This is a genomic window from uncultured Devosia sp. (assembly GCF_964244875.1).
Lineage (GTDB): Bacteria > Pseudomonadota > Alphaproteobacteria > Rhizobiales > Devosiaceae > Devosia.
The window spans coordinates 449,953-507,069 of the sequence record NZ_CAXTKA010000001.1 but is presented as its reverse complement, the minus strand read 5'-3'; the positions used below and the strand labels follow the sequence as shown (position 1 = coordinate 507,069).

Below are 57,117 nucleotides of genomic sequence, written 5' to 3'. Positions count from 1 at the left end.
TAGCCACAGGCTGGAATGCGTCCATAACATCTGGGCCCGCCTCATCGGCGGCCCCCGTCCCGCAGGCGCGGGTCGACGAGCCCCGAAAGCAGGTCCACCACCAGCATCACCACCGTCACCGCCACGATCAAAACGATCACCGCCCCGCGCACCAGGATCAGGTCGCGCTCCGAAATCGCCGTGGAGATCAGCCGCCCCAGCCCCGGCAGGTAGAACACATTCTCCACGATGATCGTGCCGGCCACCAAGAACGCGAACTGCAACCCCAAAATCGTCAATACCGGCAGCAGCGCATTGCGCACGCCATGCCGCCAGACGGCCTCGCCCATGGTCAGGCCCTTGGCGCGCGCCGTGCGAATGAAGTCCTGCCCCTGCACGTCCACCAGGGCCGTGCGCATCACCCGCGCCAGGATCGAGGCCTGTGGCAAGGCCAGTGCCAGGCTGGGCAGGATCAATCCTCGCAACGCCTGGGCCGCATCTTCGTCCCAGGGCGTGAACCCGCCCGGCGGCAGCCAGCGCAGACCAACCGCAAACGCCAGCGTCAGCAGCATTCCAAACCAGAAATTGGGTATCGCCACGCCCAGCTGCGCCAGAACCATGATACCGGTGTCGGGCACTCGCCCGCGCATCCGTGCGGCGAAAATGCCCAGCGGCAGGCCGACCAGCATTGAAATGATCATGGCAAACACCGCCAGCGGCAACGTCACCGCCAGCCGCTCCGCAATCAGTTGCGCCACTGGCGCGCCCTGCGTGTAGGATATCCCGAGATCGCCTCGCAGCATGCCGCCGATCCAGCCCAGCAAGCGCGCATGCGCCGGCGCGTCGAGCCCCAATTGCACCCGCAACTGCGCCACCGCCTCGGGGCTCGCATTGATCCCCAAAATGAACTGCGCCGAATCGCCCGGCAGCAGATCCAGCAGGTAAAAAATCGCCGCCGCCGCCACCAGCAGGGTCACGGCAAAGCCGACGAAACGCTTGAGGATGAAGAGGGTCATCGGGCAGGCGCCGGCAGATAGGTGCTAACCGGCCTCCAGCCCTTGGCCCCTCCCCACAACAGGGCGGGAGACGATGAGGCCGCTTGAACGATACTGGTGGCTACAAAGACCGATCGGGAGGGCCTGCTCCCCCGTCGTGGGGGAGGGATAAGCTGGGGGGGCTTAGTCACCCCCGTGGTGTTGAGCCTAACCTCAATCCACCCAATGGATATCCCGCAACACCAGTCCTTCGATCGGCGAATTCTGCCACATGCCCTCGAGCTTGGCATTCCACACGCCGGTCTGCGCCAGCTCGAACAGATAGCCGTTGACCGCGTCGTTGGCGATGATGGTCTGGGCCTCGATGGCCAGCTCTTTGCGTTTGGCCTCGTCGGTCGTACCATTCAGCGTCTCGATCAGGGCCTGAAACTGTGGATTGTCGTAGCCGAAATAGTAGTCGGGATTGGCGTAATTTCCTATGTCGAACGGCTCGACATGGCTGATGATGGTCAGATCGAAATCCTTGTTGGCGTAAACATCGTCCAGCCATTGGGCAAATTCGATGTTGATCAGCTCCAGCTTGATGCCCACCTTGGCGAACTGCGACGCGATGATCTGCCCGCTCAGTTGCGCATAGCCGACCGGCGGCAATTTCAGCGTGGCGCTGAACCCATCCGGATATCCTGCTTCGGCCAGCAGCGCCTTGGCTTTTTCCGGATCGAAGGGATAGGTGCCGGTCAGATCGACATAATAGGGATTGTGCGGCGCAAAGGCGCTGCCGATCGGGGTGCCATAGCCATAGGTCGCGCCATCGATGATGGCCTTGCGGTCCAGCGCATGCGCCATCGCCTGGCGCACCTTGAGATTATCGAACGGCGGCTTCTTGTTGTTGGTCGCCAGGATCGTCTCGCCTTCGGTCGTGCCCACCAGCACCTTGAACCGCGGATCGCTCTCGAACACGGCCAGCGCCTCGGGCGCAAAATTATTGGTGCCGTCGATATCTTCGGCCAGCAGCGCATTGGTCACTGTGGCCGTATCGCTGATGAACACGAAACTGGCCTTGGTCAACGCCACCGGCCCGCCCCAATAAGGACCGTAGGCTTCCAGCACCACGCGGCTGCCCTTGTCCCATTGCACGAAGCTGAACGGCCCGGTGCCGATAGGGTTGGTCGCGTTGTTGGCCGCGCTTTCGGGGGCCACGATGACCGCATCGCCACGCCCGATATCGAACAGGAACCGGCCCACCGGCTTACTCAGCGTGAACTCCACCGTCAGCGGGTCGATCACCGTCACGCTCGTGATCACCGCGTAAAATTCCTTGTGCGCATTGACGCTGTCGGGCGCCGCTATCCTGTCGAAGCTGAACTTGACGTCTTCGGCATCAAAGCTGGTGCCGTCGTGAAACGTCACGCCGTCGGCCAGCTTGAACACATAGGTCAAACCATCGTCCGAAATCGTCCATGACGTGGCCAGCCCCGGCTGCACCGCGCCGTTCTGGTCGATGCGGGTCAGGCCTTCAAAAATGTTCTGATAGACCACGATATCGATGGCCTCGGCCGCCCCCGCCGTCGGATCGAGCGTTGGCGGCTCCAGTGCCACGCCGATGCGGATTTCGGTCGGCGCCGCCCAGGCCATGCCCATCGACGCCGTCATCAGCACCAATGCCAGGCCCAGGCCGCCAATCAACTTGCCCATAGTCAATCTCCAAAGCTGCGACGGCCGGTGTCCGCACCGTCCTGATCGCTCGACGATATAACGGATCGCCACCGAGATGGCAGCAACGCTGTACATCATACCTTGCTAAAACAACTCTGCCCGGCAGCAATAGTCTGCGCGGCTTTGTCCGGCATGGCAGTTACTCCACCAGATCGGCCGGGATCAACAATGAAAACAGCAGGCCCTGCGCCCCGGCAGGATCGACCGATAGCGAGAACGCGTTGACAGCCAGCAGCGAGCGCGTCAGGGCCAGTCCCACGCTGGATCGCACCGGCGCCAACATGCGCCCGTCCCGTCCGGTGCCGTCGCGAAACACCACGAAGCGCTCGGCCAGGTCCACCGCATTGGTCGAGCTGTCGCGCACATGCACCGAAATTCCGCCGCTCTCTTCGAGCTGCGCGGAAATCACCACCGCCCCACCGCTTGGCGTCTGGTCGATCGCACTCGCCAACAGGTTCAGCACCGCCTGCGCCAGCGAGGCGCGGTCCGCCGTGACCCTGGGCAGGTTTTCCGCAATGGCATTGCGTACGATCACCCGCGCATTGCTGGCCTGGTGCCGGATGCGCACGACGCAGCTTTCCAGAAGGCCGGTCAACTCGATGCTCGCGCGTTGCGGCAGATAGCGCCCGTCGCGCAGCCGGGTGAAATCGTCCAGCTCGTCTACCAGCGCCGCGATCTCGTGGCCGGCGGCAGCGATGTCATTGGCATAGCTCTCGTAGCGCGCGTTATCCAGCGCCCCGAAGGCCTCCGAGCGGATCAGGTCGGAAAACCCGATAATGGTATTGAGCGGCCGCCGCACACCCCGGCTGATCCGCGCCAGCAGCGCCGGATCGGCTTCCACTGGCCCCGAAAGCTGGATCGGCGCATGGCGTTCGGGCCGGTGCACGAAGCCGAAATAGCCGGTCACCGTGCCGGCCTGCCCTTGCGCAAACAGCAGCACCTCGGCCGCGCCTTGCGCGCTGCGCAGGCTGACGCAGGGCCGAGCGGTTTCGGCAAAACGCGCCGGCCGTTCGAGAAATTCCTGCAGGGCCGTCAAATCCTGCTGTGCCACCACCTGGCTCAGTGCCACTCCGGTCAACGCCGCCTCGTTCTGCCCCAGTAAAGCGACCGCCTTGCCGTTGATCGCGCTGATCACGCCGCCGCGGTTGGTTTCCAGAAAGCCATCGCCGCGCGTTTCGGCAAAGCTCTCGGCAAACGCGCGCACGGCGCCTTCATGCCCGGTGCGCACTTCGGTCGCGCTCGCCGACAGCATCAGGGCCGGGCGACCCTGCCACGAGATCGATTGGAGCCGCGCCGTCACCGGCACCAGCGTGCCGTCGCGCTGCACCAGGTGGTTCACCGGTCCGGCTTGTTGTGTGTCGGGACCTGCCGCCGGAAACACCGACGACAACCCCCCCGCGCGCAGGTTTTCCACCGAATCATAACCCACCATCCCCGTGATCGCCCGGTTGGCGAACAGGATCTGTTGGTCGCGAAACACCAATATGCCCAGCGGCAGCCGGTTCAGCACCAGCGTTTCACCACCCAGATTGACCAGGGCGCCCATCGTCGCCGGTGGCTCCACCGGCTTGGGCAGGCTCGGTTGCGGCGCCGTTTCGCCCACCCGGTCATTGAGGATGCGCGACAGCTCATCGAAATTATAGCGCGATACCCGTTCCACGGTGTCGCTGTCCGGCACGCCACCGCTCGGCCCGAGCGCCTTGAGCGCCGCCGCGACGGCGTCCATCTCGGCCTGGCTTGGCCGGACGTCATCCAGTTCCTCAGGCACCTCGTCTTCTGGCTTGAACGCCTCGTCCAGGCGCTCCAGATCGCCCAGGTCCGCTTCGGCGTCGCTGATCCGCGCTTCGCCGGCGCGCGTCAAGCCGCGCCCCGTGACCCGGAACAATCGCCGCGGCGCCTCGTCTGGCAGCGGGTCTTCCGGCGCTGGTTCACCGGCCGGTTCTGTCGCCGCAATCTCGCGTCGCTCGTCCAGCGGCGTATACAGCAGATTGTCTGCCGCCAGCCGGTCCACCAGGCTCGACAGCCGGCTCAGCACCGGCGCCGGTGTCGCGCTGGCTTGGGGTGTCACAATGTCTTCCGTCGCCTTAACGGCGCCGTCGTTCGCCTCGTCCGCGTGCGCCACCGTCGCATAGGCCTGGTCTTGATCAAGCCCGCGCCAGCTTTCCAGCTCGCGCTCATAGGCATGATCGTCCGTCTCGATCGCCGCGCCCGGGGCATTGGGCTCCTCCGGCACCAGATCTTGAGCTGGTACCGTCTCGATCACCTGTGCCTCTGCCAACGCTTCCGGTTCGCCGCCCTTGCGTGCCTTTTCCGCCGCCAGAAGGATTTCCGGCTCGATCGGATCGACCCCCACGATCAGCAATGCGGGTTGGCCGTCCTGCCACGGCAGTGGCGTCACCGCGCAGGTGCTCGATGCCGGCTTGTCGCCCGCCAGGAACTGGATGCGCGCCAGGCTGCTTCGTCCCGCCGATCCCAATCGTATGGTGCGCGCGACCTGCCCCTTGATCGGCACGGCCGGCGGCGCCAGCTTGAGGCCATGCTTTTTCAGCTTGGCCAGGAACAGATGCGCGGCGTCGTTTTGCCAGATCAGCGCTTGTCCGTCCTGCGCCCACAACCAGGCCGGGCGTGAGTCCCCTTCATGCTGCTGCACGCGGCGGGCGCTCGGCGATGTCATCCACTCAGCGTCCATGAAAGTCCAAAACCCGATCCGACGCTACTGATGACCACTGGCGAGCCATGGATGTGCCAGCCTGGCACATTGCTCCAACAAACTTTACGATTTCTCAATATAGTGCGTGCATCGGCCGGTCCATAGCCGGGCGCTTGCCGAACGCCCTCAAACCTCGGGATGGTTAAGCGCGCAAGGCTTGCAGCCTCTTGCACCACGCTCGGCTATCCTTACGGCAAGCTGCAAATGGGTGCTTGTCATCTTGGGGAACTCAACCTATGTTCCGGCCGTTTTCGGGGGTAAGCCAAGCCGCCGCCAAACAGTCGTGCCGCCTTAGCTCAGTTGGTTAGAGCGCTAGATTGTGGATCTAGAGGTCCTCGGTTCGATCCCGAGAGGTGGTACCATTCCCCGCCGCGCTGGTGCCGTCCATCGTCGCCTGGAAGCCCCGAACCGTTTCCACGGTTCTCGGCTCCGGCCCATATTGGCCACTGTCCCAGCCTTGGCCCGTTTCCCAGTCCAGCTCCAGCACCCCTTCGGCGCCGCTATAGCGTAACGTGCGGTCGCCGATCAGCTCCAGCCTCGCAGCGGCGATCTCGGCCCGGAACCGCGCCGCGTCCCGGTGCGGGCAGGCCACCACTGCCCAGCCCGCCTTCGTGCCATCGGCGCGCCATTCACGGCCCGTCGCCGGCCCGCGCGTCACCATCGCCAGCTCGGCGGTACACAGCAGCGCCGCCAACCCATCGCCTGCCTGCAGCACCAGCCGGCCCAGCCCGGCCTCCACTGTAATGACCTCCGCCGCGACATAGGCGTGGGTGAACGGCAACCGTGGCTGCGGTCCCAGATCATACAGCAACATCGCGACATTATCCCGCTGCGCCGCGCGCGGCAGCACACCATTGCCCGCCCAATAGGATGGGCGCTGGCTGCCCCAGGGATCGTCCTCGCCCGGATGGTTGATCCAGGCCCGCGCGAATGGATGCTGGGCGAACAGCAGATCCACCACATGCTGCTGGTGACCATAGCTGCCTGCCTTGGCCGCTGCGTTGGTGGACAATTGCAGATCGGCAGTCTTGAACAGATGCAGCCGTGCCGCCTCGCCAAAGCCTTGGCGAAACTGAGCCGTGATCGCCACGTCCGCCGCCGGCCAGGCCAGCCGGTCCAGGCCCTCGGGCGGCGCATAGCCGCTTGCCGCAAACTCCGGCAATGCGGCGACCCCGCGGTTCAGCCAACCGCGCCCCCAGGCCAGGGCCACAAATGGCGCCAGCTCGGTCAGCGGACCGGCGCGCAATTCCTTGTCATAGGCCCGGCCCATGCTGCCGGCCGGCACCCCTGCCGTGCTGTGCAGCGCGACGATGGTGAAGATGCGATCGCAGGCCGCGACCGCGCGCGCCGCCAGTTCCGGCGCGGCCAATTCCGCCAGCGCCAGAAGACCAACGAGGTCGACCGGGTAATAGGCCGCCGAGTTCCACTCGGCGAGCCCATCCTCCTCGATTGCATCGAACCATAGCCCGAGCCGCTGCGCCCCCAGCGTCCGCTGCTCGGCGCCGGTCCTGCCGGAAGCTGAAAACACGGCTTCGGGATAAAGCCCGCCCGCCAGCAGCTGCGACACATGAAAGCACAGCGCGTGGTTCTCGCTCCAGAACCACATGACGTCATTGCCCGGCTCGTCCACCCAATAGCGAAAGCCCAGGATGACGACCTGTGCCCGCTCTAGCAAATCGGCCGGAAAGGCCGAGCCGTAGCGCTCGATCGCCCAAAGCAGCGGCACCAGCACGAAGTCGCAGCAATCGTGCCGGGCCTCGATTATATCCAGCGTCCGCTCGACAATGGTGCGGAAGCGCTCGTCCAACGCGTGTCCGGCCGCCAGCATTGCCAGCGCCGTCCCCATCCGCAACTCGCCGTTCCGCGCCAGATAGTCGAGCACCAGCGCCTTGCGCTCTGGCAGATCTCCCTCAAGCCGCATCGGGCTGACCGATCGCAGCACCGCGCAGCCGATCGTGCGCTCCACGCTGGCAGTGCCGCTGCGCAACACCAGCGCGATCTGCACATAACCTTGCGGCACCGCGCGCGTGTCGCACAGATCGACGCCCGTCTGCCCCGGCGCCAGCGTCACGCTCGCTTCGATTAGCCCCGAGCGATCATGCGATGTCGATCCGATCCGCGCGGCAATGCTGACCGGCTCCGCTGCCGGTGTGTCGAACACCAGCCGGATCGGCCCCGTGCTGACCACTTCGCCGGCGCAACGCACCTCTTCCGCAAGCTGCGCCAGCCTCGCCGATCGGGTTGGCGCCGTCGTTCCCTGCAGGTTGGCGCCCACCGCGACATCGTCGATTTGCACCAGCTCGAAAAACCAGTCGGTGTCGCGCTCAGCCATGTCCTCGGTCAGCACCACCACTTCGCTGCCCGCTGCCCGCAGCGGCAGATGCACCACGCTGCTTTCCGTGCTGTTGCGGGTGAACGGCTCGAATCGCGCGGCCAACTGGCCATCCACCCAGATGTGAATGCCGCCGCGCGTGAACAGGCGAAACGAAACGAAACGGTCTGCCTGCGTCGTCAGCCAGGTGCGGCACCAGCGCTCCAGCCGCATCGGCGTATGGCAAAATTGCGAAAACGCCACTCGCCGGTTGGGCCCCGGCAGATACAACGCCTCCACCGCCCAGTCGCGCTCCAGCACGCGCTCGCGCGTCGCCACCTCCCGCCACGTTGCCACCCGGCAGGGCAGGTCCCCGACATCGACGAAACCGTTGACGTAGTGATAATGCTGCGGATCGTGCGCCGGCGCCGGCTCGCCCGCAAAATCGCGGGCAATGACAGCCGAAACTTGCCACGTCGCAAGGCTATCGCCTCGCCGCAGCGTTTGCAGGGCCTCCGTCATGGCTCAATCCTTGCTCATCGCCAAAAGGGAACCGGAACATGGCCCAGGCTTGCATCCTGCTCCCCTAAACGCCACCATCGTGCCGGTGCTGACACGTCCATCAGCGCCGCATACGTGACGCTCCAATTATCGCCCGCCTTTCGCACGATCTTCTTCCTGCCGATGACGCACCTCCATCATGCCGTGCCGAATACCTCCAAGGCAATCAAACCGGTGCGACGGCCAGCCTGAAATCATCATTGGGGCATGACCCGGGCCACCAATCAGCTCTGGTTACAGCGATTGAAACCTGAGGGTGACTGTCCGGTCACCTGCCAAAAGATAGGAAAACTAATGAGTGGCCCCCATCCGCTCTCCACCGACACGATGACCATCAGCCTGGTTGAGCGCACCCAAGCCCCTTCAATGATCGACATGGCCGGCCAGAACCTCACCACTATCGTGGACGGCGCTCTTGACATCGTGCCTGGCATGGCGTTACCCGCCGCCATCGCCCCGTCCCTGGTCCATGTCTTCGATCTTAACACCGGCGCGCGCCGCTAGCCGCTGCCATTGCACTGGAAATCCCATGACCCATCGTGCCGCCGCCGACCGTTATGAAACCATGCACTATCGCCACGCCGGGCGCTCGGGGCTGAAATTGCCCGCGATCAGTCTCGGGCTCTGGCAGAACTTCGGCGGCACGCGCGACTATCCCTCGGCATTCGAGATTTTGGGCGCAGCCTTCGATGCCGGCATTACCCATTTCGATCTCGCCAACAATTATGGCCCCCCTCCCGGAGCGGCCGAGGAATTGTTCGGCCAGGTGCTGGCGCGCGATTTCCGGCCCTATCGCGACGAACTGATCGTCTCGTCCAAGGCAGGCTACAACATGTGGGAAGGCCCCTATGGCGAATGGGGAAGCCGCAAGAACCTGATCGCCTCGGCCGATCAGAGCCTCAAACGTCTCGGTCTTAATTATGTCGACGTGTTTTATTCCCATCGCTTTGATCCCCGCACGCCCCTGGAAGAAACCATGGGCGCTCTGGCGACGCTCGTGGCGCAGGGCAAGACACTCTATGTGGGCATTTCCAATTATCCGGTCGAGCAGACCCGCCAGGCCCATGCCATCCTCGCCGGCCTGGGTGTGCCCTGCGTCTTGCATCAGCCCAGCTATTCCATGCTTAATCGCTGGATCGAGAACGACGGCACCATCGATGCCTGCGGCGAGTTGGGCATCGGCATGATCGCCTTTTCGCCTCTGGCGCAGGGCATATTGTCGGGCAAGTACAATACCGGCGATACCCAGGGGGCTCGCGGTACCTCCAACAATCCCTTCCTCAAGGCTGCCAATATCAAGCCCGAAACCCTGACCGCGATTGACGCCCTTGCCGCCATCGCCAGGGCTCGCGGCCAGACCTTGCCGCAACTGGCGCTGGCCTGGGTGCTGCGGCGCCCTGAAATGACCTCGGCGCTGATCGGGGTGCGCACACTGGCCCAGTTGCAGGACAATCTGGGCGCACTGGACAATCTGGCCTTCACCCAGGATGAGCGCGACGCCATTGCCCAATGCACCGCCCCCGGCATGATGGACGGCAAGCCCCGCTGGTAGCAGGGCAGGGGAACGAACTGGCCTATTGCGTCAGCCGCAGATAGGCCAGGTTCTCCCCGATATCGGCAAACACCGCCGCCAGCCCGGCGCCGGTGGTTGCCTCATAGGCCATCGACGGTTCCGAAGCGCAGTTCCGCATCAGGTTTCGCGCGCTCTGGGAGTCCACCACGTCGAAACCCACCGTATAGACCCGGATATTGGAGCCTTCGGCTTTCATCTGCTCGCACAATTCCTCGGCCTGGCTGTAGGCGCTGCCGTTGGGTGCATTGCAGTTGATTTGATTGTTGGTGTCGCCGCTGCCGGTGGTCGAGGACTGGCTGATCACGCCCCTGCAATAGACGCTGTTGAACTCGCCATCGGTCATCAGCACCACTGCCTTGAGCACGTTCGGCTTGCTCGCAGGTGCCGGCTGGCTATCGCTCGGCCAGGGCCCGGAGAAATTTGGCGACACCAGGTACCAGGACCAGGCCACCCCGGTATGGCCTGCCGTGGAGCCCCCGGCAACAAGCCCGTTGGCTACCGCATGCAGCGCGGTCTTGTCATCGGTCAGCGGCAGGATGGTGCTGGTTAGGCAGGGATTGCTCGAACTTGGATAATTGCGGCCCAATAGCGTCGTTGCGGGCGAAGCGTCATTGAAAGGATTGGTCGTCCGCTCGGTCACGCAGGTGCTGATCTGCTGGCGGCGATACCCGCCGTTTTTGTTCACGTAGTACTGATACTGGCAACCGGCCTGCACGCAGGCCGCCGTACCGCCCGAGCCGTAAGTGCCATAATCGGCGACGGTGCGGGAACTGCCGACCAACACAAAGCTATTGGCGGTGATCGATCCGACAGGCCAGACGAGAAACGAGCCTTGCGTGTCCCCGTTGGCATTGTTGTTCAGCAACTTCTGCTTGGCGTCGTTGGTGGCATTATTGGTATCTTTGAGGCCGTAAATATAAACATTGTCGTTATTGGCGAGCCCGTGACCGGCTGAAGTAACGGTTACTTCACAGGTTGAAATCAGGCACTCGATGGCTGTTCCGCTGGAATTGCTGTACGCGCCAAAATTGGTTCCGTTGGTGCTGGTCAGCTGATATCTGTTCGCGTCGAGCGTCGTCACGGTGAAGATCTTGTTGTTGATCTGTGTCATCCCGCCAACGCCGTTGATATAGACGCGGTCTCCGGTCGTGAACCCATGACCGCTGGAGGTGATGACCACCGGGTTGGCCTTTGTCGCACCTGTTATGGTCTTTGCGGTGCCGCTGGACCAGGCCGTTCCGGTAATGGCGGTCGGCGCCTTGATAGCGCCGCGGATGGTTGTCGCATAGGCGTTACCCACGTTGACCGCCATCGAATAGGGCACCACCGCCATTTTCGAATAGGTCGGGGTTTGCTCGTCCTGCACCACGATGTCGATCAACTGGTTCAACGCCGAACGCAACGCCGCCACCTTGGTCTGCGTCCTGCCGCCGGTGGACGAAACGGCGATCGTTTCATTCATCGATCCGGTAATGTCGACAGCCACTGCCACTTCGATATTGGTCGATCCGCGCGTCGCTTGCGAACTGATGCGAGCGCCCAATTGCGGCACACCCACCAGGCTCACGAACATGGTCGGCATTTCCACGCGCGCTTCCAGATAGAGCGATCCAACTTCGGGATCGATGGTGACCGCTACGACTTGCGCGGTGACCCGATCGTCATTGATCCGGTCCACCACCAGATCCTGGGCCTTGCTGCTGATCTGGGACTGCGGCATGTCGTAGATATCGCGTTGCAATGCCAGCGCTGCGGCGTCCAGCGCCACCTGTGCGCGATTGCGCACCTGTTCCACGCTGACGAAGTCGACCACGGCGCCACCCAGGGCGATCAGCACGATGGCCATGACCGCAAAGATCATCGCGAACACGCCGCGCTCGTCGGCGTGAAATTGCTTCAGCAGATTGATAAGGCAACCCATGACGCTGGCACCCAAAGTCGTCTAGCCCCGGATCAGGGCGAAACTACTGTGCTGGAAAATCCTTATGAAAGCACAACCACCTTCGTATAAAGTTTTACGCGCCCGTAAAGGTCTATGACATCTTCATTGGTCATGCGGATACAGCCCGATGAGACGTCCTGGCCGATGCTCCATGGCTCGGTCGTGCCGTGGATGCGATAGAGCGTCGAGCCGATATACAGCGCCCGCGCGCCCAGCGGATTGTCCGGTCCGCCCGCCATGTGGCGCGGCAATTCCGGCCGGCGCTTGAGCATTTCGGCCGGCGGCGTCCAGCCCGGCCATTCCGCCTTGCGCGTCACCTGATGCGTGCCGTGCCATTCAAAGCCCGCCTTGGCCACGCCGATGCCATAGCGCAGCGCGCGACCGTCCCCCAGCACGAAATACAGAAAATGACTGCGCGTATCCACCACGATTGTGCCGCTGCGCTCGGCGCTGTCATACGCCACCACCTGCCGCAGATACATCGGATGCACCTGCGTATTGGCATTCATCATCAAGGCATGGCGCGGCGGGCCCTTGCCGATGGTGATGCCCGGCGGTGGCGCATAAAGCCATGGCTGCGTCCGCGACGCGGCAAAGCCCGGCGCCATGGCCGCCCCCGACAGTACCAGCGCCAGCAAACCCCGGGCGGCAATACGCAAAAACATGACAGCACTCGCACTTCGATCACGCCGCAACTGTGATCCAAAATGGCCAACTTGGCGTGAAGCGGCATGGTTAGCGGCCGGCTAATACGCAAACGAAAACCGCGCCGATGTTAAAAGCGTGGGCGACGGTCTAAGCATGTCCCCACTGAGACCAACCGGACCCTCCCAGGTCGATCCCACCCCAACTTGACCCCGTCACCCGCTGCCCCTGGGCGGGCGAGGACCCGCTCTATCGCCAGTATCACGATGGCGAATGGGGCCGCCCGGTCACCGGCGATACCCGGCTGTTTGAAAAAATCTGCCTTGAAGGCTTCCAGTCCGGCCTGTCCTGGATCACCATCCTGCGCAAGCGTGAGCGCTTCCGCCAGGTTTTCCACGGCTTCGACGTCCCGAAAGTCGCCGCCATGACTCCAGACGACATCGAACGCCTGCTGCAGGACCCCGGCATTATCCGCCATCGCGGCAAGATCGCCGCCGCCATCAACAACGCCAGGCGCACGCTCCAAGTGCAGGGGGAATTCGGCTCCCTCGCCGCCTATGTCTGGCGCTTCGAGACCGCCCCCGAGCATCGCCCGCCCCGGATCACGCCCGACGCCCTGCGCCTCCTCACCCAGACCGACGCCTCCCGCGCCCTCTCGACAGATCTGCGCAAACGCGGTTTCGCCTTCGTCGGCCCCACCACCTGCTACGCCTTCATGCAAGCCATGGGCCTGGTCAACGACCACCTCGAAACCTGCTTCTGCCGCCCCCAGGTCGAAGCCGAGCGCAATGCCTTGGTGCGACCTCTTCCCCTCGCCCCTTGAGGGAGAGGGTGACTTGACCGCGTCCAGCGGCCAAGTCGGGTGAGGGGTCCTGCGCCCGCCCATGCATCGACGCAGGCTAAGGCAACCGCATCTCCCTGCGGCCGTCTTCCCTGCCGTCGACCGCCAAGTCCTGTGTCTTTCCCGCAACACCGCACCTTACCTGCGTCAACCCGCCACATGCCCTCTTGCTAACTCACGCCGCCGTGAGCTATCAGCGACATGTCCGCAATGCCAACCTGAAGGAGGCACCGCATGACCACCATGTTCATTCTCCACCAGGGTCCTACACCTATGCATGGCTCGCGCGCCTGACGCTCGCTGCCACTGCCGCCGGCAGTTCTTGCCGTGGACACTCCAACATCTAAACGTGTGATGTGCTGAAACCGGGTCGCTCTGCGCCCCGATTACCGCCATCTCCACCATCCAACAGAGGCCGGTCCGCGTTTACTCGCGCCCGGAAAAACCATGATCAATGATGCGCTCAATCCGCGCAGCGTCACGCTGCGCCTCGAATTTTCCATCGCCGATGCTGTCGCGCAGCGCGGGCTCGTCCCCGTCCTGCTTGCCGCCATCCGCGCCTGGTGGAGCCGACCGCGCCTCCCGCCCAATCTGCCCGCCAGCCTGCGGGCCGATCTCGGCCTGCCCCCGGACCCATCCAGCCTCGTTTATTGGATGGATATCCCGGTCAATCCGCACGCCGTCGCCACGCCCGATCCGCTTCGCCGGCCGGGCATCTGACCAACTGCCCGGCCCGGCGTGGTCTGCACCCAGCAGGCCACGCCGGGCGAGGGGCTTGCCCCTGTTGTCACCCCACCCTTGATCCGCTACGAACACGCCGACTGTTCAGGATGCCGAAATGACCGAAAAAACCAAGCTGATCGCCCCGCGCCTGCCGCGTGGGTTCGAGGATCGCACCCCCGGCGAAATCGCCGCCGTCGGGCAGATGATCGAGACGATCAAGCGCGTCTACGAACGCTACGGCTTCGATCCGGTGGAAACCCCCTTGTTCGAATATACCGAGGCCCTGGGCAAGTTCCTGCCCGATACCGATCGTCCCAATGCCGGCGTCTTCTCGCTCCAGGACGATGACGAGCAGTGGATGAGCCTGCGCTACGATCTCACCGCGCCGCTCGCCCGCCACTTCGCCGAAAACTTCGAAACCCTGCCCAAGCCCTACCGCTCCTATCGCCAGGGCTACGTCTTCCGCAACGAACGCCCCGGCCCCGGCCGCTTCCGCCAATTCATGCAATTCGATGCCGACACCGTCGGGGCAGGCGGCCCCGAAGCCGACGCCGAAATGTGCATGATGATGGCCGATGTGATGGACGAGCTCGGCCTCGGCGGCAAATACGTCGTGCGGGTAAGTAACCGTAAGGTGCTGGACGGTGTGCTGTCAGGGCTTGGACTAGGTAGCGACGGGGGAAGAAGTTTAGCAGTGCTTCGGGCAATCGACAAACTAGATCGTCTTGGAGTTGAGGGGGTGCGCGGGCTTCTAGGGAAGGGCCGAAAGGATGAGAGCGGAGACTTTTCGAAAGGTGCGGACCTAACTGACGATCAAGCCAATGCCATCCTTGCCCTCGTCCATTCCAACATTGCGATTGAAGGCAAGATCGAGGGCGGAGAGGCCTGTGGGCCTGGTTCTGCGGCAATCGTGCCGCATCCCGATTTCCCACTCGACAGCCTCGCTCCAGCGATGGCGACCATAAAATTTGTGGAAGGTGTTGCCGAACTCAGTGGTATGCAGCGCCTGTTCAATGCCGCCGGCTACGGTCCTGACCGCATCAAGATCGACCCCTCCGTCGTCCGCGGCCTTGAATACTACACCGGCCCTGTCTTCGAAATCGAACTGACCTTCCCCGTCATCAACGAAAAAGGCCAGCCGGTCGTCTTCGGCTCGGTCGGCGGCGGTGGCCGTTACGATGGCCTCGTCTCCCGCTTTCGCCGCGAACCGGTCCCTGCCACCGGCTTTTCCATCGGCGTCTCGCGCCTGTTCAACGCGCTCAAGCTCACCGGCAACATCGCCTCCACCGAACCGGTTGGCCCCGTCGTCGTCCTCGTCATGGACAAGGACCACACCGCCGGCTACCAGGGCATGGTTTCCGAGCTGCGCAAGGCCGGCATCCGCGCCGAAATGTTCCTCGGCAACACCAAGAACTTCGGCAAGCAGGTCGCCTATGCCGACAAGCGCAACGCCCCCGCCGTCATCATCGAAGGCTCCCAGGAGCGCGAGCAGGGCATCGTGCAGATCAAGGACCTTGTCGCCGGCAAGCAAGCCGCTTCTGCCATTACCGACAACGCCGAATGGAAAGCGGCACGTCCCGGCCAGTTCGAGGTCAGGCGCGAGGATTTGGTAGCCGAGATCAAAAAGCTGCTGTCCCAGCAATGATCACCCAGCCTCTCAACACACTCGGTGTCACCCCGGCGCAGGCCGGGGCCCATCCCGAGATGATCCCGTTGCCACAAGGTCGACGATTTGAACATTGTGGATGCGGAGCCATCTCAGGATGGGCCCCGGCCTTCGCCGGGACACCGTGGGTTGGGATGTCGCAGTGGATAGGTAAAATTCCATGACCGCCGCCGCCCGCCGCGCCGCGCTCGAGGACCTCGTCGAAGCCCAGGGCGCCACCCGCGCCACCCCGCCGCTGCTGCTCCCCGCCGATCCCTATTTCGACCTCGCCGGCGAGGAATTCGGCCGCCGCCTGTTACTGACCACCGCCACCACCGGCGCCGAATATTGCCTGCGCCCCGATTTTACTCTGCCCATCGTTGCCGACTACATCGCCAACGGCGTCGGCGAGCCGGCGGCCTTCTCCTATCTTGGCCCCATTTTCCGCCAGCGCGACACCGGTCCCGCCCAGTTCGATCAGGCCGGCATCGAACTCCTCGCCCAGCCTGACGGCGACGTCGCCCTCGATCAGGTGCTGACCTTCGCTCGCGCCGCGCTCGACCTGTTCGGCGTCAGCCCCCATATCCGGCTCGGCGGCGTCGGCCTGTTCGAAACCCTTCTGGCCCAGGCCGACATGCCCGCCCCCTGGCGCTCGCGCATTCGCCAGCGCTTCGGCCACACCGAAGCACTCGATCGCCTGTTGAACCGGCTGGAAGCCGCGCCCGATCTGCCCCGCGCCGAGCAGCCCTTGCGCCCGGCGCTGATCGATGACATCACCGAGCAGATGGTCGCCGCCGGGCTAAGCCTGTCCCAGGGCCGCACCCCCGCTGAAATCGCCGACCGCTATCTCGAGCAACAGGCCCTCGACGCCGAGCACGTGCCCGCGCCAACGCTTGGCCTCTTGCGCGACTACCTCGCCATTTCGGGCCCGGCGCTGCAGTCCCTGACGCGTCTCGAAGCCCTGGTCCATGGCGCCGGCATCGATCTCTCCGTCCCGCTTACGTCCATCCGCCGTCATCTCAATGGCCTGGGACAGGCTGTCGTCACCTTCGATGCCGGCTTTTCCCCGCGCCTCGATTATTACACCGGCATCGTCTTTGAAATGACCGGCCCGAGCGGAGAAATCCTGGCCTCGGGCGGCCAATACGATCGCCTGCTCGAACGCCTGGGGGCCGTCGCGCCGATTGCCGCCTCCGGCTGCTCGGTCTGGCTCGATCGTCTCGAAGCGGAAATTTCCCGATGACCATCACCCTTGCTGTCCCCTCCAAGGGCCGCCTCGAAGAACTGACGCGCGAATGGTTCGCCGCCAACGGCCTCACCATCACCCGCCCCGGCGGCGCCCGCTCCTATCTCGGCGCCATCGATGGCTATCCCGAGATCACAGTGCGCTTTTTCCCCGCGTCCGAAATCGCCCGCGAACTGATCCGCGGCACCATCGATTTCGGCGTTACCGGGCGCGACCTGATCCACGAAACCGCCGAGGCCGGTCCTGACGCCGTCCTCTTTGCCAAGTCTCTCGACTTTGGCGAGGCCGACGTCGTCGTCGCCGTGCCCGAGGCCTGGATCGACGTTACCCATATGCATGACCTGGCCGATGTTGCCTCCGACTTTCGCTCGCGCCATGGCCGCTGGCTGCGTGTTGCCACCAAATACATCACCATCACCCGCCAGCATTTCGCCCGCGCTGGCATTGCCGAATATCGCATTGTGGAAAGCCTGGGTGCCACCGAGGCCGCCCCGGCCTCGGGCGTCGCCGATATCATCGTGGACATCACCACCACCGGCTCGACCCTGGCTGCCAATGCCCTCCGCGTGCTCGATGATGGCGTCCTGCTCCACAGCCAGGCCTGCCTCCTCGTCGCCCGCAACGCCCCCTGGACCCCGGACCGAAAACAACAGCGCGATGCCGTCCTGGCAAAGCTCGGCATCTCGCCACCGCCGCAAACAATCGGCTAAGGCCTGCTTTTACGCGGCAACGCACCCGCCATTGCCACTCGCGGGGATTTTCGGCACAACACGACGGGCCCATCGACGGGGGGAGGGTGACATGATTGAACGGCTCGAACTCACCATCCTGATGCCCTGCCTCAACGAAGCCGAAACCTTGGCCATCTGCATCGGCAAGGCCCGATCCTTCCTGGCCCGCACCGGCATTTCCGGCGAAATCATCATTGCCGACAACGGCTCCACCGATGGCTCCCAGGCCATTGCCACCAATGGCGGTGCCCGTGTCGTCCCCGTCGCCCAGATCGGCTACGGCTCGGCTCTTGCAGGTGGCATCGCCGCGGCGCGAGGCCGTTTCATCATCATGGCCGATGCCGATGACAGCTATGACTTTGCCAATCTGGATGCGTTCATGCTCGCTTTGCGCGACGGCGCCGATCTGGTCATGGGCAATCGCTTCGCTGGCGGCATCGCCCCCGGCGCCATGCCCTGGCATCACCGCTTGATCGGCAATCCGGCTTTGTCCTTTGTCGGCCGGCTGTTTTTCCGCACCCCGGTCAATGACTTCCATTGCGGCCTGCGCGGCTTTTCCCGGGCCGCCATTCTGGCGCTCAACCTGCGCACCAGCGGCATGGAATTCGCCTCCGAAATGGTGGTCAAGGCCACTTTGGCCAATCTCGATATGCGTGAAGTTCCCGTCGTCCTGGGCAAGGACGGCCGCTCGCGCGCGCCCCATCTGCGCTCCTTTCGCGATGGCTGGCGCCATTTGCGCTTCCTGCTGCTGTTTTCGCCGCGCTGGTTGTTTCTTTATCCGGGCATTGCCCTGATGCTGGTGGGCCTCGTCGTCGGCGCTATTCTGCTCAACGGACCCGTCGCCGTCGGCTCCGTCGTCCTGGGCATCCACACCTTCCTCGTGGCCGCCTTGTGCATCATTGTCGGCCTGCAATCGATTTCCTTTGCCATTATCGGCCGCCGCTTTGCCTCCCGCTACGGCTTTATCCCGCCCTCGGGCACCTATGGCCGCATCCTGGAGGCACTGACCCTCGAACGCATCCTTTTGCTGGCCGCCGTCCTGATGCTGGCCGGTATCGTCGCGCTGTTCTGGGGCCTGGGGCAGTGGGCCGAGCGCGGTTTCGGCGATCTCGATCCGCGCACCACCCTGCGCGCCGCCATCGTGGCGCTCACTGCCCTCGTTTGCGGCTTGCAATTGATGATGAGCGGCTTCATGTCCTCCATGATCAACATTCCTTTGTCCGAAGGCCGCCTGGGCGGTCCGGGAACCCCCTGATTTATGCTCGATCCGTTGATTTTGCTCGCCTTGGCCGGCGTCGGCCTGCTCGCCGGTTTTGTCGATGCGGTAGCGGGCGGCGGCGGCCTGATCGGCATTCCGGCGTTGCTGTTCGTCGGCTTGCCACCGGTTGCAGCCCTCGCCACCCATAAGGTGCAGGGCTCCTGCGGCACCGCCATGGCCGTCGTCACCTATTGGCGCCGCGGCTTCATCGATGTCCGCGCGCTGACGCTGGCGGTGTTGCTCACGTTGTGCGGCAGCGTCATCGGCGCCTTGATCGTCAAGCGCCTCGATATTTCGGTGCTCACCGCGCTGGTCCCGATCGCGCTGATCGCCATTGCGCTCTATTTCCTGTTCGCCCCCAATCTGGCCGATACCGACCGGCATGCGCGCCTGCCGTTTGCGCGCTTCGTGCCGCTGATGGGCTTTGGCCTGGGGTTTTACGATGGCCTTTTCGGCCCGGGCACCGGCTCGTTCATGACCATCGGTTTCGTCACCCTGTTCGGCCTCGGCCTCATCCGCGCCACCGGCCATACCAAGCTGTTGAACCTGACTTCGAACCTGGCGGCCTTGCTAGTCTTCATCCCGTCCGGCGACGTCCTCTGGCCCGCGGCCCTCGCCATGGCCGTCGGTCAGATCGTTGGCGGCTATATCGGTGCCCGGACCGGCATCCGCTATGGCGCCCGGCTGATTCGCCCCCTGGTCGTGGTAGTCTCGATCACGCTGGCGCTGAAGCTCCTGTTCTTTCCCTGACCGGCATCAGTCCAGCCCTGCCGCTGCGCGCAATGCCGCGTTGATACGCTCCTGCCAGCCCGGACCCTCGTCCTGGAAATGCTCCAGCACCTCCCGGTCCAGCCGCAAGGACACCATCTCCTTGCCCCTTGGCGGCGTTGCCGTTTGAACCACCTTCGGCTCCGGTGCGCTGGTCGCCGCCCTGAACGCGGCCTCGGCTTGATCCAAGGCGCTGCCGGTGCGACGGGTAGGGTGTTTCATCGTCCAACCTTGATAATTAATCGATCAGCTCACGCCGCTGCCGAGGCGATAAAGGCCGACCAAGTCTGGTCTCAGGACCACGCTTTCGCAAGCAACAAAAAAAGGCGCGATGTTGCCACCGCGCCTTTCTGCGAAGTTCGTGACTGGGAAGAAACGAACCTCGAAGCTGTGTGGAGGCTGGACTAGAAGTCCATCCCGCCCATGCCGCCCATGCCGCCGCCGCCGCCCGGCATCGCCGGCGCCGCGTCCTTGGGCAGATCGGCGATCATGGCCTCGGTGGTGATCAGCAATGACGCAACCGAGGCAGCGTCCTGCAGGGCGGTGCGAACCACCTTCACCGGATCCACGATACCCATCTGGATCATGTCGCCATATTCGCCCGTCGCGGCGTTGTAGCCGAACGTGATCGAGGCGCTTTCCAGGATCTTGCCAACCACGACCGAGCCTTCGTCACCCGCATTGTTGGCGATCTGGCGCACCGGTTCCTGCAGCGCGCGGCGCACAATATTGATGCCCGCCTGCTGGTCGGAATTGGCGCCCTTGGCCTGCAGGTCGGACGAAGCGCGCAGCAGCGCCGTCCCGCCGCCGGGGACGATGCCTTCTTCGACGGCAGCGCGGGTCGCATTGAGCGCGTCATCGACGCGGTCCTTGCGTTCCTTGACTTCGATTTCGGTCGAACCGCCGACCTTGATCACCGCAACGCCGCCGGCCAGCTTGGCCAGGCGTTCCTGCAGCTTTTCCTTGTCGTAGTCCGACGTGGTCTCTTCGATCTGCGACTTGATCTGGCCGACACGGCCTTCGATGTCGTCTTTGGAGCCTGCACCATCGACGATGGTGGTGTTTTCCTTGGTGATCTCGACGCGCTTGGCGGTGCCCAGCATGTCCAGAGTGACGTTTTCCAGCTTGATGCCGAGGTCTTCGGAGATCACCTGGCCACCGGTCAGGATAGCGATGTCTTCCAGCATGGCCTTGCGGCGATCGCCGAAGCCGGGCGCCTTGACGGCAGCAACCTTGAGCCCGCCACGCAGGCGGTTGACGACCAGGGTCGCAAGAGCTTCCCCTTCGATGTCTTCGGCGATGATCAGCAGCGGACGCTGCGACTGGACCACGGCTTCCAGGATCGGCAGGATGGCCTGCAGGTTGCTGAGCTTCTTTTCATGCAGCAGGATCACGGGATCCTCGAGCACGGCGGTCATCTTCTCGGCGTTGGTCACGAAATATGGCGACAGGTAGCCACGGTCGAACTGCATGCCTTCCACGATATCGACGGTGGTCTCGGCAGTCTTGGACTCCTCGACCGTGATCACGCCCGAATTGCCGACCTTTTCCATCGCCTTGGCGATTTCTTCGCCGATGAACGATTCCCCGTTCGCCGAGATCGTGCCGACCTGCGCCACTTCGGCGGTCGAGGTGATCTTGGTGGCACGCGACTTGAGGTTTTCGACCACTTCGATGACGGCCAGGTCGATGCCGCGCTTCAGGTCCATGGGGTTCATGCCTGCAGCAACGGCCTTGACGCCTTCGTTGACGATGGCCTGTGCCAGCACGGTCGCGGTGGTGGTGCCGTCGCCGGCAATGTCGTTGGTCTTGGACGCAACGGCACGCACCATCTGGGCGCCCATGTTTTCGAACTTGTCTTCAAGCTCGATTTCCTTGGCGACTGTGACGCCGTCCTTGGTAATGCGCGGTGCGCCGAACGACTTTTCGATGACGACGTTGCGGCCCTTGGGACCCAGCGTTACCTTGACGGCATTGGCCAGGATGTTGACGCCGCGCAGCATCTTGTCGCGGGCTTCGGTGGAGAATTTTACGTCTTTAGCGGCCATGTGAGGCGCTCCTTATGTAGCGGAAAGGACAGATCGAAAAGGGCAGGGGCCTGAACCTTAGCCTTCGATGATGCCCATGATGTCGGATTCTTTCATGATCAGCAGGTCTTCGCCGTCGACCTTGACCTCGGTACCGCTCCACTTGCCGAACAGGATGCGGTCGCCGTCCTTGACGTCTGGAACGACGCGCGCGCCGCCTTCGTCACGAGCGCCGGGGCCAACGGCCACGACGACGCCCTCGGAGGGCTTTTCCTTGGCGGTATCGGGGATGATGATCCCACCCTTGGTCTTTTCTTCGCTATCGAGACGGCGGACGACCACGCGGTCGTGCAGGGGACGGAAGCTCATGTTTGCTCCTATAGCAACGAACTGAGATGCAATTTGTGCGCCAATTGGCACTCATAATCATAGAGTGCTAACAAGCTGCCGGGGATATAGGAGGAGGGAACCATCGAGTCAAGCAGGCTTGAACCCACTTCGATGCTCATGCGTTATCGTCATGACAACAATCAAGCAATGGCAGGCAATCATGACGGGACAATGTCTGGACAAGGATATCAAGATCAGCAAGGCCGCCGGCCGTGTCCACGTGATCTTCGATGACGCCGAAATCGCCTCTTCACTCAACGCGCTCGAACTCGACGAGCCCGGCGCGCCTCTGCGCATCTATATTCCGCGCGAGGACGTCCGCCCCGACATCCTGGAGGCCTCCGATACCCACACCCATTGCCCCTATAAGGGCGATGCGTCCTACTACACCATCAAGACTCTGACCGCGACCGGCCAGGACGGCGTCTGGTACTATCCCGACCCCTGCCCATTGGTCGAGCCGATTCGCGATCATCTCGCCTTTTGGGGCGACAAGATCCAATACCGCAGCAGCCAGGTCTAGGCGGCGGTCTATTATGGGCTTTGCCTGGCGCCTCACTCCGCATCCGCTCTTGGGGCACCTTCTCCCACAAGGGGCGAAGGGGACAGCGCTAGGATCTCACTGGTCACCCCTCGCCCCTCTTGGGCGAGGGGTGACGGGTTGCTGCCGTGAACGCCGCGTCTGATTGCCCAGCGTCGACAGCGTCCTGAATCCCCTTTCGGACATTTTCCCTTTCCCCCCACGGCGCCCCGATGCATAAGGGACCATGACCCGACAATCCGAAACGCTGACGATCCGTCTTCGCCTCAAGGGCGGCAGCGGCCCCAACTCCAATTGGCTCTGGGAACTCGTCGATGCCCAGGGCAGCGTGGTCAAGTCCGGCACCATCAGCGGCCCCGAACACAAGGCCTTTTCCACCGCCACCCAGGCCAAGGCCAAACTGGTCAAGGCCGAAGCCAAACCGGGCTAGACGCCGAGACGGGTAAGGGCCCGCCTCCCCAGACTTCTAAACGCGCTAACTTTTGAGCTGCTCCGTGACCGTCCCACCCGTTTCAACCGTCTCAGCGTCGCCAATGGGCCTGACGGACGGACCCATGCGCGGCATCCTGCTCAAGGTCGGCTCGGTGTGCATTTTTGTGGTCATGTCGGCCCTGCTCAAGGCGACCGGCACCGTCCCCGCCGGCCAATTGGTGTTCTACCGCTGCTTTTTCGCCATCGTGCCGGTCATCGCCTATCTGCTCTGGCGCCGCCAGCTTGCCGCCGGCTTCCGCACTGCCAATCCCTTGGGCCATGTCCTGCGCGGCCTGACCGGCGTCATTTCCATGGGCCTCAGTTTCTACGCCCTGACCAAGCTGCCGCTGCCCGAGGCCATTGCCATCGGCTATGCCTCGCCGCTGCTGATTGTCCTATTCAGCGCCATCATGCTCAAGGAGCAGGTGCACCTGATCCGCTGGTCGGCCGTGCTGGTCGGGCTGGTGGGCGTCGCCATCATGCTGTGGCCGCGCCTGACCCTCTTTTCGGGCCAGAGCGTCCTGGGTTGGGATGAAACAATGGGCGCCATCGCCGCGCTTGGCGGCGCCGTTTGCGCCGCCTTCGCCATGATGCAGGTGCGCCGCCTGGTGCAAACCGAGCGCACCGAAACCATCGTGCTGTATTTCTTCATCAGCGCCAGCATCATTTCGCTGACGACCGTTCCCTTTGGCTGGGTCTGGCCCAGCCCGCAACAGGCCATGTTCTTGATCCTGGCCGGCTTTGCCGGCGGCATCGCGCAAATCATGATGACGGCCAGCTACCGTCATGCCGACATGTCGGTCATCGCGCCGTTCGAATACACGTCGCTCCTGCTGGGCCTCTTGGTGGGTTACTTCGCCTTCGGTGAAATCCCCACCCTGCCTATGCTCGTCGGCGCTGCAATCGTCATTGCCTCGGGCATCGTCGTCATCCTGCGCGAGCACCGCCTCGGCCTAGACCGCATCAAATCGCGCGAGGCCAGCACGCCATAAGCCGTGTCGAGACGCTAGGCGGCTCCCGCAATCCCGTCCGCCCAGCTTTGCCGCTTGCGATAGATCGTAGAAGGGCTGATTTCCAGCGCCGCTGCAGCCAGCGAGACATTGCCGCCAAAGCTGGCGATCGCTTCCTCGATGATGCGCTGCTCCTGCTGCCACATTGGCAATACCGCTTGCCGGCGTCCGCGCGGCGCCGCGATCGAGGCAATCTCGGCGCTTTCGCGTGCTTCGATATCGGCCGCCCCGATCCTTGCCCCGCTCATCTCGCCGCCATCGAACATGATCGCCGACCGCCGCATCAGGGTCTGCAACTGGCGCACATTGCCCGGCCATTCCCCGGTCAATAGCGCCTGCATGCAGTCGGCCGAAAACCCGGTGAACCGCTTGTGCTCCTGGCTGGCATAGCGGGCCAGGAAATGGCGGGCCAGCACCATGATGTCGCTCGGGCGCTGCCGCAGTGGCGGCAGGTGGATGGGCAGCACATGCAGGCGATAGAACAGGTCCTCGTGGAACTTCTTTTCCCCGATCAGCGTCATCGGGTTGCGGCTGGTGGCACAGATGACCCGAACGTCGACCTTGCGCAGTCCCGCTTCCCCCATCCGGCTTAGCGTTCCCGTCTGCAGGAACCGCAGGAGCTTGGATTGCAGCGACAAATCCATGTCCCCGATTTCATCGAGAAACAGCGTGCCGCCATCGGCCAGTTCCGCCGCGCCCTTGCGGTCGTCATGTGCCCCGGTAAAGGCCCCGCGCACCACCCCGAACAATTCGCTTTCCATCAGGTTGCGCGGGATCGCCGCGCAATTGAGCGCCACCAGCGGCTTGTCCCGGCGTGGGCCCTTGGCGTGCAGGGCCTCGGCGCACATATCTTTGCCGGTGCCGCTTTCCCCGGTGATGAACACCGGCGCCGCCGATGGCGCGATACGCGTAATCTGCTCGTAAACGAACCGCATGGCGCTGGACGTGCCGATGAAGCCGCAAAAATCCGCAACGACCTCGCTCGATCCGGCGGCAAGACCCAGTGTTCGCGCCTTGCCATGGCGCTGCGCCAGTTCATCAATACGCGCGGCAATACCTGGCCCGTCGATCGGCTTGACCATATAGTCATGGGCACCCGCGCGCATGGCCGCCACCGCCGCCGAAACCGAGCTGCCATCCGAAATGGCGATTGCCAGCGCACCATCCGCCAGCTTCACCAGCCGCGTCACGGCATCGTCGCTGCGCTCGCTCAGATCGCCCAGGCTGGATAAGTCCATCAGCACGATATCGAACTGTGCCTGCCGCAAGGCATCCACGGCCTGCCGTCCGGCGGGCGCCACGACGATTTCGGACGTGCCCGGCAGCACGGCGCTCAAGTCCTCGGCGACCCGGCTTGCGCTGTCCGCATCCCGCTCGATCAGCAGCAGGCGTCCATTGGCCTTGCCCCGTCCAGTGTGCATCGCAGCCGATCCTCGTTGCTTGTCCGCGCCTTTTTTGCTCATCGTGCCAGGCCTTTCGGCTGGCGCGACCGCAGGCGGCGTTGGCCCCGATTGTTGGCGAACAGGGTAAATATTTCGTTCCGCTTTACCGCTTAAATCAAAAGCACAAAGTGGGTGTCTTGATCCGGCGGCGGTGTGTCGCTTAAGTCTGCCGCCATGAGCAAGGATAATGAGCCGGGTGATTTGAGCCCCTGGGGGCGCGGCGTGCCCCAGGCCGGTGTGCGCATTGCCAACGAGCGCGCCGTGCTGACCCTGATTACGCTGGCGCCTGGCTCCTCCAATGCCGATCTGGCCCGCCGCTCCGGCCTTGGACCGCAAACCACCTCCCGAATCATCACCGATCTCGAAGAGCGCGGGTTGATCGCGCGCGGCCAGGTGCTGCGGGGCCGCCGCGGCCAGCCGGCAACGCCGTTTTTCCTCAATCCGCACGGCGCCTATTGCTTCGGCGTCGAAATCGGCTGGCGCCATCTGCAGATCGTCCTGATCGATCTGGTCGGCACGGTCCTGGCCAGCCACAGTGCTCCCCATGATTACCCCGACGCCACCAGCGTTTTCGCCCAATTGGCTGACGGGATCGCGACCATGACCGCCGCCCTTGCGATCGAGCAGCGCGGGCGCATTGTCGGGGTGGGCGTCGCATCACCCACCTCGATCGGGCGCAATATCGATCTTTTCGTCGCCCATCCCGAACAGCGACCGCTCTGGGAGGCCCTCGATATCGCCGCCCGCACTGCTGCCGACACCGGCCTTAATGCCGATTGGTTCAACGACGGCAGCGCTGCCTGTTGGGGCGATTTCATCGCCCAGTCGCCGCCGCGCCCCACCGGCTTTGCCTATTTCCACGTCGGCGCCTATGTCGGGGCCGGCATCATCGCCGATGGCCGCCTTTGGGAAGGCCCCACCGGCAATGCCGCCAATCTGGGCGCCATCATGGTGCCGGACCGCCATGGCGCGCCCTCCTTCGTGCACCGCATCGCGTCCATCACTGCCTTCGAGAACTGGCTGCGCGAAGCCGGCCGCTCGCCGCCACCCGGCAGTCCCCAGGATTGGGATTGGGCGCTGCTTGAGCCCTATGCCGGCGCCTGGCTCGACGACGCGGGGCGCGCCCTCGCCCAGGCCGCCATGACCGCCCAGGCCATGGTCGAGCTCGATCGCGCCAGCATCGACGGGGTCATGCCGCGCCCCGTGGTCGAGCGCTTGCTCGAGCGGGTGCAGCATCACCTGGCCTTACTGCCGATGCTGCGCACCGGCCACCCGGTCGTCTCCATCGGCCATCTCGGCGCCGGCGCCGCCGCCCGGGGGGCCGCGCTGCTGCCCATGTACAAGCGCTACTTCTCCCGCGCCTGGAACCACTTCGGCGCCTAGGCGTCCTCGCCCATTTTCCGGCGGAACACCGCCACCACGCCGCTTTTGCCCGCGGCGCGGCAATGCTATGAACAAACGGCCGAATCCCGGCCCACTCAAGCGATTGCGGACCGCTCGTGCAGGTATTGGTCTATACACTCATCGCCCTGGCGGCACTCGGCGTTGGTTGCACCGCCTATTTCGGGCTGACCTTTACCCCCGCCGAAGCCATCATGGCAGCGCTGAGCTTTAGCGCCGTGGCCGTGGTCCTGCTCGAGCGCGCCCTGCGCCAGCGCGCCGAAAACCGCCTTGAGGAGGCTATCGAAAACCTGTCGCGCCTGCTGGCCACCGATGCCCAGGCCGGCGCCACCCTGGGCCAGCGCATCAACGCCCTGACCGATATCAATGCCGCCAGCCGCCTCGAAGGCGTCGAGGGCGACATTTCCGTTCTGGGCACGGTGATCCGCCAGGTCGCCGAGGCCGTTGCCGAAATCGAGGAGCGCACCGCGCCCACCCAGCGCCAACGCACCCTGTCCAGCCCCGCCATCGTCACCCCGCCGTCCCCGGAGCCCGAACCGGTCATTGCGCTGGATGCACTGCGCCAGGCCATCGCCGACAATCGCCTGATCTACCATGTCCAGCCCGTGGTCACGCTGCCGCAACGGCGCGCCAATGGCTACGATCTGGTGCCCCGCCTGATGCTGGAGGATGGCGATCTGGCCGAGCGTGCCGAGTTCATGCCCCGCCGCGGCGGCGAGGACGTGCTGCGCCATATCGAGGATATCGGCCTGCTCGAAGCCATCACCATCGCCCGGCGCGCCCGCGCCGCGGGCCAGTCGGGCAGCCTGTTCATTCCCCTGTCGCGGGCGACCCTGGGGGACGCCGCCGCCGCCGAGCAATTGCTGGCCTCGCTTGAAGCCAATCGCGCCATTGCCAGCAGCTTCATGTTCATTGTTGCCGAAAGCGAATGGCGCGCCCTCACCACCGGCGAACGCGCCATTGCCGATGCCCTGCTTAAAAAGGGCGTCGGCTTTTCGCTGGCCGGCACCCGCTCGCTGCGGCTCGACGTTGCCGAACTGGCCGGGCAGGGGGTGCGCTCGCTGCGCATCGATGCCGCCCGCTTCATCGAGCAGCCCGATAGTTTCACCGATTTCCACGCCTCCGACATCGCCAATTACGTCAAGCGCTTCGGCGTGGGCCTGCTCGCCACCGGCGTCAGCAACGAGCACCAGATTCTCGAACTGCTCGACTTCGGCATTGCCCTGGTCCAGGGCCCCCACATCGCCGCCCCCGGGCCCGCCCGCGCCGACATGATGATCGAGCGCCCCGCCGCCCCCACCCTGCGCCGCGCCGAACTCTGAGCGCGCCCCTTTAGCGACCTCAACGTCACCTCTGTCGAGACCCCAGAACGCACCGCCGCCATGCTGGCGCAACGCCTCTAGTGCCGCTCAGCCGACCCGCCAGGTGCCGCCACCGTCCCTGTTGTGCCCTTGATCGCGCCGCCAACCTGACCCATAGAAGCTAGGTTCTCACTGGAGCGCCGCAAACCCATGTCCTTGCCCCTGCCGCAGATTTCCGGCCTTGCCGATCTCGCCGGCCGCTATGACGCCGTGCTCAGCGACGTGTGGGGCGTCGTCCACAACGGCATTGCCGCCTTCCCCTCCGCCGTCGATGCCCTGCTGCAATACCGCCGCGCGGGCGGCAAGGTCGTCTTCATCACCAATGCGCCGCGCCCCTCGGCGCCCCTCATCGACATGCTCGACCGCTTCGGCGTTGCGCGCGAGGCCTATGACGCCATCGTCTCGTCGGGCGATGCCACCCGCGCCATGATCGCCCGCTATTCCGGCCGCGCCATCCATCATATCGGCCCGCCCACCGAGGACGACGCCCTCTATGATGGCCTCGACGTGCGCCGCACCGCCGCCGATCTGGCCGAGGTTGTCATTGTCACCGATCTCGATACCGATGACGATACCCCCGAAATGTATCGCGAGCGCGCCCGGCTCTGGCTGGCCCGCAAGCTGCCCATGATCTGCGCCAATCCCGATCGCGTGGTCGAGCATGGCGACAAGATCATCTATTGCGGCGGCGCCCTGGGCGATCTTTACGCCGCCATGGGCGGCATGGTCCACATGGCTGGCAAGCCCTATCAGCCCATCTACGAGGAGGCCTTTCGCCTTGCCGAAGTCGCGGCCGACCGGCCGCTCGACAAATCCCGGGTTCTCGCCATTGGCGACAGCGTGCGCACCGATGCCACCGGCGCCGCCCAGTTTGGCATCGACCTGCTGTTCGTCACCGGCTCCATCCACGCCGCCGAACTCGATGCCTTCGGCAAGCCCAGCCCCCAGGCCATCGCCGACCTCGTGGCCCCCAGCCGCGCCCATCTCGCCGGCTTCCTGCCGCGCCTGTCTTGGTGAAATCTATAGTGCCGTTGCCACAATCTGGTCTCCTCCCCCTTGAGGCAAGGGCAGGGTGGGGATAAGCCTCGACACGAGTGGAGGAGGGGCTCAAAGCGTGATCCAGAACGACGGACTTTTTCCACCGTGACCGACTTCCACCGCCTCGATTCCCTCGTCGATGTCCCCGCGTCCCTGCGCGGCGCTTATGTCGCCATCGGCAATTTCGATGGCTTCCATCGCGGCCATCAATCGGTTTTCGATACGCTCAAGGCCCGCGCCGCCGAGGCGGGCGTGCCCGCCATCGTGCTCACCTTCGAGCCCCATCCGCGCGATGTCTTTGCCCCTAACCCCTTCATGTACCGGCTGACCGACGGCAACGCCAAGGCTCGCCTGGCCCAGGCATTGGGGCTGGATGGCATCGTCATCGTCAATTTCGACCGCGCCTTTTCCCAGATCGAGGCCGAAGACTTTGTCGCCCGTTTCCTGGTCGATGCCCTGGCCGCTACCGGCGTCATCGTCGGCTCCGATTTCCATTTCGGTCGCCAGCGCCGCGGTACGCCCGCTTTCCTCGCCGCTGCCGGTCGCGCCCAGGGCTTCACCGTCGACGTGCTCGACCTGCTCGATGAAGGCGCCGAAGTCATTTCCTCCTCGCGCATTCGCGCTGCCCTGTCCGAAGGCGATATCGCCGCCGCCAATCGCCTCCTGGGCTATCATTGGTTCATGCAGGGCTGCGTCGTCAAAGGCGACCAGCGCGGGCGCGAACTGGGCTATCCCACCGCCAACACCGTTACCCACGACAATTTCCAGCTCGCCCAGGGCGTCTATGCCGTCCGCGCCCGTCTGGGCACCCGCCTCTTCGACGGCGTCGCCGCCTATGGCAAGCCCATGTTCAACAACCAGCGCCCACCCTTCGAAACCCATCTGTTTGATTTTTCCGAGGACATCTACGGCCAGATCATCGTCGTCTGCCTCGTCGCCCATATCCGTGGCCAGGAAGTCTTCTCCGGCCTCGACGAGCTGATCACCGCCATGCACCGCGACAGCACCAAGGCGCGCAGGATTTTGGCTGAGGCCAAGCCGTTGAGTGAGTTGGACAAGAAGCTGGGATTTTTCGGCTAGTTGGCACGCCTCGTGGTTCGAGGGTCCCACCTCACCATGAGGGCTACTGGGAAATCGCATCTATCAGTAGCCCTCATGGTGAGGTGCGAGTTCTTGCGAGCCTCGAACCACGAGGGCATGGCAGGCCCCCACCAAACCCTTTGCCCCATCCGTCCCACCTTGCTACAACGCGCGCAAATCTCCCCAACCGATTGCCGTTCCATGACCGATACCGCCTCGGGCGCCACCGAAACCGATTATTCCGCGACGCTGTTTCTGCCGCAGACCGAGTTCCCCATGCGCGCCGGCCTGCCCGATCGGGAACCGGGCTGGCTCCAGCGCTGGGAAGACATGGACATCTATAAGCGCCAGCGCGAACAGGCGCAGGATCGCCCGCTGTTCACCCTCCACGATGGCCCGCCCTACGCCAATGGCAATATCCATATCGGCCACGCGCTCAACAAGACGCTGAAAGACATCGTCTCGCGCTCCATGCAGATGCTCGGCTACAACGCCGCCTATGTGCCGGGCTGGGATTGCCACGGCCTGCCCATCGAATGGAAGATCGAGGAGCAATACCGCGCCAAGGGCCGCGACAAGAATGAAGTGCCGATCAACGAATTCCGCGCCGAATGCCGCGCCTTCGCCAGCCAATGGGTCGATGTGCAGCGCGCCGAATTCAAGCGCCTGGGCATCCTGGGCGAGTGGGACAATCCCTACCTGACCATGAGCTTTGACGCCGAAGCCCAGATCGCCCGCGAACTGATGAAAGTGTCGACCTCGGGCCAGCTCTACCGCGGCTCCAAGCCGGTCATGTGGTCCGTCGTCGAGCGCACCGCCCTGGCCGAAGCCGAAATCGAATATGCCGATTACGAGAGCGACACCATCTGGGTAAAGTTTCCCATACTGGGAGCTTCTTCCGAGGTTAAAGACGGCGATTTCGTCGGTAGCGCCCGACTGACCCGCGGCCTGGCCAATGCCTCCGTCGTGATCTGGACCACCACGCCCTGGACCATCCCCGCCAACCGCGCCATCAGCTTCTCCTCGCGCGTCGCCTACGGTCTTTATGAGGTCACCCGGGCCCCCGAGGGCAACTGGGCCACGACCGGCGAGAAATACGTCCTTGCCGACAAGCTCGCCGCCGAAGTCTTCGCCAAGAGCAAGGTTGAGGCGTTCGATCGCATCTGCGACGTCGACCCGGCCGACATCACCGCCTGCGCCCACCCCCTGCGCGGCCTCGCTGGCGGCTACACCTTCGATGTCCCCCTCCTCGACGGCGACCACGTCACCGACGACGCCGGCACCGGCTTCGTGCACACCGCCCCCGGCCACGGCCTCGACGACTTCGAGATCTGGATGAATTCCGGCCGCCTGCTCGCCGAGCGCGGTATCGATACCACCATCCCCTACGTCGTCGGCGATGACGGTTTCTACACCAGGGATGCCCCCGGCTTCGAAGGCGCTCGCGTTATCGACGACTCGGGCAAGAAGGGTGACGCCAACACTAGGGTTATCTCGGCCCTGGCCGAACGCCACGCCATGGTCGCCCGCGGCCGCGTCAAGCACCAATACCCCCACTCCTGGCGCTCCAAGAAACCCGTCATCTTCCGCAACACGCCCCAGTGGTTCGTCTACATGGACAAGGCGATAGCAAGCGACCCCTCATCCGCCCCTTTGGGGCACCTTCTCCCACAAGGGGAGAAGGGGGGCACTGCGCCTTACGATCCACCGGATTCCCCTTCTCCCCTCGTGGGAGAAGGTGCCCGCAGGGCGGATGAGGGGTCCCTTGCTTCTCCCGACACCCTCCGCGCCCGCGCCCTCGCCGCTATCGACGCCACTACATTCTACCCGCCAGGCGGCCAGAACCGCCTGCGCGCCATGATCGCCGATCGCCCCGATTGGGTGCTCAGCCGCCAGCGTGCCTGGGGCGTGCCCATCACCGTCTTCGTGAACAAGGCCACTAGCGAAATCCTCAAGGACGAGGTCGTCAACCACCGCATCGCCGATGCCTTCGAAGTCGACGGCGCCGATGCCTGGTACGCCGATGGCGCTGCCGCCCGCTTCCTCGGCGATGGTTACGACCCTGCCGATTACGAGATGGTCACCGACATCCTCGATGTCTGGTTCGATAGCGGCACCACCCATTCCTGGGTGCTGCGCAACAAGCAGAAATGGCCCTACCTGAAATTTCCCGCTTCGATGTACCTGGAGGGCTCCGACCAGCATCGTGGCTGGTTCCACTCGTCGCTGCTGGAATCCTGCGCCACCAATGGTTACGCGCCCTATGCCAGCGTGCTCACCCATGGTTTCACCATGGATGGCGAAGGCAAGAAGATGAGCAAGTCGCTGGGCAATACCGTCGCCCCCCAGGACATCATCAAGCAATACGGCGCCGATATCCTGCGCCTCTGGGTCGCATCGTCCGACTATTCCGAGGACCTTCGTCTGGGCAAGGAGATCATCCAGACCACCGTCGATTCATACCGCAAGCTGCGCAACACCCTGCGCTGGCTCCTGGGCAATCTCGCCCACTACCAGCCTGGTGACGCCGTCGCCCAGCCCGATATGCCCGAGCTCGAGCAACTGATTCTGCATCGCCTGGCCCAGCTCGATGGCCAGGTGCGCGCTGCCTACCGGCAATATGACTACCGTCGCATCGTCTCCTTGCTCACCAATTTCATGAACATCGAGCTTTCGGCCTTCTACTTCGATATCCGCAAGGACGCGCTCTATTGCGATCCCATCTCCTCGGTCAAGCGCCGCTCGTCGCTCACCGTGCTCAATCATCTGTTCGATTGCCTTACCGCCTGGCTCGCCCCCATCCTGGTGTTCACCATGGAAGAGGTCTGGCTCGAAAGGCATCCGGGCGCCGATAGCTCGGTCCACCTGCGCCTCTTCCCCGAAGTGCCCGCAGGATGGCTAAACGACGGCCTTGCCGACAGGTGGAGTAAGATCCGCACGGTCCGCCGCGTTGTCACCGGTGCGCTGGAAATCGAGCGCCGCGACAAGCGCATCGGCTCGTCGCTGGAAGCGGCCCCCAAGGTCTTCATCACCGACCAGGACCTGCTGACCGCTCTCGCCGGCGAAGACCTGGCCGAAATCGCCATCACCTCGGCCATCGAGATCGGCAATGCCGATGCTCCCGCCGACGCCTTCCGCCTCGAGGACGCGCCCGGCGTTGCCGTCGTCCCGGCGCTGGCCCAAGGCACCCGCTGCGCCCGCTCCTGGCGCATCCAGCCCGATGTCGGCTCCGACCCCGACTATCCCGACGTCACCCCTCGCGACGCCCAGGCCCTGCGCGAACGCGCCGCGGCGGGGTTGTAAGATTGTTCTGGGGCACCGCTCTATCGGCGCTTTCCCCCTCTCCCCTCGCGGGAGAGGGGGCCCAACGGGCGGGTGAGGGGGCCTTTGCTCCATCGCGGCCCCCTCATCCGGCGCTGCGCGCCACCTTCTCCCACGAGGGCAGAAGGGGAGGCCGCTGGCGACAATGAAACTCAACCCCTCCATCCTCACCTCCATCATGGCCGCGATCCTCGCCTTCGGCCTCGACCGCGCCCACAAGGCCGTGGCCGTCTCCGCCGACTGCGTCGCCATCGGCGCCGCCGCCTGCGTCGATATCTTCACCACCTATGTTCCCGTCACCCTCTCGAACTGGCGCGGCGGCGAAGTCGTGCGGGTCACCGACTTCTTCGACTATGTCCTGGTCTGGAATACCGGCATTTCCTATGGCCTGCTCACCGGCTTGCCCAGTTGGGGCCTCGGCGTCATCATGCTGGTCGCCGTGGTTGCGCTCGCCATCTGGTGGCTGCGCGCCGATAGCGCGTTGATCCGCCTCGGCATCGCCCTTTGCATCGGCGGCGCTCTGTCCAATGGGCTTGATCGATTGATCTATGGCGCCGTCGCCGACTTCTTCCATTTCCACCTGGGCGCCAGCTCGTTTTACATCTTCAACGTCGCCGACATGGCCATATCGCTCGGGGTCATTCTGCTGATTCTCGATCTGCTGGGTTTGGGACGTGCCGGCGCTAACCAAACGTGAACATATGTGTCCCCACTGACACGGCCTGCTAACAGAGTGTGAACGCATTGCTGCCAGAATCTGGCCTTAGCTGGGGTGATGCGCTATAAGCGCCGCCGATACCCACGACCAGCGGCTTGCCGCGCGAAAAGGACGTTTCATGCACATTGGATTGACCCGGGCGGGCCTCCTCTCCATCGGCCTGCTGCTGGCAGCGGCGCTGGGCGCTTGCACCACGGCGGAAGGCACCAACGCTCTGACCGACGTGGGCACTTTCGAGCGCGAGGTGATGATTTCGACCGCGCGCGGCGTCGGCCTCGTCCCCGGCGAGGCCCCCAAACAGGACCTGACTCAGGCCCGCGCGCCGCTGGTTTTGCCGCGCGCCGGCAATCAATTGCCCGCTCCGACCGTTGCCCTGACCGATCAACTGCCGGTCGACAGCAATACCGTCCAGATCGACACCGCCGGCATGAGCGAGGCCGATCTCACCCGCCTGCGCAATGCCCGCGTGGTCGATCTAAACTCGCTCTCCGGCCGTCCCATGACCGAGGCCGAAGCCAAGGCGCTGACCACCCGCATGGCGGCGGCGAACATTGCCGTGTCCGGCAGCGCCAAGCGCCCGCTCTATCTGCCGCCCGAGGAATATTTCACCCGCGTCGGCGATGCCGACCTGGTCTGCCGTACCGCCAATGGAGCCATCGTACCGCTCAGCGATCCAAGCTGTCCCGACGAGGTGCGTCGCGCGCTGCGCCGTCAGGGCCCATCGGGCAATGGGTCCATTTCCAACACGCTGAATAGCGAGTTCAATGACTTACAGGACTGATACTACAGTTTGATCGCCTCTGCTCGCCCCGCCCAGTACGGGGCGAAGTCTTTACCGCGCCGCCCATCCGGGTCCCGCATGACATGAAAGCTGCCCTATGACCGACCAGTCCGCCGCCCCAGACACCGGCGATCGCCTCGCCAAGGTCATCGCCCGTTCCGGGCTCTGTTCGCGCCGCGATGCCGAAGTCTGGATCACCGAAGGCCGCGTCGTGGTCAACGGCAAGAAGGTGATCACTCCCGCTTTCAACGTCACCGCGCGCGACCGGATCATGGTTGATGGTGCCCCCCTGGCCGCCCGCCAGGGCACCCGCGTCTGGCTCTACCACAAGCCCGCCGGCCTCGTGGTTACCGAGAAAGACCCCGAGGGCCGCGAGACCATCTTCGAAGCCCTGGAAACCCATGGCCTGCCGCGCGTGGTCACCGTCGGGCGCCTCGATATCAACACCGAAGGCCTGATCCTGCTGACCAATGACGGCGGCCTCAAGCGCGTGCTGGAACTGCCCGCGACCGGCTGGCTGCGCCGCTACCGCGTCCGCGCCCATGGCACCGTCACCCAGGCGGCGCTTGATCGGCTCAAGGACGGCATCGAGATCGACGGCATCAAATACGGCTCCATCGAAGCCACGCTGGAGCGTGACCAGGGCTCCAATGTATGGCTGGTCATGGCCCTGCGTGAAGGCAAGAACCGCGAGGTCAAGAACGTCCTCGGCGCGCTGGGCCTCGAGGTCAACCGCCTGATCCGCGTTTCCTATGGCCCGTTTCAGCTCAACGACATTCCCGTTGGCGGCGTTGAAACCGTCAAGGCCTCCACGCTGCGCGACCAGCTTGGCAAAAAGCTTGCCGAGGCTGCCGATGTGGACTTCGACAGCGACATGCCCGAAGCCAGCGCCCTTGTCGGCAAGCCGACCCGTGATCGCCTGACCGGTCGCGGCACCAATACCGTCGAGATCGCCCGCCAGCGCTTCCGCTTTACCGATCGCGCCGAAAAGACCGAGGAAGAGGTGCGTGCCGAACGGCCGCGTCAGGATCGTCCCGGCCGGTTCGACGCCAAAAAACCCGCGCCTAAAAAATTCGACGAGCGCGCCGAGGACGAGATGGCGCCCCCTCGCCGCGTCATTTTCGAGGATGGCCGCGAGGAAGACTTCGTGGCCAAGCGCTATGGCAAGAAACCTGCGTTCCGCGATCCCGACGATCAGCCCGCCCGCACCTTCGGCCAGCGTCCCGATCGCCCGGCCAAGCCGCCCCGCGTCCCGCGCGCCGAGGGCGCGTCGCGTCCCGCCCGCTCCGATGGTCCGGCCCGCCCGCGGCGCGACGATGCCGGCCCGCGTCGCGGCGATGTCAAGGGGCCGGGCCGCGAGTTCGCCAATCGTCCCGCGCGTCCCACCAGCAAGGCCGTAGCCGGCCGCGTCGCCGCCTCCAAGTCCTATGGCGAACGCCCGCGCGTTTCGCGTCCCGAAGGTGACTTTGCCGACCGTCCCAAGCGCGACTACAGCAAGCCGCAGGGTGCTCGCCCAAGCGGCGCTGGCCGGCCCGATCGCGCCTTCACCGGCACTCCGCGCGGCCCGCGCCGCAACGATGCTGGTGCCGACGCACCCAAGCGGGCTTACGCGGCGCGCCCGCGCCCTGACAATGAGCGTCCCGGTGCCGATGGCCCCCAGCGCAGCTATGCGCCACGCACCCGTCCCGACAGCGAGCGCGGCGAGGCAGCGCGTGTGGTCCCCAATCGTCCGGGCCGTAATTTTTCGGAAAAGCCGCGCTCGTTCCGCCCCGATGGCGGCCGCCCCCAGCGTCCCGACAAGCCGGCCGGTGAACGCCCGACCCGCAGCTTTGCCGACAAGGCCGGCCGCCCTGGCCGCGACGCCCTCGGCCTTGAATCCAAGACCTATGGCAAGCCGAAGTCGCGTCCGGATGGCAAGCCCTATCCCAAGCGCGATGGCGCGGCCCCAACTCGCGGACCCAAGCCTGGCGGCTTCGGCAAGCCCGGCGGTCGGCCTGCGGGTGGAGCCGGTCGTCCCTCCGGCCCCCGCCGTCCCAAGTCCTAGCGAGGCCTGAATCCTTTGTCGTCCCCTTCCCCTTGAGGGGAGGGGTCCAAGGTGGGGTTGCCCGCCAAAATTCCGAACTTTCCCTCTCAAGGCCCAATTCATGCGCATCGTCGCCGGCAAATTCCGCGGCAAGACCCTGACCTCTCCGTCAGACGACTCCATCCGTCCCACCGGCGATCGCGTACGCGAAAGCATGTTCAACATTCTTGCGTCACGCCTCGGCCCGAACCTTGACGGCATCCGGGTATTGGACCTGTTCGCCGGCACCGGCGCGCTGGGCCTCGAAGCCCTGTCGCGCGGCGCCGCCCATGTCACCTTCGTCGATATCGGGGCCGAAGCGCGTGGCCTCATCCGTGATCACATCGAAGCTTTCGGGGCAGGGGGGATCACCAAGCTCTTGCGCCGCGACGCCACCGAACTGGGCACCCCCGGCTCGCTCAAGCCCTTCAACCTGGTGTTCCTCGATCCGCCCTATGGCCAGGGCCTGGGCGAACGAGCCCTTGCCAACGTCGCTGCCGGCGGCTGGCTCGCCCCCGGCGCTCTGGTGATGTTCGAGGAAAGCGCTGAAGCGGAAATCGCCATCCCCTCAGGCTTTACCCTTGACGATCGCCGGGTGTACGGGGCTGCGGCGGTGCACGTCTTGACCTTCTCAAGCTAGACACCCGCACACGCCCCGCATTTGCCGCGTATTTCCATTGTCGTCCGCTCCACGACAAACCCCTTGGCAGCCGTCCAGTCACCCAGCCGGCCCTCGATCACGCCATCGGCGAACTCGTCGACCTTGCCGCATCCTTCACAGATTGCGAACGCAATCAGCCCGCTGCGATGGCAATGCGCATCGGCACAGGCCACGAACGCGTTCAGCGATTCAAGTCGGTGCGCCAAGCCCCGCTCCACCAGCTTGTCCAGCGCGCGATACACCTGCAACGGCGCCTTGAGCCCGTCGTCCCGCAGCCGGTCCAAGATATCGTAGGCGCTGAGCGGGGCCGCCGAATGCGCCAGCGCGCCCAGTACCAGCCCCTGGTTCCGGGTCAGATCGTCGGCCCACACATGGTCGTGGCCCGCGTGACTGTCATCTGCATGCGCCATCTCTCTGGCCTTTCGTCTCACCGACCGCCGTCACACCCGCACCGGCGGCAATCCATTCGTCTCGGACCCCCGCCCGCGCCAATTCTACTGACCCAGCATCGCCGGCACCAGCAGGTCGGTATTGTGCTTGAACATGTCCAGATACGTCGCCGCGCCCTGCTCGGGCTCCGATAGCGCGTCGGCATAAAGCTCGCCACCCACGCGCGTCCCGGTTTCGTCGGCAATCTGCTGCAGCAGCCGCCCGTCACTCATGTTCTCGATGAACAAGGCGCTGACCGTGTCGGCTTTGACCTGCTCGATCAACTTGGCCACATCCGCCGCCGAGGCCTCGCTTTCGGTGGAAACGCCCTCTGGCGCAATGAACGCCACGCCGTACGCCTCGCCGAAATAGCCGAAGGCGTCATGCGTGGTGATGACCTTGCGCCGCTCCTGCGGAATGCCGGCGATCCGGGCAATCAGATCGTCGTCCAGCGCCGTAATTTCCGCCGAATAGCTGGCGGCGTTGGCCTCGTAGCTGGGGCAACCTTCGGCGTCCACCGCGCACAGCCCCGCCGCGACATTCTTGACATAGACCAGCCCGTTTTTGAGGCTTTGCCAGGCATGCGGGTCGGTCACCGTCTCGCCGTCTTCATCCATGGTGTGGCTCTTGATGCCCTCGCTCGCAATCACCACTGGACCGGCAAAGCCTGTCGACTCGACGAAGCGGTCGAGCCAGCCCTCGAACCCCAGCCCATTGACGAACATCACATCCGTCTCGCTCACCGCCACCGCATCGGCCGGCTTTGGCTCATAGACATGCGTGTCCGCGTTCGGCCCCACAATGGTGGTCACCGCTACCCGGTCTCCACCCACGCGAGCGACGATATCGCCCAGGATCGAGAACGTCGCCACCGCCTTGACCTCGGCTGCAAACACCGGCCCGGCAAGTGCCCAAACCAGCATCGCTACCACACTCGTCCGTAAAACCTTCATCTCGCATTCCTTTTGTCGCTGAAGCCGCCCATCCACCGGGCTAACTCCTCCCTCTCCAGGGGGAGGTCCTGTGGGGGTGCTCGCAGCCACAAGCTGTCACTCCCACTGCCTCAACCTCCGCCTCGAACCCGAGACGGAGCAAACCGATCAGCGGTGAGCCAAGCCATTACGCCACCCGATGCCGTGGCGCCTGCACCCTGGTAAAAATCACCCCGCGACGCCCGAAAAACAGTGATCCCATATAGATCCCCCCTGCCACGAGGATGATCGCCGGCCCCGATGCCACCCCAAGATAGTAAGAAACCAAGAGCCCGAAATAGCTCGACACCACCCCGAATCCCACTGCCAGCGCGCACATGCCTTCCAGCCCCCGCACCCAGAACCGGGATGCCGCTGCCGGTAACATCATCAGCCCAACAGCCAAAAGCGTCCCCAGCGCCTGGAACCCCCCCACCAGGTTGAGCACCACCAGCGCCAGGAATATCAAGTGCACCGGATGCCCCGCCTTGCTGACGCTGCGCAGGAACGTGGGATCCAGGCACTCTGCCACCAGCGGTCGCCACAACACCGCCAGCCCCACCAGGCTGATGGTCGCAATCGCCCCGATCATGACCAGCGCATCGTCGTTCAGCGCTAGCACCGTGCCGAACAGCACATGCATCAGATCCACATTCGATCCCTTGAGGCTGACCAGCATCACCCCCAGCGCCAGCGAGATCAGATAGAACGCCGCCAGCGACGTATCCTCGCGCTGGATGGTGAACCGCGACACCAGCCCGGCGAGCAGCGCCACCACCAGCCCCGCCGCAAAGCCTCCCAGCGTCATCGGCAGGATCGCGAGCCCGGACACCAGAAATCCCGCCGCCGCTCCGGGCAGGATGGCATGCGCCATCGCATCCCCGGTCAGGCTCATCCGCCGCAGCATCAGGAACACCCCCACAGGCCCGGCACTGACCGACAGGATGATCGCGCCGACCAGCGCCCGATTCATGAACCCGAACTGCGTGAACGGCTCGATGAACACCTCGAACAGGTTCATGCCGCGTCCCCGTGATGGTGATGATGCCCGTGCCCGCTCGGTTCATGCCACGGCGCCTGCTCGTCCCACGCCTCCGTCATCCGCCGCGCACGAAGGATATTCTCGCTTTTCAACGCCTCCTCGGTCACCCCCCAGGCAATCGGCTCGCGCGCCAGAAGCAGCGTTTGCGGAAACACCTTGCGCACCATGTCGACGTCATGCAGCACCGCGATCACCGTTCGTGCTTCGGCATGCCAATGCCGCACCAGCCCGATCAGGTCGCCCACGGTCTTCTCGTCGATAGCGGTGAACGGCTCATCCAGGAGGATGATCCGCGCATCCTGCACCAGCACCCGCGCGAACAGCGCCCGCTGCAACTGCCCGCCCGACAGCGTATCGATCGGCCGCTGCTCGAACCCTTTCAACCCCACCGCCTGCAAGGCCTCGTCCAGCGCCGACCGGTCGATGCCCCTGATGGCGCCGAACAGCCCGCGGCTCTTCCAGAATCCCAGCGACACCAGATCGCTCACCACCGCCGGAAAAGTCCTGTCGATCTCGGCAATCTGCGGCAGGTAAGCGATGTCGCGCAGCGAAAACCCGGCATGCTCGATCCGGCCCCCCAGGGGCTTCAGCGCTCCCGTAATGCCCTTGAGCAGCGTCGACTTGCCCGACCCGTTCGGCCCCACGATCGCCGTCAGCGACCCCGCCTCGAACGCCCCGTGCAGATGGTGCACCGCCGGATGACCGTCATAGCCCAGCGTCAGATCGTCGATCCGGATCGCCGCACCCATCAGCGCACCAGCGCCCACACTGCCAGCCAGATCAGTGCCACCGGTACCAGCACCAGCCCAACCCGCGTGCCTGCACCTATCTGCGCCAGGCTGAAATTCCGCATGTCACTGCACTCGCGTAATGTAATACAGTTACGTGTAATGCTATAACATCTGCTGAGTCAACCCGACCCGTCCCAACCACGGTAATGTTGACGCTATTTCAGCGGCCCCTTGAAGATGAAAAACGCCCCACCAAAAATCAGCGCGAACCCCACCGCATGGTTCCAGCTCAGTCTTTCCCCCAACACCGTCACGGCGAAAATTGCGAACACGCTGAGCGAGATCACCTCCTGGACGGTCTTGAGCTCCGCTCCCGTATAGACGCCGAACCCGATCCGGTTCGCCGGTACTGCCAGCCAATATTCGAACAGCGCAATGCCCCAACTGGTCATGACCGCCACCCACAGCGCCATGGATGGAAATTTTAGATGGCCATACCAGGCAAAGGTCATGAACACATTGCTGGCGATCAGCAGACCGATTGGCGCCAGGGTCGCAAAATTGAGGCCCATGGCCGCTCCAGTCGTTTCAAGGTCGCCACGGTACGCGCGATCCCATCCTCGTTGACCCCGCGCGTTGCTCGTGTCAAACCAATACCGTGTTGGTTCTTGAAGTCCATCGCGACCGAGAGATTCAGATTTTGCTTCCATAGGCCAGCTGGCCTCGGGATCAGGATCAAAAGGGAACACGGTGCGGATTACCCATCAGGGGCCAAAACCGGGACTGCCCCCGCAACTGTAAGCTGTGGGTCCTCTTTGATGCCACTGGCGCAAGCCGGGAAGGCGAGGGGACTGCATTCACCGCGAGTCAGGAGACCTGCCAACGCACAAGCCGGGCTCAACGCCCATTGATTCGCGCACGGAGGGTGCCATGACGAATACGACCACGGCCACGACGATCCCCTTGTCTCTCAGCCAGCGAGTTATCGCCGGCGCCGTCGCCCTGCTGCTCGGCCTTGTGCTGCTCGGCGGCACCGGCTTTGCCGGCGATTTCCGCCTCCATAACGGCGCGCACGACACGCGTCACGCCATGGGCTTCCCCTGCCACTAGGGCCGGGAGTCGGAGAGAGACAATGTTCAGGAACCTGTTTGCCGCTGCGGTTCTCGCAGCCCTTTGCGCTGGCTTGGTCACGGCCACGCTGCAGCATTTTCGGGTCATGCCGCTGATTTTGCATGCCGAAACGTTTGAAGGCGAGGGCGGCCATAGCCACGCTTTCGATACCCCCGCTCACACCCACGATGCGGCGGCGAGCCCGATCGGGGAATGGGCCCCCGCCAATGGCTTCGAGCGCACCGCCTACACCGCCTTGGCCACCATCCTGGCTGCCGCCGGCTTCGCCTTGCTGATGGGCGCTGTTTCCATGTTCGCCAACATTCCTATCACCTTCGCCAACAGCATGCTCTGGGCCATTGGCGGCTTCGCCACCTTCTCGCTGGCGCCCGCCTATGGCCTGGCGCCGGAACTGCCCGGCATGCCCGCCGCCGATCTGGTGGCCCGTCAGCTGTGGTGGATCGGCACCGCCTTCGCGACCGGGGCCGCCTTCACCCTCCTGGCCAAAACCCGCGCTTCCTGGGCCATCGCCATTGCCCTGGCCCTGGTTGTCACACCTCATCTGGTTGGCGCGCCCGCTGCCCCCGACGAACCCAGCGCCGTTCCGGCCCACCTCGCCACCGAATTTGCCGCCGTTACCCTGGGCACCTCGGCCGTGTTCTGGCTGGTCCTCGGCGCTGTCTTTGGTCGGCTCAGCGATCATTTTGCCCGCTCGCCCGCCGCTGCCGCCCCCGCCGGAGCCCACGCATGAGCAAGATTCCCACCACCGTGATCACCGGCTTTCTCGGCGCCGGCAAGACCACCCTCGTGCGCCATCTCCTGGCGCACGCCCCCAGGGGCAAGCGCATTGCCTTGATCATCAACGAGTTTGGTGACATTGGCGTCGATAAAGCCATCCTTGCCGGCTGCGGCGACGAAACCTGCCGTGAGGAGGACATGATCGAGCTCTCCAACGGCTGCATCTGCTGCACCGTTGCCGAGGATTTCATCCCCACCATGCAGGCCTTGCTCGCCCGCCCCGACAAGTTCGATCACATCGTCATCGAAACCTCGGGCTTGGCGCTGCCCCAGCCCTTGATCCGCGCCTTCAACTGGCCCGAGATCAAGGCCCAGGTCACCGTCGACGCAGTGGTCACCGTGGCCGACGCCGCGGCGCTGGCCGAGGGCCGTTTTGCCGCCGACGAAGCCGCCATCGACAGGCTGCGCCAATCCGACGACATGCTCGACCACGAAACGCCTTTGGGCGAACTGTTCGAAGACCAACTGATGGCCGCCGACCTCGTCATCCTCAACAAGACCGACCTGATCGATTCCGTGACCCTCGGCAAGGTGGAGGCTAGCCTGCGCGCCGAAATGCGCCCCGGAACCGGCCTGATCCACGCCCACAACGGCCACGTCGACATCGCCGCCCTGCTCGGCCTTGGCCTGGGTTCGGAAGCCGACATCGCCAACCGCCCCAGCCACCACGAACTTGAGCATGGTGGCGAGGCCCATGAACACGACGATTTCGACTCGTTCTCGCTGCGCCTGCCTGCTGTGGCCGGCAAGGACGAACTCCTGGCTGCCATCGAGACCACCATCCGGACCCACGATGTCCTGCGGCTCAAGGGCTTCGCCGCAATTCCTGGCGCCGGAGCACGTCTCGCCATCCAGGCCGTCGGCCCCCGCCTCACCACCTACTTCGACCGGCCCTGGAACGATGGCGAAGTGTGTGAAACGGCCTTGGTCGTCATCGGCGAAAGCCCCCTCGACCACGCCGCCATCACCGCGAGCCTGCAGCGGGCGATGACGGTGGTTGCCTAGGCTGCGCACCGTGCCCAGCCTGACGATCCTCTCGCTCAATGCCTTGCCTCAAGTGGGAGGGAAATGTTCGGGCCGCGAAGCTAGCCCTCGCGGCCCTATCCCGAGCTCCTCCTTGAGGAGATGGCCGGGGAGTGGGTCCCTCGCGCTGCCCGCGATGGTTTCCTGAAATGCACCTTCTCTCCGCCCAAGCCGGCTCCAGCCAGCAGGAAGGCGAGGCCATCGATCTGGCCCAATCGCCCGGCGCGTTGATATTTGCCTGCGCCGCCGATAGCGAATTGGCCATGCTCGCGGCCGCCGCCGACCGGGTTGGCGATACCGAACTGCGCCTCGCCAATACCCTGCGCCTCTCGCACAATCTGTCGGTTGATCTCTGGCTTGAGCGCACAGTCGCCCAGGCCCGCCTCGTCGTTCTCCGCCTCATCGGCGGCATCGGCTATTTCCAGTACGGCGTCGACGAACTCACCGCCCTTTGCGCCAACCGCGGCATTCCTCTCGTCCTGCTCCCCGGCGACGCTAGTCCTGATCCTATCCTGCAGTCCCGCTCCACTGTCCATCCCGACGACTGGAGCCGCCTGCACGCCCTTCTGATCGCCGGCGGTCCAGACAACGCCGATACGCTACTGCAGGCCTTAAAGCTGCTGGCGAGCCCTTCTTCACCTCGCCCCTCTGGGGAGAGGTCGACGGCGCAGCCGGCGGGTGCGGGGGCCCTCCTTGTTTCTTTGTCCACTGCCCCATTCGCCCGTTTCGGCTTCTGGCATCCCGATGTCGGCATGACGGACGAAGCTGGCCTGCGGGCGTTTCATGCCGGCCTGCCGCCCATGGCACCAGACGGTTCCTCCCTCTCCCGAGGGGAGGCTAGGTGGGGGGCAAACCCGACAGTCTCCCGCGTTCCCATACTCTTCTACCGAGCCGCGCTCGAAGGTGCCGGCACCGCGACGATCGAGGCGCTCATCGCCGAACTGGAGTGCCGCCATCTCGCCCCGGTGCCCATCCTCGTGTCGTCGCTTAAGGAGCCCGCCTGCGTCCGGTTCGTCCAAAACGCCCTGGCCGCCTTCTCCCCCTCCGCGATTTTCAACCTCACTGGCTTCGCCCTTGGTCTGGACGGCATCGACGCCAAGGCCAATCCCTTCGCCAACACCAATGCGCCAGTAATCCAACTGATTCAGTCCGGCCGGTCCCACGCGCAATGGCTGGCCGACCCCCAGGGCCTGTCGTCCAAGGACATGGCCATGTTCCTGGTCATGCCCGAACTCGATGGCCGCATTGGTGGCTTGCTCGTCGGTCACAAGGCCGACGCCGTCTGGCACGAGCGGTGCCAGATCCCCCTGACCGCCTACACTCCCGATCATCCCGGCATCACCCGCGCCGTCACCCTTGCGGCCAACTGGTCCCGCCTGCGCGCCACCCCGCGCCCCGAACGCCGCATTGGCTTCGTTCTTGCCAACTACCCCCTCCGCGACGGCCGCCTCGCCAACGGCGTCGGCTACGATGCGCCGCAGTCAACCGTGGAGATTTTGAAGGCATTGAACGATGCGGGGTATGCTCTGACTACCCAGCCATCGCCGCCCTGCTCCTTGAGGGAAGGGATTGGGGGCGGGGGTCTGCCAGTCGACGGCAACGCCCTCATCGGCCTTCTCCAATCCGGCCCCACCAACGCTAGCCCAGATCGTGGCAACTCCCCCGCCACACTGTCTCTGGCGCGCTACGCCGAGCTCTTCGCTACGCTCCCCGCCAAGATCCAATCCGAAGTCACCGCTCGCTGGGGCAGCTCCGCTGCCGATCCCTTCGTCCGCGATGCCGTCTTCCACCTCCCGGCCCTCATCTTCGGCAATGTTGCGATCCTGCTGCAGCCGGGACGGGGCTACGGGCTCGACGAAACCGCCAGCTACCACGATCCCGTCCTTGTTCCGCCCCACGCCTACCTTGCCGCCTATCTCTGGCTCCGCCACGAATTCGAAGCCCATGCCCTCATCCACAACGGCAAGCACGGCACCCTGGAATGGCTCCCTGGCAAGGCCACGGCCCTTGATGACTCCGGCTATCCCGACGCACTCTGGGGCCAGCTTCCCCATTTTTACCCGTTCATCGTCAACGATCCCGGCGAGGGCACCCAGGCCAAGCGCCGCACCGGCGCCGTCATCATCGACCACCTGGTGCCCCCCCTGACACGCGCCGAAACCTATGGTCCGCTCAAGGACCTCGAAGCGCTGCTCGACGAATATTACGCCGCCTCGGGCATGGATCGCCGCCGCCTGGCCGATCTACGCCGCCGTGTCCTCGATTTCACCCGCGACAGCCGTCTCGACCGTGATATCGGCCTGCCCGAGGACGAAACCGCTGCGTTGATCAAGATCGACAATTTCCTCTGCGATCTCAAGGAAGCCCAGATTCGCGACGGCCTCCACGTCTTCGGGCAGTCGCCCAAGGGGGATCTCGAGCGCGATCTGACCGTCGCACTGGCGCGTGTCCCGCGGGGAAACGACGGGGGCAAGGACGCCTCGTTGATCCGCGCTTTGGCTGATGATCTCAAACTCGGTTTTGATCCTCTTACGGTCAAGCTCGGCGATCCCTGGACTGGCCCGTCCCAAATCCAGCTTCACCTACCGGACGGCACCTCTCCCTCTGCGGGGCAGGTTCGGAGCAACGACGAGGGCGCTCATCTTCGAACAGTCGGCGACGTCGTCGAATATCTCGAGGCAATCGCCGCCAGCCTGGTCGACAGTACTATGATCCCCGAGCCCGACTGGTTTGCGACCAGCGCCGTTCTCACCACCGTCAACGACATCATTCGCCCCCGCCTGGCTGCGTCCGGCCCCGCCGAAATGCAGGCTCTGCTTGATGGTCTCGACGGCAAGTTCATCGCTCCCGGCCCTTCCGGCGCCCCCTCGCGCGGGCGCCTCGACGTGCTGCCCACGGGGCGTAATTTCTATTCGGTGGACAACCGCGCCATCCCGACGCCAACCGCCTGGGAACTGGGTAAAAAATCCGCCGAAAGCCTGATGCTTCGCCACTTTCAGGACCATGGCGTTTACCTGCAATCGCTCGCCCTTTCGGTCTGGGGCACGGCCAATATGCGCACCGGGGGCGACGATATTGCCCAGGCCCTGGCCCTGATCGGCGCCCGCCCGAATTGGGACCCGTCCTCCCTGCGCGTCTCTGGCTACGAGATCATCCCGCTGGCCAAGCTTGGCCGCCCGCGAGTGGACGTCACCCTGCGCATCTCGGGCTTCTTCCGGGACGCTTTCCCCGCCCAGATCGGCCTGTTCGATCGGGCAGTTCGCGCGATTGGCGCGCTTGATGAACCCACCGACGACAACCCCATCGCCGCTCGCATGCGCATCGACGCCCTTGGCCTGATGGCAGAGGGCCAAACCGAACAGGAGGCTGCGCTCGCCGCTGGTCACCGAATTTTTGGTTCCAAAACAGGCGCTTACGGCGCCGGCTTATCTGGGCTGATCGATTCGGGCACCTGGACCACCAAGGCGGACCTGGCGCGCCAAGCCCTTGACTGGGGCCAATATGCCTATGGCGCCCAGGCACATGGCACGCCCGCCCGAGCCCGTTTTGCCGCACGGTTGTCGCAGATCGACGCGGTGGTTCACAACCAGGACAATCGCGAACACGATCTGCTTGATAGCGACAACTACTACCAGTTCGAGGGCGGGCTCGCCGCCGCAGCCGAAATGCTGGGCGCAAGCAATCCTTTGATCTACCACAATGACCATTCCCGCCCAGACCGCCCGCTGATCAAGACGCTGGAGGAAGAAATCGCTTTCGTCATGCGCTCCCGCGTGGTCAATCCAAAATGGCTCAACGGCGTCAAGCGCCACGGCTACAAGGGCGCGTTCGAGATCATCGCGACGTTCGATTACATGTTCGCCTTCGCCGCTACCACGGGCGCGGTCAAGACGCACCATTTCGATTTGGCCTTCGAAGCCTTTATCGAGGATCAGGCGACCCGCGATTTTATCATCCACAACAACCGCTTTGGCTACGATGAACTGATCGCCAGGTTCAACGAGGCCCGGACCCGCGGGCTCTGGACCCCCCGTTCCAACTCTGCCTATGCTTTTTTGGAAGACACCCCATGACCGAGCGTGCGCCCAAGAAAACCGATCTGATGAGCGAGGTGGAGCGCGACGCCTATCATGCTGAAAAAATGCGCAAAAAGAAGGATGCGCGCGACAGGATTCTTGCCACCAAAACTGCCGAAAAAGGGTTGTTGATCGTCCACACCGGCAAGGGCAAAGGCAAGTCGACCGCTGCGTTCGGCATGGTGTTCCGCGCCATCGGTCATGGCTTCCGCGTTGGCGTGGTACAATTCGTCAAGGGCGCCTGGGACACAGGCGAGCGCGACCTGCTGCTCAAATTCCCCGACCTGGTCACCATCAGCGCCATGGGCGAAGGCTTCACCTGGGAAACCCAGGATCGTCAGCGCGACTTGGCGGCTGCCCGTGCCGCCTGGGAACAGGCCAAGGCGCTGATCATGGACCCAAGCTACAAATTGGTCTTGCTTGACGAACTCAACATCTGCCTGCGCTACGATTACCTGCCGATCCAAGAGGTTGTCGACTTCCTCAAAGCCAAGCCGCATGGCACCCACGTTATCGTCACGGGCCGCAACGCCAAGGATGAGCTGATCGAAATTGCCGATCTGGTCACCGAAATGACCGAGATCAAGCATCATTTCCGCGCCGGCGTGAAAGCCCAGGCCGGCATCGAGTTCTGATCTTGAGCTTGCCGTAACTGTTCTGCCGCGCTAGGGGCAATTGCCCCGAAGCGACCCCACCAGCCTGTCGATGATCGGGTCCATTTCTGCCAGGTTTCGCAACGAATATTCCGCGCTGAACGACCCATAGCTCTGCCGGTCGCAGAGCAGGATCATGCGCTGATAATGCACGCGTGCCCCCTTTATCGCTGAAAAACTGGCCCACTGCGGCGTCGTTACCTGGTAGGTCACGTGCCACGCGCCGGCTTCTGCCTGCTGCATCAGGCGATTGACCTCGGCTTCAAAACTTTCATTGCCCGTTTCCAGCAAGCCGCCCCAAATCACGAGACGTTGCGCGCCCCGGCGGCGCTGGAATTCCTGCCCGTCCCCATTGTCGCTCTCGCCGAGCCCGACATAGCCGGGTGGAATATCGATCTGATAGCCGAACCGCAGATTGGCGTAATAATCCCAGTCCTGCGCCGACGCAGGCGCCGCCATCAACGCCATTATCAGAAGCAGTGCTGCGTGCATGCTGAACCCGGCTTCATTACACCACCACGATCCCGGCATGCTTGGCCTTGTTCTCCGGCTCGACGTGGATGGTGATCTGGACATCTTCGACAGCCTGGTGCAGCCTGGCTTCGATATTGTCGCAAATGGCATGGGCTGCATCGACACTCATGGCGCCCGGCACCACCAGGTGAAAATCGACGAAGGTCAGCGCGCCGGCCTGCCGGGTGCGGATATCATGGGCTTCGATTGCCCCTTCCGCATTGGCCGCAATCACTTCGCGGATAAGCCTCAGCCGGTCGGGCGGGGTAGCCGCGTCCATCAGTCCGCCGACGCTGTCGCGAATGACGCCCCAGCCCGACCACAGGATATTGAGCGCCACCAATCCCGCCAGGATTGGGTCGAGGATAGCCCAGCCGGTCGCGACCACCAGCACCAGCCCCACCAGCACGCCGACAGTCGAAATCACGTCGGTCAACAGGTGCTTGCCGTCCGCTTCCAGTGCCGGGGAGCGGACCCTGCGACCATATCGGATCAGCACGAACGCCCAGACGACGTTGATCGCCGTAGCGCCCAGGCTGATCGCCAGGCCCTGCGCCGGCGCCGACAGTACATGTGGCTCAAACAAGCCGAGCACGGCCTCCCGGATGATCAGGATCGCCGCCACGATGATCATCACGCCCACGATCACCGCCGAAAAATATTCGGCCTTGTGATAGCCATAGGGCAGAGCGGCATCCGCCGGCTTTTGCGCCAGCCGCACCGCGACCAAGGCCACCACGGCCGTGACGACATTGACGATGGATTCCAGCGCATCCGAATACAGCGCCACCGATCCCGTGGTCCACCAGGCCAAGGTCTTCAGCCCAAGCACCAGCAGTCCCACCAAAAGACTTGCCGCGGCGATCGCCACCGTCTTGTTTGCCGCCGCAATCGCCAAAGCACCGCCCCGTCTGATCGGGCGAGTTTACGTCTCACGCCACAATGGGGGCATAACTCTCCCCGCTCATTCGCGCAAGTCCTTGTATCTGCAAATCATTTTCAGAAGCATTCTGAACTGCCGCAGCCTCGTCAAGCCTTTGATTGACCATACGGATTGTGCGCCTTAGAACCAGATTCATTGCAGCGTTCCCCCAAGGGACTGAAACAGAGTTCGGTGCGGTCGACCCAAATCGGGGACCAGGTCCGGAGCTGCTCGGTCTTTTGCGAACCTGCCTCTTGTTCCGGGAGGCGAATATGGCCGAGCCTGCCGTAGCTTCGGCGTTGTTTGATGTCCAGATCCCCGTCATTGCCGGCGTCGGCTGTCGGCGTGGTGCCGGTGCCGGCGAGATCATTGCGCTGCTGCACGAGGCGATGGCCGACGCTGGTCCCGCCTATCGATTGCTTGCCATCGCCACTCTGGACCGTAAGGCCGGTGAACCCGGCCTGATCGCCGCGGCCGACTATTTCGGCGTGCCCCTGCGGGCCCTCCCCGCCGATCAGCTTGCCGGTCCCGAGCCGGCAGGCTCTGCCAAAGTTCTGCGACTGATCGGCGTTCCCAGCGTCGCCGAAGCCACCGCTCGCCAGGCCGGTCCCTTGATCTTGCCCAAGTTCAAATCCGCCCACGCAACCTGCGCGCTCGCAGCGCTCGCCCCGCAATTTGATCTGGCAACCTTCGGTCAGCCGGCGCCCGTTTCCACTGCCGCCATTGCCCCGTCGAGGTCGCTGACCTCGACCGCCGGACCATAGGCCGGCCGCGCAATCATGATTACCTTGACCCCCAAGCGCCGTGCTGCGGCAAGCTTTGCCGCCGTCTGTCCACCGCCCGAATTCTTGGTGACCAGGTGAGTGATCTCCTCGCGCTCCATCAACTGTATCTCGCCGGTCAGATCGTAGGGCGGCCGCGACAGCAAGACGCTGATATGCCTTGGCAATTCGGCCACGGGCGGCTCGATCAGCCGCGCGACGAACTGGCAGTCGTCGCGCTCGAAAAACGCTTCCAGCCCGGTATGGCCGCTGGTCAGCAGCACATCGGCATTGGCGGGCAGGGCAGCCGCCGCTTCGGCGGTCGTGTCCAGCGTCAGCCAGTCGTCGCCTGGTGTCTGCGTCCAGGCCTGGCGCATGAACCGAACCAACCCAATCCCCGTTGCCTGGGCGGCGGCGACGGCATTGACGGACATCAGCCCGGCATAGGGATGGGTGGCATCCACCAGACGCTGCGTGCCGACGGCCCGCATATAGGCGGCCAAGCCGGGTATGCCGCCGAATTTTCCCATCCGGATGCCACCCTTTGGCAATCTGGGATCGCTGGTGCGCCCAACAAGCGAACTGGTGACGTCATGACCTCTGTCGACCAATCGGTTGGCCAGTTCCCGCGCTTCCGCCGTTCCGCCCAGAATCAGGATTTTCATCCGCCACGATCTCGTTGCGCCCCGAGCGATTGTGCCCGCGCGCTCCGGCGCTCGCAATATGCTTGGGCCCAATAATGTCTGACCGAGCGATCCACAGTCCCGCCATTGTCCTTTGCCCCGTGAGCGGCTATCGGTCGGCATATCGGCAAGACACAGAGGCGTGAATTTGGCTAACGGCCTGGTTATCGGCGCGCCGCGCTCAGGCTCGGGCAAGACGGTCATTACGCTGGGCCTGCTTGCCGCCTTGCGCCGCCGGGGAACGACTGTCGCCCCCGCCAAGACCGGCCCCGACTATATCGATCCTGCGTTCCTGGGCCGTGCCGCTGGTCGTGAGGCGGTCAACCTCGATCCATGGTCGATGTCGCCGCACCGCCTCAAATCCCTTGCCGCCCGGCATGCCGGCGATGCCCTGCTGGTTGTGGAAGGCGTCATGGGGCTTTATGACTCCGCCGCCGATGGAACCGGGTCGACCGCCGACCTGGCCGAACTCCTGGACCTGCCGGTCATTTTGATCGTCGATGCCGACCGGCAAAACCAGTCGGTAGCGCCCCTCGTGGCCGGATTTGCCAATTGGCGCGTCGGGGTTCGCATTGCCGGCGTCATCCTCAATCGCGTCGCGTCGAGCCGGCACGAAACCATGCTGGTCGAGGCACTGGCGCCAACGGGTATCGCCTGCCTCGGCGCAATCCCGCGCAATCCCGCGCTGGTCATTCCCGAACGCCACCTGGGCCTGGTCCTGCCCGGCGAGATCGATGATTTCGAACCCTTTCTCGCCACTGCCGCCTCGGCGATCGGCGACTATGTGGACCTTGAAGCGCTTTTCGCTTTGGCCTCGCCATTGCCCCAGGCGGCCGAGGAGCCTGCCCTCCTTCCGCCGCTGGGCCAGCGCATCGCCGTTGCGCGTGATGCCGCCTTTGCCTTTGCCTACCCTCACCTGCTCGACGGTTGGCAGCGACAGGGGGCGGAACTCAGCGTCTTCTCCCCGCTCGCCGACCAAGCGCCCCCCGTCGATGCCGATGCGGTCTTTCTGCCCGGCGGCTATCCCGAATTGCACGGCGCCACGCTTGCCGCTGCGACGACCTTCAAGACGGGGCTGCTTGCCGCCCGCGAGCGCGATGCATTGATCTATGGCGAGTGCGGCGGCTTCATGGTCTTGGGGGAAATCCTGATCGACAAATCCGGTCAACCCCATGAAATGGCTGGTCTCTTGCCGCTCATCACCCGGATCGACCGGCCCAAGCGCATCCTGGGCTATCGCAGGCTCATTCAGAGCGGGGCCCTGCCATGGCCCGTCCAGCTTAACGGGCACGAATTTCATTATTCCTCGGCGAGGCAGTCGCGGCTGCCGCCGCTGTTCCAGGCCAGTGACGCGCGTGGCGCGGCCCTCCCGCCCATGGGCGCTGCCATCGGTCGGGTCATGGGCTCCTATGCCCATGTGGTTGATGCGGCATGACCCGCGCGCTGATGTTCATGGGCACCGGCTCCGATGTCGGCAAATCCCTGCTCGTGGCGGGTCTTTGCCGCGCCTTTGTCCGGCGCGGTCTGCGCGTGGCCCCGTTCAAGCCGCAAAACATGTCCAACAATGCCGCGGTGACCGAGGACGGTGGCGAAATCGGCCGGGCCCAGGCGCTGCAGGCTCGGGCCGCCTGCCGCCCGCCAACGACCGCGATGAACCCGGTCCTGCTCAAGCCCGAACAGGAGACCGGCGCGCAACTGGTGGTGCGCGGGCGGCGCCGCGCCTCCATGTCGGCCCGCGACTACTTCGCCCGGCGCGCCACCCTGTTGCCCGAAGTCCTTGCGGCCTTTGCCGAATTGGCGAGCGACGTGGACCTGATTCTGGTTGAGGGCGCTGGCAGCGCCTCCGAAGTCAATCTGCGCGACCAGGACATCGCCAATTTTGGTTTTGCCCAGGCGGCCAAGGTGCCGGGGGTCGTCATCGGCGATATCGAGCGTGGCGGGGTCATCGCCGCGCTGGTGGGAACCTTCGCCGTGATCGATCCCGCCGATGCCGGGCTGATCGTAGCCACCTTGGTCAATAAATTCCGAGGTGATCCGACGCTTTTCACCGCCGGCAGGAGCGTCATTGCCGAGCGTACCGGCGTTCCTTGCCTGGGGCCGGTGCCCTATTTTGCCGATGCCCACAAGCTCCCAGCCGAGGACGTCATGGCCCTCGATGGGCCGCAGCGGACCGGCACCGGCCGATATCACATCGTCGTGCCACGCCTGCCGCGCATCGCCAATTTCGACGATCTCGATCCGCTGCGGGCCGAACCGGGCGTCGCCGTGACCGTGGTCGAGCCCGGCCGGCCCCTGCCGCGCGATGCCGATCTGATCATCCTGCCCGGCTCCAAGGCCACGCGCGCCGATCTGGCTGCTTTGCGCAGCCAAGGCTGGGACATCGATATTCTGGCCCATCACCGTGCCGGGGGCAGGGTGCTCGGCATCTGCGGCGGCTACCAGATGCTGGGCCAAACCATTGCCGATCCCGACGGGATCGAAGGCCCGTCCGGCACCAGCGCGGGACTAGGCTTGCTGGACGTTCAGACCGTGCTGACCCCCGTTAAGCAATTGCGCCTTGAGCAGGCCATGGCCATGCCGAGCGGCCTGCCGATCGCCGGCTATCATATGCATATGGGCCTGTCCCAAGGCCCCGACCTTGCGCGGCCCTTCGCAATGGTTCAGGGCGATCCAGAAGGCGCCACCAGCCCGAACGGCCTGGTCCGAGGCACCTATCTGCATGGCCTGTTCGCCGCCGACGATTTCCGCCGGGCTTTCATCGGCAGTGCAGCCACGGGGGGCATCAACTATGAAGCGGGGATCGAGGCGACGCTCGATGCCCTCGCCACCCACCTTGAAACCCACCTCGATCTCGATGCGCTGTTGGCGCTGGCCCAACCGGTTCGGCTTGCCTGATGGATGTCCTGGTCTCCCCACTCTGCCTGCTGATCGAGCGCCTTCTTGGCTATTCTCCGCGCCTTGTTAGCGCCATCGGCCATCCCGTCATGTGGTTCGGGGCGCTCATCGATTATCTGGAGCGCAAATTCAATCGTCCCCATCACCCCGCGCACCGGCGACGCACGGCCGGCATTGTAAACCTGGCGATCCTGCTGGGGATAACTTTGGTGATAACCCTGCCGGTGCAGCAGGTTTTGCGAGCGATCCCAGGTGGTTGGACGCTCGAAATTCTCCTCGCCACCCCGTTTCTGGCGCAACAGGAGCTGGGTCGGGCCGTGCATGCAGTCTTTGACGCGCTCGGCCATTCGCTCGAGGCGGGACGGGACGTGGTCAGCCACATCGTCGGCCGCGACCCCCAAGCCCTTGATGAGGCTGGCGTTTGCCGCGCCGCCATCGAAACCCTGGCGGAGTCGACCTCCGATGGCGTCGTCGCACCTTGGTTCTGGCTGGTGCTGTTGGGCCTGCCCGGCATCGTGCTTTACAAGGCCATCAATACCGCCGATTCGATGATCGGCCATCGCACCGAACGCTATCGCGATTATGGCTGGGCAGCGGCCCGGCTGGATGATTGGGTCAACTGGATTCCCGCCCGGCTGACCGCCGTTCTCATCACTGCGGCCTGCTTCGTGACGCCCCATGCAAGCCCCGGAAAAGCCTGGGCAATTGCCCGGCGCGATGCCCGAAAGCACGCCTCGCCCAATTCGGGCTGGCCCGAGGCAAGCTTTGCCGGCGCCCTAGGCTTTACCCTAGGCGGACCGCGCAGTTATAGCGGTGAAATCGTTGATCTGCCGGCTTTTGGTAGCGGCAAGCGCGCCCTGGTGGCCAGCGACATTCTGCGCGCACTGCAGCTGTATCGCGCAACGCTCAACATCACCCTTACGGTTAGCATTCTGTTAGCGTTGATGACCGCATCGGCGCGTATTCAAGCTTCATAGATGCGCGGTCCGTCCGTACTGGGTGGTTCGCCCTTGAGCACCATCGGCAAGCCGGCGACGACGAAGTACACATCGTCGCAAATCTCGGCCAGGCGCTGATGCGCCGAACCGGCCAGATCGCGGAACGTGCGGGACATGGCATTGTCGGGCACGATCCCGAGCCCGACTTCGTTGCTGACCAGCATGATCTTGGCGCGCTTGACCTGCACCAGTGTCGCCGCAAGCTGCTCGACCGCCCCGGCGACCTCCTCGCCGGCCATCAGCATGTTGGTGATCCACAGCGTCAGGCAGTCCACCAGAATCACATCATGGTCGACGGAAGCCGAGATGATGGCGTCCGACAGCGCCAATGGCTCCTCGATGGTGTCGAAGCGCCCGGCGCGACCGCGCCGGTGACTTTCCACCCGGTCGCGCATTTCGGCGTCCAGCGCGGTGGCAGTGGCCAGATAGGCCGGCTTGCTGCCTTCGCGCATGGCGAGCCGCTCGGCCAGGGCCGTCTTTCCCGAGCGCGCACCGCCCAGCACCAATAGATGTCGCGTCATGATCTTTCTCTTGCCGCTCGCATCGCCATTCCCCACAAAGCCGCAGTGGCAAGCAGGTTGCCTACTCTGTCACACCCATGCAGGGCAGGGATGCAAAACCCGCGCTTTGGCATGGTCAATCGGTTGCTTATTGTACTTTCGTCTTAGCATCTTTCGCATTATGGTCCGCGCCGAACCGACCCCATATGCTCTGGCATCGAACGGAGGCGCCCGCGTGCCCAGATACTATCTTGGCGTTGACGGCGGCGGCACCAATTGCCGCGTCCGCCTCGTCGACGAGACCCTGACGACCCTTGCCGAAGTCAAGAACGGCCGCTCCAATTTGCAGATCGATGATGGCGAACCCGCGTTCAAGGCGATCAGCGACGGCACGCGCGACGTGTTCGCGGCTGCCGGGGTCGATTACCGGGAAACGCGCAATACCTTTGCCTGCTTCGGCATGGCCGGCGGCCGGATGGATTCGGCGCGCGACGAGTTCGCGGCGCGTCCCTGGCCCTTTGCCGGGGTCAAGGTCCATGACGATATCGATATCGCCCATGCCGGCGCCCTGGGCGGCAATGACGGCGCGGTGATCATCGTGGGCACCGGCTCTGCCGCGCTTGCCATCGTCGATGGCAAGCGCCATCAATGCGGCGGCTGGGGCTTCCAGATCGGCGACCAGATGAGTGGCGCCATATTGGGCCGCGAACTGGTGCGCTATGCCGTCGAGGCGCAGGACGGGCTGGTGCCCGCTTCGCCCTTGACCGAGGCGGTGATTGCGGCTCTGGGCGGCGACAACCAGGCCGTGATGACGTGGTCGTTCGGCGCCGACAAGGACGTGCGCATCATCGGCAATGACGGCTCCGAAGGCCATGGCGACCTGCTGGTCGGCCGCGCCCCTGCCGAATTCGGCCGCATGATGCCGCTGCTGATCGATCATCTCGACCAGGGCGATCCGGTGGCCCGGCAGATGATGGATGTGCAACTGGGTTACGTGGATCGCTATGTGCGCTGGTTCCAGGCCCGCAATGCCCATGTCATGGCCATTGTCGGCGGGTTCGGCG

At 64.4% G+C, this 57,117-nt stretch carries 51 protein-coding genes, 1 tRNA gene and 1 riboswitch (2 of these 53 cut by a window edge); of the genes, 32 read left to right on the top strand and 20 right to left on the bottom strand.

Translation table 11 applies throughout. The features are described from left to right. From ACFE8X_RS02420 to ACFE8X_RS02405, 4 genes are all read right to left on the bottom strand, one after another. Positions 1-30, bottom strand: the 5' end (the start) of a protein-coding gene (locus ACFE8X_RS02420) for an ABC transporter permease (protein WP_375449836.1). 807 nt of this gene lie to the left of the window's left edge; only the first 30 of its 837 coding nucleotides appear in the window; it begins with the start codon at positions 28-30; its stop codon lies beyond the left edge, outside the window. A gap of 11 nt (positions 31-41) precedes the next feature. After that, positions 42-995: an ABC transporter permease gene (locus ACFE8X_RS02415; protein WP_375449835.1), complete on the bottom strand. Its 954-nt coding sequence runs from the start codon at positions 993-995 to the stop codon at positions 42-44. A 192-nt stretch (positions 996-1,187) separates the two neighbouring features. Beyond that, the gene (locus ACFE8X_RS02410; RefSeq protein WP_375449834.1) at positions 1,188-2,669 is read right to left on the bottom strand and encodes an ABC transporter substrate-binding protein; all 1,482 of its coding nucleotides are present in this window, start codon (positions 2,667-2,669) and stop codon (positions 1,188-1,190) included. A gap of 160 nt (positions 2,670-2,829) precedes the next feature. Continuing rightward, positions 2,830-5,364: a histidine kinase dimerization/phospho-acceptor domain-containing protein gene (locus tag ACFE8X_RS02405; protein ID WP_375449833.1), complete on the bottom strand. Its 2,535-nt coding sequence runs from the start codon at positions 5,362-5,364 to the stop codon at positions 2,830-2,832. A 321-nt stretch (positions 5,365-5,685) separates the two neighbouring features. On the opposite strand from ACFE8X_RS02405, the gene ACFE8X_RS02400 reads away from it, so the two are divergent. Next, positions 5,686-5,762: transfer RNA gene (locus tag ACFE8X_RS02400), tRNA-His, on the top strand. Here ACFE8X_RS02400 and ACFE8X_RS02395 read toward each other — a convergent pair. After that, entirely contained in the window at positions 5,726-8,233 is a 2,508-nt protein-coding gene (locus ACFE8X_RS02395) for a hypothetical protein (protein WP_375449832.1), read from the bottom strand. The genes ACFE8X_RS02400 and ACFE8X_RS02395 overlap by 37 nt on opposite strands. A 333-nt stretch (positions 8,234-8,566) precedes the next feature. Here ACFE8X_RS02395 and ACFE8X_RS02390 point away from each other — a divergent pair, with 333 nt between their 5' ends. Next, positions 8,567-8,776 (top strand): hypothetical protein, encoded by a 210-nt coding sequence (locus ACFE8X_RS02390; RefSeq protein WP_375449831.1) that lies wholly within the window; start codon positions 8,567-8,569, stop codon positions 8,774-8,776. Positions 8,777-8,801: 25 nt separating this feature from the next. Beyond that, positions 8,802-9,824 carry an aldo/keto reductase gene (locus ACFE8X_RS02385; RefSeq protein ID WP_375449830.1) on the top strand — a complete coding sequence of 341 codons (1,023 nt, stop codon included), beginning with the start codon at positions 8,802-8,804 and terminating at the stop codon, positions 9,822-9,824. 22 nt (positions 9,825-9,846) lie between these two features. Here the strand turns inward: ACFE8X_RS02385 and ACFE8X_RS02380 are convergent, their stop codons facing one another. Continuing rightward, positions 9,847-11,766, bottom strand: a complete 1,920-nt coding sequence (locus tag ACFE8X_RS02380; protein WP_375449829.1) for a ubiquitin-activating E1 FCCH domain-containing protein — start codon at positions 11,764-11,766, stop codon at positions 9,847-9,849. Between the two features lie 62 nt (positions 11,767-11,828). Then, positions 11,829-12,452: a L,D-transpeptidase gene (locus tag ACFE8X_RS02375; RefSeq protein WP_375449828.1), complete on the bottom strand. Its 624-nt coding sequence runs from the start codon at positions 12,450-12,452 to the stop codon at positions 11,829-11,831. A gap of 173 nt (positions 12,453-12,625) precedes the next feature. On the opposite strand from ACFE8X_RS02375, the gene ACFE8X_RS02370 reads away from it, so the two are divergent. From ACFE8X_RS02370 to ACFE8X_RS02340, 7 genes are all read left to right on the top strand, one after another. Beyond that, the gene (locus ACFE8X_RS02370) at positions 12,626-13,255 is read left to right on the top strand and encodes a DNA-3-methyladenine glycosylase I (RefSeq protein ID WP_375449867.1); all 630 of its coding nucleotides are present in this window, start codon (positions 12,626-12,628) and stop codon (positions 13,253-13,255) included. Between the two features lie 465 nt (positions 13,256-13,720). Continuing rightward, positions 13,721-13,993 (top strand): hypothetical protein, encoded by a 273-nt coding sequence (locus tag ACFE8X_RS02365; RefSeq protein WP_375449827.1) that lies wholly within the window; start codon positions 13,721-13,723, stop codon positions 13,991-13,993. 118 nt (positions 13,994-14,111) lie between these two features. Then, positions 14,112-15,641 (top strand): histidine--tRNA ligase, encoded by a 1,530-nt coding sequence (gene hisS, locus ACFE8X_RS02360; protein ID WP_375449826.1) that lies wholly within the window; start codon positions 14,112-14,114, stop codon positions 15,639-15,641. 181 nt (positions 15,642-15,822) lie between these two features. Then, positions 15,823-16,884: an ATP phosphoribosyltransferase regulatory subunit gene (locus ACFE8X_RS02355; RefSeq protein WP_375449825.1), complete on the top strand. Its 1,062-nt coding sequence runs from the start codon at positions 15,823-15,825 to the stop codon at positions 16,882-16,884. Beyond that, positions 16,881-17,597: an ATP phosphoribosyltransferase gene (gene hisG, locus ACFE8X_RS02350; RefSeq protein ID WP_375449824.1), complete on the top strand. Its 717-nt coding sequence runs from the start codon at positions 16,881-16,883 to the stop codon at positions 17,595-17,597. The genes ACFE8X_RS02355 and hisG overlap by 4 nt, the downstream gene beginning before the upstream one ends. Before the next feature lie 91 nt (positions 17,598-17,688). Beyond that, positions 17,689-18,873: a glycosyltransferase family 2 protein gene (locus tag ACFE8X_RS02345; RefSeq protein ID WP_375449823.1), complete on the top strand. Its 1,185-nt coding sequence runs from the start codon at positions 17,689-17,691 to the stop codon at positions 18,871-18,873. 3 nt (positions 18,874-18,876) lie between these two features. Further along, complete coding sequence (locus ACFE8X_RS02340; RefSeq protein WP_375449822.1) at positions 18,877-19,626, top strand: TSUP family transporter; 750 nt, start codon at positions 18,877-18,879, stop codon at positions 19,624-19,626. A gap of 6 nt (positions 19,627-19,632) precedes the next feature. Here ACFE8X_RS02340 and ACFE8X_RS02335 read toward each other — a convergent pair whose 3' ends face one another. The 3 genes from ACFE8X_RS02335 to ACFE8X_RS02325 all read right to left on the bottom strand — a co-directional run bounded on the left by ACFE8X_RS02335 (position 19,633) and on the right by ACFE8X_RS02325 (position 22,040). Then, entirely contained in the window at positions 19,633-19,866 is a 234-nt protein-coding gene (locus ACFE8X_RS02335) for a BrnA antitoxin family protein (RefSeq protein WP_375449821.1), read from the bottom strand. Between the two features lie 182 nt (positions 19,867-20,048). Beyond that, on the bottom strand, positions 20,049-21,692 hold the full coding sequence (gene groL / locus ACFE8X_RS02330) for a chaperonin GroEL (RefSeq protein WP_375449820.1): 1,644 nt from the start codon (positions 21,690-21,692) through the stop codon (positions 20,049-20,051). 57 nt (positions 21,693-21,749) lie between these two features. Further along, entirely contained in the window at positions 21,750-22,040 is a 291-nt protein-coding gene (locus ACFE8X_RS02325) for a co-chaperone GroES (protein ID WP_375449819.1), read from the bottom strand. Between the two features lie 151 nt (positions 22,041-22,191). Here ACFE8X_RS02325 and ACFE8X_RS02320 point away from each other — a divergent pair, with 151 nt between their 5' ends. From ACFE8X_RS02320 to ACFE8X_RS02310, 3 genes are all read left to right on the top strand, one after another. After that, positions 22,192-22,584: a DUF427 domain-containing protein gene (locus ACFE8X_RS02320; protein ID WP_375449818.1), complete on the top strand. Its 393-nt coding sequence runs from the start codon at positions 22,192-22,194 to the stop codon at positions 22,582-22,584. Between the two features lie 244 nt (positions 22,585-22,828). Beyond that, entirely contained in the window at positions 22,829-23,032 is a 204-nt protein-coding gene (locus ACFE8X_RS02315; protein WP_375449817.1) for a hypothetical protein, read from the top strand. 124 nt (positions 23,033-23,156) lie between these two features. Then, positions 23,157-24,065, top strand: a complete 909-nt coding sequence (locus ACFE8X_RS02310; RefSeq protein WP_375449816.1) for a DMT family transporter — start codon at positions 23,157-23,159, stop codon at positions 24,063-24,065. A gap of 14 nt (positions 24,066-24,079) precedes the next feature. Here ACFE8X_RS02310 and ACFE8X_RS02305 read toward each other — a convergent pair whose 3' ends face one another. After that, the gene (locus ACFE8X_RS02305; protein ID WP_375449815.1) at positions 24,080-25,504 is read right to left on the bottom strand and encodes a sigma 54-interacting transcriptional regulator; all 1,425 of its coding nucleotides are present in this window, start codon (positions 25,502-25,504) and stop codon (positions 24,080-24,082) included. Positions 25,505-25,699: 195 nt separating this feature from the next. Here ACFE8X_RS02305 and ACFE8X_RS02300 point away from each other — a divergent pair, with 195 nt between their 5' ends. From ACFE8X_RS02300 to rsmD, 9 genes are all read left to right on the top strand, one after another. Further along, complete coding sequence (locus ACFE8X_RS02300) at positions 25,700-26,908, top strand: ROK family transcriptional regulator (protein ID WP_375449814.1); 1,209 nt, start codon at positions 25,700-25,702, stop codon at positions 26,906-26,908. 125 nt (positions 26,909-27,033) lie between these two features. Continuing rightward, complete coding sequence (locus ACFE8X_RS02295) at positions 27,034-28,248, top strand: EAL domain-containing protein (RefSeq protein ID WP_375449813.1); 1,215 nt, start codon at positions 27,034-27,036, stop codon at positions 28,246-28,248. A gap of 189 nt (positions 28,249-28,437) precedes the next feature. Beyond that, positions 28,438-29,304, top strand: a complete 867-nt coding sequence (locus ACFE8X_RS02290; RefSeq protein WP_375449812.1) for a TIGR01459 family HAD-type hydrolase — start codon at positions 28,438-28,440, stop codon at positions 29,302-29,304. Between the two features lie 126 nt (positions 29,305-29,430). Next, complete coding sequence (locus ACFE8X_RS02285) at positions 29,431-30,405, top strand: bifunctional riboflavin kinase/FAD synthetase (RefSeq protein WP_375449811.1); 975 nt, start codon at positions 29,431-29,433, stop codon at positions 30,403-30,405. 201 nt (positions 30,406-30,606) lie between these two features. Then, complete coding sequence (ileS, locus tag ACFE8X_RS02280) at positions 30,607-33,708, top strand: isoleucine--tRNA ligase (RefSeq protein WP_375449810.1); 3,102 nt, start codon at positions 30,607-30,609, stop codon at positions 33,706-33,708. A gap of 163 nt (positions 33,709-33,871) precedes the next feature. Then, entirely contained in the window at positions 33,872-34,423 is a 552-nt protein-coding gene (gene lspA / locus ACFE8X_RS02275) for a signal peptidase II (protein ID WP_375449809.1), read from the top strand. A gap of 139 nt (positions 34,424-34,562) precedes the next feature. Beyond that, on the top strand, positions 34,563-35,225 hold the full coding sequence (locus tag ACFE8X_RS02270) for a hypothetical protein (protein ID WP_375449808.1): 663 nt from the start codon (positions 34,563-34,565) through the stop codon (positions 35,223-35,225). A 97-nt stretch (positions 35,226-35,322) separates the two neighbouring features. Further along, a complete protein-coding gene (locus ACFE8X_RS02265; protein WP_375449807.1) occupies positions 35,323-37,269 on the top strand; it encodes a pseudouridine synthase in 1,947 nt (648 codons plus the stop codon). A 100-nt stretch (positions 37,270-37,369) separates the two neighbouring features. Continuing rightward, a complete protein-coding gene (gene rsmD / locus ACFE8X_RS02260; RefSeq protein ID WP_375449806.1) occupies positions 37,370-37,927 on the top strand; it encodes a 16S rRNA (guanine(966)-N(2))-methyltransferase RsmD in 558 nt (185 codons plus the stop codon). Here rsmD and ACFE8X_RS02255 read toward each other — a convergent pair. The 5 genes from ACFE8X_RS02255 to ACFE8X_RS02235 all read right to left on the bottom strand — a co-directional run bounded on the left by ACFE8X_RS02255 (position 37,924) and on the right by ACFE8X_RS02235 (position 41,693). Further along, positions 37,924-38,358 (bottom strand): Fur family transcriptional regulator, encoded by a 435-nt coding sequence (locus ACFE8X_RS02255; RefSeq protein ID WP_375449805.1) that lies wholly within the window; start codon positions 38,356-38,358, stop codon positions 37,924-37,926. The genes rsmD and ACFE8X_RS02255 overlap by 4 nt on opposite strands. Positions 38,359-38,442: 84 nt before the next feature. Continuing rightward, complete coding sequence (locus ACFE8X_RS02250; protein ID WP_375449804.1) at positions 38,443-39,330, bottom strand: metal ABC transporter substrate-binding protein; 888 nt, start codon at positions 39,328-39,330, stop codon at positions 38,443-38,445. A gap of 166 nt (positions 39,331-39,496) precedes the next feature. After that, positions 39,497-40,369, bottom strand: coding sequence for a zinc ABC transporter permease AztB (gene aztB, locus ACFE8X_RS02245; protein WP_375449803.1), 873 nt, complete (start codon positions 40,367-40,369; stop codon positions 39,497-39,499). Beyond that, positions 40,366-41,139: a zinc ABC transporter ATP-binding protein AztA gene (gene aztA, locus ACFE8X_RS02240; RefSeq protein ID WP_375449802.1), complete on the bottom strand. Its 774-nt coding sequence runs from the start codon at positions 41,137-41,139 to the stop codon at positions 40,366-40,368. Before aztA ends, aztB begins: the two co-directional genes overlap by 4 nt. Before the next feature lie 197 nt (positions 41,140-41,336). After that, complete coding sequence (locus ACFE8X_RS02235) at positions 41,337-41,693, bottom strand: DMT family protein (RefSeq protein WP_375449801.1); 357 nt, start codon at positions 41,691-41,693, stop codon at positions 41,337-41,339. 129 nt (positions 41,694-41,822) lie between these two features. After that, a riboswitch (cobalamin riboswitch) is annotated at positions 41,823-42,020 on the top strand. A gap of 31 nt (positions 42,021-42,051) precedes the next feature. Here ACFE8X_RS02235 and ACFE8X_RS02230 point away from each other — a divergent pair. The 5 genes from ACFE8X_RS02230 (at position 42,052) to cobO (ending at position 48,763) form a co-directional block, all read left to right on the top strand. Further along, positions 42,052-42,231: a CbtB domain-containing protein gene (locus ACFE8X_RS02230; RefSeq protein WP_375449800.1), complete on the top strand. Its 180-nt coding sequence runs from the start codon at positions 42,052-42,054 to the stop codon at positions 42,229-42,231. A 22-nt stretch (positions 42,232-42,253) separates the two neighbouring features. Next, positions 42,254-42,982 carry a CbtA family protein gene (locus ACFE8X_RS02225; RefSeq protein ID WP_375449799.1) on the top strand — a complete coding sequence of 243 codons (729 nt, stop codon included), beginning with the start codon at positions 42,254-42,256 and terminating at the stop codon, positions 42,980-42,982. Next, positions 42,979-44,034, top strand: coding sequence for a cobalamin biosynthesis protein CobW (gene cobW, locus ACFE8X_RS02220; protein WP_375449798.1), 1,056 nt, complete (start codon positions 42,979-42,981; stop codon positions 44,032-44,034). Before ACFE8X_RS02225 ends, cobW begins: the two co-directional genes overlap by 4 nt. A 167-nt stretch (positions 44,035-44,201) precedes the next feature. Next, on the top strand, positions 44,202-48,125 hold the full coding sequence (cobN, locus tag ACFE8X_RS02215) for a cobaltochelatase subunit CobN (protein WP_375449797.1): 3,924 nt from the start codon (positions 44,202-44,204) through the stop codon (positions 48,123-48,125). Then, positions 48,122-48,763: a cob(I)yrinic acid a,c-diamide adenosyltransferase gene (gene cobO, locus ACFE8X_RS02210; RefSeq protein ID WP_375449796.1), complete on the top strand. Its 642-nt coding sequence runs from the start codon at positions 48,122-48,124 to the stop codon at positions 48,761-48,763. Before cobN ends, cobO begins: the two co-directional genes overlap by 4 nt. Before the next feature lie 30 nt (positions 48,764-48,793). Here the strand turns inward: cobO and ACFE8X_RS02205 are convergent, their stop codons facing one another. Together ACFE8X_RS02205 and ACFE8X_RS02200 are read right to left on the bottom strand one after the other, a co-directional pair. Further along, positions 48,794-49,273 carry a hypothetical protein gene (locus ACFE8X_RS02205; protein WP_375449795.1) on the bottom strand — a complete coding sequence of 160 codons (480 nt, stop codon included), beginning with the start codon at positions 49,271-49,273 and terminating at the stop codon, positions 48,794-48,796. A gap of 16 nt (positions 49,274-49,289) precedes the next feature. Continuing rightward, positions 49,290-50,192, bottom strand: a complete 903-nt coding sequence (locus tag ACFE8X_RS02200; RefSeq protein ID WP_375449794.1) for a cation diffusion facilitator family transporter — start codon at positions 50,190-50,192, stop codon at positions 49,290-49,292. A gap of 296 nt (positions 50,193-50,488) precedes the next feature. Here ACFE8X_RS02200 and ACFE8X_RS02195 point away from each other — a divergent pair, with 296 nt between their 5' ends. Further along, positions 50,489-50,980: a cobalamin biosynthesis protein gene (locus ACFE8X_RS02195; protein ID WP_375449793.1), complete on the top strand. Its 492-nt coding sequence runs from the start codon at positions 50,489-50,491 to the stop codon at positions 50,978-50,980. Here ACFE8X_RS02195 and ACFE8X_RS02190 read toward each other — a convergent pair. Continuing rightward, on the bottom strand, positions 50,911-51,642 hold the full coding sequence (locus ACFE8X_RS02190) for a cobalt-precorrin-6A reductase (protein WP_375449792.1): 732 nt from the start codon (positions 51,640-51,642) through the stop codon (positions 50,911-50,913). The two genes, ACFE8X_RS02195 and ACFE8X_RS02190, sit on opposite strands and share 70 nt — an antisense overlap. A gap of 160 nt (positions 51,643-51,802) precedes the next feature. On the opposite strand from ACFE8X_RS02190, the gene ACFE8X_RS02185 reads away from it, so the two are divergent. From ACFE8X_RS02185 to cbiB, 3 genes are read left to right on the top strand one after another with little or no spacing between them, the layout of a single operon-like run. Continuing rightward, positions 51,803-53,095 (top strand): cobyrinate a,c-diamide synthase, encoded by a 1,293-nt coding sequence (locus tag ACFE8X_RS02185; RefSeq protein ID WP_375449791.1) that lies wholly within the window; start codon positions 51,803-51,805, stop codon positions 53,093-53,095. Continuing rightward, positions 53,092-54,555, top strand: coding sequence for a cobyric acid synthase (locus ACFE8X_RS02180; protein WP_375449790.1), 1,464 nt, complete (start codon positions 53,092-53,094; stop codon positions 54,553-54,555). Before ACFE8X_RS02185 ends, ACFE8X_RS02180 begins: the two co-directional genes overlap by 4 nt. Continuing rightward, complete coding sequence (cbiB, locus tag ACFE8X_RS02175) at positions 54,555-55,532, top strand: adenosylcobinamide-phosphate synthase CbiB (protein WP_375449789.1); 978 nt, start codon at positions 54,555-54,557, stop codon at positions 55,530-55,532. Before ACFE8X_RS02180 ends, cbiB begins: the two co-directional genes overlap by 1 nt. On the opposite strand, the gene cobU is transcribed toward cbiB, so the two are convergent. Further along, complete coding sequence (gene cobU, locus ACFE8X_RS02170) at positions 55,520-56,074, bottom strand: bifunctional adenosylcobinamide kinase/adenosylcobinamide-phosphate guanylyltransferase (RefSeq protein ID WP_375449788.1); 555 nt, start codon at positions 56,072-56,074, stop codon at positions 55,520-55,522. The two genes, cbiB and cobU, sit on opposite strands and share 13 nt — an antisense overlap. A gap of 214 nt (positions 56,075-56,288) precedes the next feature. Here cobU and ACFE8X_RS02165 point away from each other — a divergent pair, with 214 nt between their 5' ends. Next, positions 56,289-57,117, top strand: the 5' portion of a protein-coding gene (locus tag ACFE8X_RS02165) for a BadF/BadG/BcrA/BcrD ATPase family protein (protein WP_375449787.1). 119 nt of this gene lie beyond the right edge of the window; 829 of the gene's 948 nt are visible here — the first part of the coding sequence; it begins with the start codon at positions 56,289-56,291; its stop codon lies beyond the right edge, outside the window.

Coding starts and splice junctions, on each gene's coding strand:
- ACFE8X_RS02365 (WP_375449827.1), top strand. CDS start 13,721: ATGATCAATGATGCGCTCAATCCGCGCAGCGTCACGCTGCGCCTCGAA.
- ACFE8X_RS02205 (WP_375449795.1), bottom strand. CDS start 49,273: ATGCACGCAGCACTGCTTCTGATAATGGCGTTGATGGCGGCGCCTGCG.
- ACFE8X_RS02345 (WP_375449823.1), top strand. CDS start 17,689: ATGATTGAACGGCTCGAACTCACCATCCTGATGCCCTGCCTCAACGAA.
- cobW (WP_375449798.1), top strand. CDS start 42,979: ATGAGCAAGATTCCCACCACCGTGATCACCGGCTTTCTCGGCGCCGGC.
- ACFE8X_RS02380 (WP_375449829.1), bottom strand. CDS start 11,766: ATGGGTTGCCTTATCAATCTGCTGAAGCAATTTCACGCCGACGAGCGC.
- ACFE8X_RS02405 (WP_375449833.1), bottom strand. CDS start 5,364: ATGACATCGCCGAGCGCCCGCCGCGTGCAGCAGCATGAAGGGGACTCA.
- ACFE8X_RS02310 (WP_375449816.1), top strand. CDS start 23,157: ATGCGCGGCATCCTGCTCAAGGTCGGCTCGGTGTGCATTTTTGTGGTC.
- ACFE8X_RS02265 (WP_375449807.1), top strand. CDS start 35,323: ATGACCGACCAGTCCGCCGCCCCAGACACCGGCGATCGCCTCGCCAAG.
- ACFE8X_RS02385 (WP_375449830.1), top strand. CDS start 8,802: ATGACCCATCGTGCCGCCGCCGACCGTTATGAAACCATGCACTATCGC.
- hisS (WP_375449826.1), top strand. CDS start 14,112: ATGACCGAAAAAACCAAGCTGATCGCCCCGCGCCTGCCGCGTGGGTTC.
- cbiB (WP_375449789.1), top strand. CDS start 54,555: ATGGATGTCCTGGTCTCCCCACTCTGCCTGCTGATCGAGCGCCTTCTT.
- cobO (WP_375449796.1), top strand. CDS start 48,122: ATGACCGAGCGTGCGCCCAAGAAAACCGATCTGATGAGCGAGGTGGAG.
- ACFE8X_RS02255 (WP_375449805.1), bottom strand. CDS start 38,358: ATGGCGCATGCAGATGACAGTCACGCGGGCCACGACCATGTGTGGGCC.
- ACFE8X_RS02390 (WP_375449831.1), top strand. CDS start 8,567: ATGAGTGGCCCCCATCCGCTCTCCACCGACACGATGACCATCAGCCTG.
- groL (WP_375449820.1), bottom strand. CDS start 21,692: ATGGCCGCTAAAGACGTAAAATTCTCCACCGAAGCCCGCGACAAGATG.
- ACFE8X_RS02230 (WP_375449800.1), top strand. CDS start 42,052: ATGACGAATACGACCACGGCCACGACGATCCCCTTGTCTCTCAGCCAG.
- rsmD (WP_375449806.1), top strand. CDS start 37,370: ATGCGCATCGTCGCCGGCAAATTCCGCGGCAAGACCCTGACCTCTCCG.
- ACFE8X_RS02195 (WP_375449793.1), top strand. CDS start 50,489: ATGGCCGAGCCTGCCGTAGCTTCGGCGTTGTTTGATGTCCAGATCCCC.
- lspA (WP_375449809.1), top strand. CDS start 33,872: ATGAAACTCAACCCCTCCATCCTCACCTCCATCATGGCCGCGATCCTC.
- ACFE8X_RS02225 (WP_375449799.1), top strand. CDS start 42,254: ATGTTCAGGAACCTGTTTGCCGCTGCGGTTCTCGCAGCCCTTTGCGCT.
- ACFE8X_RS02315 (WP_375449817.1), top strand. CDS start 22,829: ATGACCCGACAATCCGAAACGCTGACGATCCGTCTTCGCCTCAAGGGC.
- ACFE8X_RS02320 (WP_375449818.1), top strand. CDS start 22,192: ATGACAACAATCAAGCAATGGCAGGCAATCATGACGGGACAATGTCTG.
- ACFE8X_RS02290 (WP_375449812.1), top strand. CDS start 28,438: ATGTCCTTGCCCCTGCCGCAGATTTCCGGCCTTGCCGATCTCGCCGGC.
- ACFE8X_RS02190 (WP_375449792.1), bottom strand. CDS start 51,642: ATGAAAATCCTGATTCTGGGCGGAACGGCGGAAGCGCGGGAACTGGCC.
- aztA (WP_375449802.1), bottom strand. CDS start 41,139: ATGGGTGCGGCGATCCGGATCGACGATCTGACGCTGGGCTATGACGGT.
- cobN (WP_375449797.1), top strand. CDS start 44,202: ATGCACCTTCTCTCCGCCCAAGCCGGCTCCAGCCAGCAGGAAGGCGAG.
- ACFE8X_RS02300 (WP_375449814.1), top strand. CDS start 25,700: ATGAGCAAGGATAATGAGCCGGGTGATTTGAGCCCCTGGGGGCGCGGC.
- aztB (WP_375449803.1), bottom strand. CDS start 40,369: ATGAACCTGTTCGAGGTGTTCATCGAGCCGTTCACGCAGTTCGGGTTC.
- ACFE8X_RS02410 (WP_375449834.1), bottom strand. CDS start 2,669: ATGGGCAAGTTGATTGGCGGCCTGGGCCTGGCATTGGTGCTGATGACG.
- ACFE8X_RS02250 (WP_375449804.1), bottom strand. CDS start 39,330: ATGAAGGTTTTACGGACGAGTGTGGTAGCGATGCTGGTTTGGGCACTT.
- ACFE8X_RS02395 (WP_375449832.1), bottom strand. CDS start 8,233: ATGACGGAGGCCCTGCAAACGCTGCGGCGAGGCGATAGCCTTGCGACG.
- ACFE8X_RS02180 (WP_375449790.1), top strand. CDS start 53,092: ATGACCCGCGCGCTGATGTTCATGGGCACCGGCTCCGATGTCGGCAAA.
- ACFE8X_RS02355 (WP_375449825.1), top strand. CDS start 15,823: ATGACCGCCGCCGCCCGCCGCGCCGCGCTCGAGGACCTCGTCGAAGCC.
- ACFE8X_RS02305 (WP_375449815.1), bottom strand. CDS start 25,504: ATGCACACTGGACGGGGCAAGGCCAATGGACGCCTGCTGCTGATCGAG.
- ACFE8X_RS02335 (WP_375449821.1), bottom strand. CDS start 19,866: ATGAAACACCCTACCCGTCGCACCGGCAGCGCCTTGGATCAAGCCGAG.
- ACFE8X_RS02375 (WP_375449828.1), bottom strand. CDS start 12,452: ATGTTTTTGCGTATTGCCGCCCGGGGTTTGCTGGCGCTGGTACTGTCG.
- ACFE8X_RS02340 (WP_375449822.1), top strand. CDS start 18,877: ATGCTCGATCCGTTGATTTTGCTCGCCTTGGCCGGCGTCGGCCTGCTC.
- ACFE8X_RS02235 (WP_375449801.1), bottom strand. CDS start 41,693: ATGGGCCTCAATTTTGCGACCCTGGCGCCAATCGGTCTGCTGATCGCC.
- cobU (WP_375449788.1), bottom strand. CDS start 56,074: ATGACGCGACATCTATTGGTGCTGGGCGGTGCGCGCTCGGGAAAGACG.
- ACFE8X_RS02270 (WP_375449808.1), top strand. CDS start 34,563: ATGCACATTGGATTGACCCGGGCGGGCCTCCTCTCCATCGGCCTGCTG.
- ACFE8X_RS02325 (WP_375449819.1), bottom strand. CDS start 22,040: ATGAGCTTCCGTCCCCTGCACGACCGCGTGGTCGTCCGCCGTCTCGAT.
- ACFE8X_RS02415 (WP_375449835.1), bottom strand. CDS start 995: ATGACCCTCTTCATCCTCAAGCGTTTCGTCGGCTTTGCCGTGACCCTG.
- ileS (WP_375449810.1), top strand. CDS start 30,607: ATGACCGATACCGCCTCGGGCGCCACCGAAACCGATTATTCCGCGACG.
- hisG (WP_375449824.1), top strand. CDS start 16,881: ATGACCATCACCCTTGCTGTCCCCTCCAAGGGCCGCCTCGAAGAACTG.